Genomic DNA, 57,671 nt, shown 5'->3' with positions numbered 1-57,671 from the left:
ATATCCGGGGGCCAGCCGAATTTCTTAACCGTTTCCAGGGCGCCTTTACAGAAGAATGCGGTGCGCAGGTCATTGTCGTCAAACCATTTCTCTCCTTCATCATGGAAGATGAACTTGCGTTTGAACAGGTCTTCATTATCCAGAAAGTAAACCTGTAACCGGGCGTTGGGTAAAGAGGCTACTTTGATTTGCAGGGGATAATCATCATTACCTACAGAAACATTAATGCCCGACAACCGAACCACTTCATGCAGGCGATGACGTCTTTCGTTGATAACCCCAAACCGGGGCATGATACAACGTACTTCAAAGCCATTTTCGTTTGCCTTTATTGCCAACCGGTTAACCGTTTCAGAGAATTCTGTTAACTCCAGGTAGGGGGACATTTCGTTAGCAATAAATAAAATTCTTTTCTTTGTCAGCATTATAGATAATAGTTGATGAGCTAACTTTTAAAAATCAGGGTGCAAAGTTAAGGTTTTTTTATTAGTTGTAAGCTAGTCCCGATAAAGTCAGGCATTCCCGGACAGCAGATCGATGTTCAGTGTCCCGGGTTTCCAGGCTTTTGTTTTTGGCTTTCGGCTGTATTTGTAATTTGTATTTGTATTTGCTTGCAGCTTGAAGCTTGCGGCTTGAAGCTTGCGGCTTTCAGCCTTCTTTCACCCTAGAAACACTAACAGCGCGCATATAACTTAAAATTTCGTTAAATGATCATTTTCAAATATGCCGACCAGCTTGCCCGGTATATTCAACAACAAAAATCAGCCGGTAAACAAATCGGCTTTGTGCCCACCATGGGCGCCCTTCACAGTGGCCACATTGCCCTTATCGACCAGTCGAAAAAAGCCACCGCGGTAACGGTTTGCAGCATATTTGTAAACCCCACCCAATTCAATAATCCTAACGATTACCAGTTATACCCCAAAACAATAGAACCGGATATTGTAAAGCTCGAAGCGGCCGGCTGCCACGCCCTCTTCCTGCCGGCCATTGCTGAAATGTATCCACAGGGCACCAGTAACCTTGAACAATATGACCTGGGTTACCTGGAAACTTTGCTTGAAGGGAAATACCGCCCCGGCCATTTTCAGGGGGTTTGCCAGGTTATGAACCGGCTGCTGACTATGGTTCTGCCCCATAAATTATTCATGGGACAGAAAGATTACCAGCAATGTATGGTAGTAAGCCGGTTGTTGCAACTGATGAAAAGCCCTGCCGAACTGATTGCCTGCCCTACCCTGCGCGAAGCTGACGGACTGGCCATGAGCAGCCGCAACATGCGTCTTTCGCCTGAAAACCGGCAAAAAGCTACAACCATATATAAATGCCTGACGTTAATTAAGCAGGAAAGCAACCAGGGGACCACCTGGCCTGTTGTAAAGGAAAAAGCCACAAAAATGCTTACCGATGCCGGTTTTAGCATCGATTATGTAGAACTCGCCGACGCCCATACCCTGCAGCCCGCTACCGCCACGATGGCCACCATTTACCAGGGGCCACGGGTTGCCCTGGTAGCCGCATTCTTAGGCGATGTACGGCTGATCGACAATATGCTGTTGAACGAGGCATAACGGCAAAAAGGCAACGAACAGATCGCATTGAAAATTAACTTTATACCTTTTACCGGTTGCCTGGATGCCCAGTTGCCTCGTTCCCTTTTATTCACTAGCTTGCGCCCGTCTATAAAATCGAAAAACAAGTATATCATCATGGAGATAGAGATCCTGAAATCGAAAATACACCGCGTAACCATTACAGAGGCAAACCTTAACTATGTTGGCAGTCTGACGCTCGATGAAGACCTGATGGATGCCGCCAACATGATCGAATATGAAAAAGTTCAGATCGTAAACGTAAATAACGGCACCCGCATAGAAACCTATTTAATTAAAGGCAAACGCGGTTCAGGCGTTTGCTGTTTGAACGGACCCGCCGCCCGCCAGGGCGCTGTAGGCGATATCGTGATCGTAATTTCCTATGCTACCATCGATTTTGAAAAAGCAAAATCTTTCAAACCTTCGGTGGTGTTCCCGCAAACCGGTAATAAATTATAGTTGACGAACCTGGAAACTTGATTTAGGGGAACTGCACTCATATAATTTATTGACCTGATCAATTTTTTGGCAAAATTTCCCTGTCAGTTTTTCAACTGATCAACTTATTATCTTGTTAACTTATGAACCTGTTAACTTGTTAACAGGTTAACCTATTTTTGTAGTAAATAAACCCCCATATGAATAAAAAAATTCTGAGCGTTTTACAGTATATCCTGTTTCTGGGGCTCAGTATTTTTTTGGTATGGTGGTCGGTGAAGGATATTAGTGATAAAGGCTGGGACGATATCAAAAACGCCTTCCGCAATGCAAACTACCTGCTGATCATACCCGTTATGATCACCCTGTTGTTAAGCCATTACAGCCGGGCATTGCGGTGGAGGATCTTAATGGGGCCGCTGGGGTATAAACCGCGGGTTTTTAATACCTATATGGCGGTGCTCATTGGTTATATGGCCAACCTGGCCATACCGCGGCTGGGCGAAGTGCTGAAATGCACCATTCTGGCCCGTTACGAAAAAGTACCTGCCGATAAACTGGTGGGCACTATTGTGGCCGAGCGCGCTTTCGATGTGCTTTGCCTGTTACTCGTGATCGTGATCACCATTGCCACCCAGGCCGATGTTATTGGCGGTTACCTGAGCGTAGAACTGAACAAGATCGTTCAAACCAAAGCCGGGGCGTTCTCCACTACCCGCATTTTCATCCTGCTGGCCATACTTCTGGTGGCCGTTACAGCGGTAGTGATCGTTTTCAAAAAATTCTCGCACAGCAGGTTCATTCAAAAGATAAAGACCATTTTCCAAGGCATATGGCATGGCATAACCAGCGTTCGGTACCTGAAGAACAAAGGCTGGTTCATCTTTCATACCCTTTTCATCTGGACCATGTACCTCCTGAGCGTTCAGATCGGTTTCTGGGCCATGAAAGAGACCGCCGTTTACAGCATTCCGCAAGCCTTATCGGTTTTGACCATGGGCAGCCTTGCCATGATCGTTCCGGCGCCCGGGGCAGGCCTCGGCGTATACGCACTTTTTGTGCAGAATACCATGCTGGCATACGGATTAAAAGAAACGCTTGGTTTTGCGTTCGGACAACTGATGTGGTCGGTGCAGTTCTTTTTTGCCCTGATCAGCGGTTTTATCGCGCTGACCTTATTACCCTATTTCAATAAAAGCATTACAGTTAATGAGAAAAGCTGATATCATTCCCACCAGGGTATGCACGTTGAATGAAGCTGTTCATAGAGTGAATCAATGGCGGGTGACCGGTAAAAAGGTTTCATTTACCAATGGAGTGTTCGATATACTGCACCGTGGCCATATTTTTTCGCTTTCACAGGCGGCGGCAGAAGCCGATTACCTGGTGGTTGGACTGAACTCCGACGCCAGCACCAAACGGTTAAAAGGCGACAGCCGCCCGGTTAACGATGAGCAGTCGCGGGCGCTTGTACTGGCATCGCTGCTGATGGTCGATATGGTGGTCATTTTTGAAGAAGATACACCGCTGAACCTCATCACTACCCTGCAACCCGATGTGCTGGTGAAAGGCGGCGATTACACCCTTGAACAAATTGTAGGCGCCCAAGAAGTTATGGCAGCGGGTGGAAAAGTGATCATCAATCCTATTGTGGAAGGGTTTTCTACGACGGGGATCATTGAGAGAATGCAGTCGTGAATCGGCAAACGGCAAACGTGAATCGGCAAACGGCAAACGTGAAAGTCTTATACCTTAGACTAATCATCGTTGGCGGCAGTCCGAAACTTTAGCTACAAAAACGCTAATAAAACGCTACACTCAACTCATAAAAAAAGTCCCGCGTTAGCGGGACTTTTTCAGAATATCTTGATTTTTTTGCTTCTTACTTCTTCCCTCTTACTTGGTGCCACACCTTTATCAACTGTATCGACTTTTCAACGTCCTGGTCAACAAGTTAACTCGTCAACGCGTCAACTTACCCCTATCACCTGTATCAACTCTATCAACTTTTCAACTCCCCCGTCAACCCGTCAACTCACATCCTATGCATCCGCTCCACTTCCTGCACAATCATCTCTATTTCCCGCTCATCGCCATTGGCATTGTAGGGCTGTTTCAGGTTGCTGCCAAATACAAAGGCAACGGTTTGCCAGGCCCTGGCGGTAAAACCACCTTTATATTCTTTGATGATGTTATAACAGTTATTCCCCGTTTGCCGGTTGATCAGTTTCATCAATACTTTTCCCTGGTAAATAGATAGTTCGCTGAGCGGTTCGGCAAACTGTTTCTTCAGTTCCTTTTCGCGGGAATGGATGTATTTCTTTTTATCCGAATCATTCATGTGTACGATCCGCGCATTGATATCGTTCATGATAGCCCCGGCCCTGCGGGCGTATGGATAGGTTACATACACGGCATTGCGTAAACGCGTCCACGCTTGTTTTTTCTTTAATAAATGCTTGGGATAGGGAACCTGAACCCAGGTCCACTCGAGCGTTTCAAGCGGCACATACTCATGATCGTGGATCACGGCAGGTACCGGAATGGTATCATTTGGGCCTAACTGCGGCAGTGGAATGGAGTCGGGCGCCGTTTGTCCAGTTGCCGGACTAACCGACACCGCCACAAGCGCTAAAACCGCCACTACAAACCTGAATATTTTTCTTTCTGCAGTCATTTTCGAGTGCTACAATATAATACAATTTCCTTGTAATAATAATTCCAAAAGACACGCAACGTAACCCCTGATGTTGCAAAATAATTCTTAAAAAAACCTTAAGAACTGTACTAAAGTTACAATACGAATTAATCAGGGCAAACAGTTGGCTGATGATCGTTTTATGAAATAAGGCGAATCCCTTATTGGGCATTGCTCTTTCTCATGAAAAGCACCATCTGACCGGGCTGCACCGTTGTGAAAAAAGGGGGTAAATGGTGAGTGGTGATTGGCGAATTCGCCAGCGCCCGGGCAGGCTGGCCGGCTACCGGAAATTCCTGAAAATCAAAAACCCCGCTAACGCGGGGCCTTTTCCTTATATTTTAAAAACTTTAATTTCCTGATTTTTATCTTCTGTAACTGCCCTGTCAACCGTTACCCTCCCAACTTTTCACCTCCCACCCTGCATTTCCCTTGTCAACTTGTCAACTCATCAACCAGTCAACTCTTAACCTGTATATCCCCTTCAACTTTTCAACTCCCACCCTGCATTTCCCTCGTCAACCAGTCAACCAGTCAACCAGTCAACTCGTCAACAAGTCAACTCGTCAACTCACCTCATCATCTTCACCCTGCGCACAATACTCATTACAAAACCTGCTATCATCAGGATGGTTCCCAGCCAAACCAGGTTGATAAAGGGAAACTGAAGCACCTTCAGGGCCAGGAACGGCGCCAGGCGCGATGATTCCTTCACACTGATCTCCAAATGTTTGTCGTCGGCAATGCGGGTAAGCCCAACGGCCAGCCCCTGCGAATAGAGCGTATCCATTATATACTGCGCCCCATTGTTGCGAACATAGAACACCGGTTGGGCGGTCAGCTTTTGCTGCTCCTTTGTATAAACGCTCAGGTTGGCCATAATAGCCGTATCCCTGCCGGTGAACTTATATTTTTCATTATTGGGGTTAACCGTAACGCTATCGAGGATCATGTACCCTTCTGAATAGAACAGCGTATCACCCGTTTTTACCACATGATTTTTGAACTGCGCCGTATCGGTACCTTCCTGCACTGAGCTGGAATGGTTCACATAACTGAAAATATCCTTATGCCAGTAATGCCGGGAATCGGGGTTGTTCGACATCCCCTCCTGCCCTTTGGTATTCTTTATGAGGTTGGGGTACAGAGTGAACTTATCCCTGCCATCCTTGCGCTCCATATCAACCTGAAACCAGGTGATCTTGCCATTGGCGGTGGCCGAATCCTTTACATACGTTGCCCAGTACTTGCCCATGTCGGTTTTCACACCGCGGAAAAGGGTCAGGTTCTCAAAACCCTCTTTTGGCCTGTCGGGACCAAAATTGAGCGGGTTGAACGTGTTTACCGACACCACTTCTTTTTTGGAAGAAGAGATGAGGATGCCAACCAGCATCAGTGCAAAACCAAAGTGCGCTACCGATGCACCGGCCGCTTTCCATTTTCCGTTCAAACCGGTAAAAATGTATGCTGCATTGGCAATAACCGCATACACCGCAGCAAATAATGCAAGGTGAATGGCGGCCAGGAACCCGATGCCGTATTTGTCGTAATTGATCTGTCCGAAGTAACTGATAGATGCAGACACCAGTACGGAAGCTACCGTAGCCCACAACAGCTTCTTAACGAGATATTGCTTTGAGGTGTTCTTGTATTTGAGGTATTGCCCAATAGCAGTAAGCACCCCGATCACCACCGCTACGAAGATCTGGATACGGTTATAGGGAAATTCTTTGTCTTCCCCGATCACCAGGCTGGTGCCGAAGATCTTATTGATAATGGGGAAAGAAGTTGGAATAATAATGGCCATGGCCGACAGGAACAATACCAGCGAACCGATGAACATCCAGAACTCGCGGCTGTTGAACTCCTCTTCTTTGGCAATGTGCGGGATCTTTTTATACCGCGCAATAAACAACACCAGCGAAGGCACAATAATGAGGAACAGCCAGATGCGCATTTGCCAGTTCATACCCGAATCAACAAACGCGTGCACCGAAGTATCCTGCAGATCGCCGCTGCGGGTAAGGTACGTTGAGTACAATACCAGCAGGAAGCTCATTATAAAGAAAAAGTGCGTAGCCCGTAACGAGTGCCCGGTTGAATTGTAAATAACCTGGGTATGGATACCGGCTACCATAATAAGCCAGGGAACCAGCGAAGCGTTTTCAACAGGGTCCCAGGCCCAGTAACCGCCGAAAGTGAGCGATTCGTATGCCCAGGCGGCGCCCATCATAATACCGAGGCCGAAAATTGCGCCTGAAAAAAGCGACCAGGGAAGGGCCTGTTTGGTCCAGCCCCCGAAATCTTTCTTCCACAACCCGGCAATGGCAAAAGCAAAAGGCACAATGGTGCTGGCATAACCCAGGAACAAAACCGGCGGGTGTATTACCATCCAGTAGTTCTGCAATAACTGGTTCAACCCGTTACCATTGGCTATTTTTGGCTGGCTCAGGTAATCGGCGGCCGAAAATACCGGTGCATCCTGAAACTGGTGCCGGGTAAGTAAAAACGGACTGCTGCCTATTTTCAGATCGAAAACATACACGCCGATAATAAGGGTGGCCAGGCAAAACTGGGCGAAACTCATCACCGTCATTACGGGCGCTTCCCATTTCCTGCCTGTTTTTATTAGCAATATGCCCAGGATGGACTGCCAGAAGGCCCATAAAAGGAATGCGCCCTCCTGCCCTTCCCATATACTGCTGAGCAGGTATTTGGGGTTCAGGGAAACATCCGAATGGTTCCAGGCATAATAATATTCGTGATAATGGTTCGAAATGATAAAGAAAAGAATGCCGAAAGTGGTGAGTACCGAACCCGCATCGATAAAAAATGCAAAGCGGGCCAGCTTTTTCCAGCTATCGTGGTCCTGGGGTGAGGTAGCATTGGAAGCTTTGAAATAGGCAATAGTTGCCACCAATGACGCTACCAGGGAAAGTACTATCAAAAAATGTCCCAACTGACCGGGTAACAGGTGTTCACCGATATACTTCATTACAGGTTATTAGTTTTGAGTCAGGTTGTTCTGCGCAGCTTTGGGATCGTCTTTGTACTTGGAAGGACATTTTATAAGGATACCATCCTTACTGGTGATTTCAAAAATATCGCCTTGCATTTTCCCTTTCAGCACAATACGATCACTCTTCTCCATATCGAAAGGCTTTTCGAAATAGTAACGCACCTGCGCCCTGTTCCCCAGTGAATCAACTACATAAAATTTGGTGAGGTTGGGGTTTTTGGCCGGATCGTACTCGATGGGTATTGCTGCCGATTTATCGAGCTTGGCAATCACCGTTACGGTTTTTCCTTCTTTCTGACGGGCCGAGGCGAGGGTTTCATAGGTAGACAGGTCGGCCATAAAGCTCAAAAGGATCATAATACCTACAGCTATGCCTACCAGTATAACAATATGGATCTTTTTCATCTGAAATTTTTATTGTAGCTGTCAGGTGTGCCACACTTGCATTCAAAGAAGAAAACTAAATGTGGCACACCTTTTAATGCACAATTGTTACATGCACCGCAAAGTTAGTTCAAAAATGTATTGAGGTATGGAATGATTTTGATCATGTGGCATTAAAATATTCGTAATTAGATACATAGATGGAGCAGCAACAAAGCAGCCGGAAAAAAGTTCGAAGTTGGAAGTTGAATGTTTTAAGTGTAGCTTGCCTGCCATCCCCTAAAGGTTTTGCCTGTTTCCCGAAGCGGAACAGCATGCTGATTACAATGCAGGGAATTCCAAATATCGCCAACTAAGAACTAAAAACTAAGAACTTAGAACTGTTGGCCGCTAACAAGCGTAAGTTTGTTTTATACAATTTTTTTGCAGGTTTGCAATCGGGTGCTACCTTGCATCCCCGTTTTTTTAGCGTATGATATATGACAGATCTATCACATTTTGATCCCAACGCGGCAAGTAACCCCAACAACAATATTTTTGGATTGCCATTCAAGGAGGAAGATGCCCGTTTGGTCATTTTGCCCGTGCCCTGGGAGGTTACAGTAAGCTATAATGCCGGCACCGCGCGTGCGGCGGATCATATCTTCAAGGCAAGTATGCATGTCGATCTTTTTGACCCTGACCACAAGGAAGCGTGGAAACAGGGTTTTTTTATGCGCCCGCTCGATAAAAAGGTCCTGCTGAAAAGCGATTACCTGCGCAAAGAAGCCGAACTGTACATCGACTATATTTCACATGGCGAAATACTGGAGAAGAACCTTTTCATGTGCAAATCGTTGCGCGAGATCAATGAAGGCGGCAATTATTTGAACAAATGGGTGTACGAACAAACCAAACAGTTACTGAACCGCAATAAACTGGTGGCCATCCTTGGCGGCGACCACAGTATTGTACTGGGGTATTTCAAAGCGCTGGCCGAACAGCATGGCGATTTTGGCGTATTGCAGATAGACGCCCACTGCGATCTGCGAAAAGGGTACGAACTGTTTACGTACAGCCATGCCAGTGTGATGTACAATGCGCTGAAAGAAATCCCTTCGCTTACCCATCTGGTGCAAATAGGCGCCCGCGATTACTGCCAGGAAGAATGGCTGTATATTCAGGATAATAAAGACAGGGTTACTACCTATTTCGATAAGGATATAAAAGAACGCCAGTACGAAGGTGAAACCTGGAAACAGATCACCGATGAGATCGTAAAAAAATTACCACAAAAAGTGCTGGTAAGTTTTGATGTTGACGGCCTCGATCCTAAATTGTGCCCCAATACAGGCACACCCGTACAGGGCGGCTTCGAAACCGAACAGATCTTTTACCTGATCAAAAAGGTCGTGCAAAGCGGCCGGCAGTTCATAGGTTTCGATCTGGTGGAAATCGGCGTTGGCGATAACAACGAGTGGGATGCCAATGTGGGTGCGCACATCTTGTGGAGATTAGCCAATAAGCTGGTGGCCAGCAACCAATAAAATCACGGCAATCGGCAATAGTGAATCGGCAACGGTCTCCGAAGTTCCTGGCCTCGCCGGTCAACCTGTAAGCCATTAACTGGGATGCTGCTTAGAGTGCCTCTATCAACTTTATCACCTCTATCAACATTTCAACTAATAGCCAGGCTGCTGCACACAGGAAATCCTTGTCAACCCGTTAACTCGTCAACCCGTTAACTCGTTAACTCGTTAACCCGTCAACTAACATGGTATACCAATATGTTGTTACCCTTAAAAATCAGAATAACCGGTATATTGATATACTGGGGCTAATACTCAGCCTTTTTTCCGTTGTTTCCTTTACGCTCGAATTAATGGGCAGCCGCCATGTAAGCGTGGCTTACCTTATTGGTGCGCTGGTGGTGTTGGGTATTGTTATCTACAACCTTGCCCAACAGGCAAAGAAACGCAAAGTGTATTACAGCCGCGCCCTGCTGATAGCCGCACTGGTATGGATGAAAATGCCTTATCTGCAATGGCTGGTGTTTTTATTCATCATTCTCGCCCTGCTCGAGTACCAGGCAAAATATTCAGTTGAGATCGGGTTTGCCGATAATGAAATCGTGATCAATTCGCTCTTCAAAAAAAGATATACCTGGAAACAGTTCAGCAACATTGTACTGCGTGATGGGTTGATCACCCTCGACTTTACCAATAACCGCATTTTACAACGCGAAGTGGAAGACGATGAAGACGAGGATGCGGATGAGGACGAATTCAATGACTACTGCAGAAAACAACTGGCAAATACTGGTTCTTAGTTCACAGTTCACAGTTCACAGTTCTCAGTTCTCTGTTCATAGTTGTTAGTTTGCAGGCTTCTGCCGGCGATGCGCAATATTTTTAGTATATTGCAGTTGGTTATAATTATATCTCCTGCGCGCATTCCGCATGCTGTACAAGACCTTCACGAGACCCTTACGGGACTTTCACGAGACTTTCACAAGACCTTTACGAGACGTTGACGAGACGTTAATGCGCTGCGAATGGCCATGGAATCGTCTCGAAATAGTATTCATAGCCTATACTAAGCCTTGTATACTAACTACGCACCCTACTGCACCTCTATTCAACCTTACATGCAAAAACTGCAGATTTTGTACAGGTCGCATACTGTACCTGCTATGTTTTACCGCATATTCACTTACATATAACCTATGTTTGGCCTGTTAAAACCCTGAACTCTTTCGGCTTTGAGCTTGCGGCTTTCAGCTTGTGGCTTGCAGCTTGCTTTTCCTTACATTTGTTAGCAAAATAACTTTCCATATGGATTTTCTTGCCCCGTTAAACATAGCGGAACTGAATGCAGGCGTGTCAACCGGTACGGCCCATGGCGAACGTATTGAATCGTTTTCGCCCGTTGACGGCAAACTCATTGCCGCCGTGCAGGCCGCCGATAAAAGTGACTATGAAGCCGTAATAGCCAAAGCACAGGCTGCTTTTACTGAATGGCGCACCTGGCCCGCTCCCAAACGCGGTGAAGTCGTGAGGCAGATAGGCGAAGCATTGCGCGCCAATAAAGAACCGCTGGGTAAACTGGTTTCCTACGAAATGGGAAAAAGCCTGCAGGAAGGATATGGCGAAGTGCAGGAAATGATCGACATCTGTGATTTTGCGGTTGGTCTTTCGCGTCAACTGTACGGATTATCCATGCACAGCGAACGCCCCGCGCACCGCATGTACGAACAATGGCACCCGTTAGGTATTGTGGGTATTATCTCCGCCTTTAATTTCCCTGTGGCCGTATGGAGCTGGAACTCCATGCTGGCGTGGATCTGCGGTAATGTTTGCATTTGGAAACCTTCCGAAAAAACGCCTTTGTGCGCAGTGGCCTGCCATCATATCATTGCAGAAGTGCTGAAACGCAACAACGTTCCCGATGGTATAAACGGCCTGGTTATCGGCGGCCGCGAAGTGGGTGAATGGCTTTCGGCCGATACCCGCATTCCGCTGGTTTCTGCAACCGGTAGTACCCGTATGGGCAAAGCCGTAGGAGCAGCCGTTGGCGCCCGCCTGGGCCGCGCCCTGCTCGAACTGGGCGGAAATAACGCCATCATCATTTCAAAACACGCCGACCCCGATATCGCTATTCGCGGGGCTGTGTTTGGCGCCGTTGGTACTGCCGGACAACGTTGCACTACCACCCGGCGGCTGATCATACACGAAGAAGTATACGATTCCATTAAAAATAAACTTACCACAGCCTACAGGCAATTGCGTATCGGCAACCCGCTCGATGAGAACAATCATGTGGGACCACTGATCGATAAAGATGCAGTAATGCTTTACAACAAAGCCCTCGAGGCCTGCAAAAAAGAAGGCGGCAAATTCATTGTCGAAGGCGGCGTACTCGATGGCGATGGTTATGAAAGCGGCTGCTACGTAAAACCATGTATTGCTGAAGTGGAACCGCATTACAAGATCGTAGAGCAGGAAACTTTCGCCCCCATCCTGTATCTGATGAAGTATAACAGTCTCGATGAAGCGATCGCCATTCAAAACGGCGTTCCGCAGGGTCTTTCTTCCAGCATTATGACGCTGAACCTGCGCGAAGCGGAACAGTTCCTTTCTGTCAATGGAAGCGACTGCGGTATTGCCAATGTGAACATCGGTACTTCGGGCGCCGAGATCGGCGGGGCCTTTGGCGGTGAAAAAGAAACCGGCGGCGGCCGCGAAAGCGGCAGTGACGCCTGGAAAGCGTATATGCGACGCCAGACGAATACGATCAATTACTCTACACAATTACCCTTAGCGCAGGGAATAAAGTTTCACGTATAAATGCACATTTCTGATTTTGAGATATAGGGATTTTGAGATTTCATTTGGGTGCTGCCTTATGACAAATCTCAAAATCCCTGAATCCCGGAATATCGAAATCCCTGAATCCAGAAATCGCAAAATCCCGTACATCCTGCTTCTTCAACCTCATCCGGCCGGCAGACCTCGCCCCGAACAATATAACAATCATTCAAAACGTTATAACCTGTCTGACAGACTGAAAAACCGGTATGAAGAAATTTTACACGCTGCTGCTTTTTACTACCCTTATGTACGCTGCCAATTCCCAAATGCGGCTGGGAATCATGGGTGGTCCGCATTCTTCTTCAGTAATTGAAAAAAATTATATTCCGAACTGGGCCAATACCACCGAGCCATATTATTCAAAAAGAAGCGGTATTCACCTCGGGTTAACCGGCGAAATTCCGCTGGGCTATTCCAATAAATGCTTTTTTAATCCGGGGATGCTGTATATGAGCAAGGGCAGAAAATTCAGCCGTCTGTACGATACTACCGTAGTCAATACCGATACTTTATACCAGAACAACACATTTTACACCAACTATATTGAAGTTCCGCTGAACGTAATGCTGAAACTGCGCATGGGTAAAAAAAGCAGTTTCCTCATCAGCGCCGGCCCTTATTTCGCTTTCTTCTTTAACGGAAAACAAACGAACGAAACAAGGGTGGCCATCAATAATTCGGATGTTAAGTTCAGTTCCGAAGAATCGGATATACAGGTTGGTAAGAACATGTATAATGTTACCACTTTCGACGCGGGTGTAAACGCCCGTGTTGGTTTTGAATTTGGTAACATCATGCTTACCGGTTTCTTTAGCCAGGGTCTGATGAACTTTTATGAAGTGCCATACGATGCCACGTTCAGGCATCGTGTAATAGGAGCTTCCCTTGGTTTCTGGCTGAATAAAAAAGTAGTGCTTAGTAACGACAGGGATAAAGACGGCGTGCCCGATAAAAAGGATGGCTGTCCCGATGTGCCCGGCTCACTCAAAGCAGGCGGTTGCCCTGATAATGATGGCGATGGCGTGGCCGACGCGGTTGATAAATGCCCCGATATATTCGGTGAAGCCCGTTACAGAGGCTGCCCTATCCCCGACCGCGACCACGATACCGTACTTGACGATGATGATAAATGTCCCGATGTGGCAGGCCTGTTGAAATACCAGGGTTGCCCGCCACCCGATACCGATGGCGACGGAATCGACGATGAAACAGACCTGTGTCCAGATAAACCGGGCCCGGCCGACTTCAATGGCTGCCCTGTGCCCGATACCGATGGCGATGGAGTGAATGACAAAGAAGACAAATGCCCCACCGTTGCGGGTATTGCAGAAAACCATGGTTGTCCGCCCATTAAGAAAGAGATCGTGGAAAAAGTGAACTATGCCGCTAAAAAGATATTCTTTGCGGTAGGAAGCGATAAAATACTGCCGGCCTCATACAGCGCGCTGAACAATGTGGTAGCGGTATTACGTACCGATAGCACCCTGAAACTGGTTATATCGGGCCATACCGATAATGTTGGTAAACCGGCCTCGAACCTGGCCTTGTCGCAAAAACGTGCCGATGCGGTGAAGAACTACCTGGTGCAAAAAGGGCTTGACGCCAACAGGTTACAAGCCATAGGTTATGGCCAGGAAAACCCGGTTGCCGACAATAGCACACCGGAAGGAAGGGCTGCCAACCGCCGGGTAGAACTGAGGCTGTCGCAACAATAGCCAACAGGCAATTGACAGGCAAACCGGAAGTCCGCGATCGAAGGGGAAACCCAAAATCCGGCAACCCCTGCCCGTTGTAAATTGACTATTGAAATCTTGACAATAAATTATGAACAAATAACCAGCCACTCATGTAATAACATACATGCGTGGCTTTTAATTTTATATTTTGTGGAGGGAAATAATGAACGTTTGTAAAGTGCGAATGTATAAAGTACACCTGCAAACGGCCTTCCCCCGATCTATGGTTTTCAGGTTCATCATTTGTTAAGAATTAGTAAAAAACAGGATATTTGGACCTTATTTACCATTAATAAATTACGTTACACATCAGTAAAGCAAAAAACACTTGTAAATGAACAAACTGGTAAAAGTAGCAGGACTTGTAACTGCCTTTGTGATTGCAGAGAATACCTCCTTTGCGCAACAGGAGAAAAGCACAAAATCAGGAGATGTGCCGAAGGGTTGGCACCTGCTCGACAAAACCAAGGACGGATTCAGTGGTATCAGCATCGATAAAGCCTATGAATTTATCCGTACAAAAAACCTAAAAGGAAAAACCGTAGTGGTTGCGGTGATCGATTCAGGTATCGACACGTTGCATGAAGACCTGAAAGAGATCTTGTGGGTAAACCCCAAAGAAATTCCCAACAATGGTATCGATGACGATGGCAACGGCTATGCAGACGATATCCATGGCTGGAACTTTATTGGCGGTAAAGACGGCAGGAACGTTAAACAGGACTCTTATGAAGGAGCCCGCGTTTACCATATGTACAAAGACAAATTTGCCGGTAAGAACATCGACACCACCAAACTGAGCGCCGAGGAAAAAGATGAGTACAAAATGTGGGTCAGGTCGAAAAAGAAGATCGAAGGCGATGGCAGCGATGAAGGCGTTGACCTGGTAATGCTGAAAAGAGCATTGATGAGCGCCCAGAAAAGCGACAGCGCCATGCGTAAGTTCCTGAACAAAGAAACGTATACCGGTAACGACGTAGATACTTTTACAGCGGTTTCAACAACCGAAAAAGGCGCCAGAGCCAGCCTGTTGTACCTGTTCAAAGCCAACCAGATGATGGAAACCACCAACAAGGAGTTCCTCGAAGGTTTTGAAGAGTTCGTAAGCGGTGAAGAAAGAAAAGCTGAAGCCAAAGACAAAGCGCCTCAAAACTACCGCGGCGATATTACGAAAGACAATGAAGCCGATATCAACGACCGCGACTATGGTAACCCCGATGTAATGGCTTCTACCCCCTTCCACGGTACACACGTAGCCGGTATCATCGGCGCAGTTCGTGGTAATGGAAAGGGAATGGATGGTGTTGCCGATAACGTTCGCATTATGATGATCCGTGCCGTGCCCGATGGCGATGAGCACGATAAAGATATTGCCCTGGCTATCCGTTATGCAACCGATAACGGCGCCAAAGTAGTGAACATGAGCTTTGGTAAAGACTTCTCGCCCCAGAAAAAATGGGTAGATGAAGCGGTTAAATATGCAGAAAGCAAAGGCGTGTTGCTGGTACATGCGGCTGGTAACGATGCCAAGAATATCGATACGGCCGATAATTTCCCCAATGCAATGATCAAAGGCAGCAATACAAAGGCATCTAACTGGATCACGGTTGGCGCCAGCGGCGATCCCAAAGCCGGCGGCTTCACCGCATCTTTCTCAAACTATGGAAAGAACCAGGTTGATGTGTTTGCGCCCGGTGTTAAGATCTATTCAAGCATTCCCGGCGGCAATACCTACGGAAATGCACAGGGTACCAGTATGGCCTGCCCGGTAGTTGCCGGTACAGCAGCCTTCCTGCTTGAATACTTCCCTTACCTTACACCACAGCAACTGAAGTACTGTTTAATGAAATCATCTCAGGCGCCTGAAACCAAGGTTAAAAAACCTGGCACCGATGAGCTGGTTGCGCTGAACGAATTGAGCGAAAGCGGTGGTATCATCAACGCGTTCGAGGCCGCTAAAATAGCCGCCACGCTTGATCCTTCCGGTAAAAAAGCGCCGAAAAAATCGTCGCCCAAACCAACAATGAAGAATAAGAGAGGATAGTTTTATTTATAAAACATACAGGGTACAAATAACTGGCACAGGCGATTATTTGTACCCTTTGTTATTTTATGTCGTGAATGGTCAATGGTGAATAGTACCCGATGCGGGAGACTAATAACTAATTCGAATGCATAGAATTCGTGAGCCCATTGACCATTGACGATTCACCATTGACCATTGACCAGTTTTAAGTACTTTTAGAAAAAATGATGTATGGTCAGCAAAAAAGACATTACCGTACCTGATTTTTATAAAACCTATCTCAATGCACTGCAGGAAGAGAACCTGCAGGAAGCCCTTGCCAACAATACCCGCCGCTTTAGAAAACTGCTGAAACAGATCCCGCACAAAAAGATCAACTATGCCTATGCGGAAGGCAAATGGACCATCAAGGAGTTACTGCAACACATAATCGATGCCGAACGGGTATTTATTTACCGCGCGCTTACATTTGCCCGTATGGACCCCGCTCCCCTCCCCGGTTTTGATGAAAACAACTGGGCCATAACCGCCAAGGCGCCCAAACGCAAGTGGAATGAACTGGTTGATGAGTTCAAAGCCCTGCGCACCGCCAATGAGCTTTTCCTGCATTCGCTCGATGATGACCAGCTGCTGCAAACCGGTTCTGCCAATAACAGTACCATCAGCGTGGCCGGACTGGCATTTGTTTGCGCCGGACATGTAGCGCATCACATGCGCATTATACGTGAAAGATACCTGGGTGAAGAATACAATGGAAAAGAGAAAATAAAGGAGAATGCCGCTGTGATCAGAAAGAAGAAAAGGAAAAAGTCGCAAAAGAAGTTGAAAGGTTGATAAGGGTGATAGAGTTGATAAAGGAAAGGCAAAGAACAGATGAATATTGAATATCAAATGTAGAATGATGAGGTAGAAAACAACCGCGGCCCAATGCCTCACCAAATTTGGCTTTCCGCTTCTGTCTTTTATGGCTTTAACTTTATCAACCTCATCAACTTTTCAACCCGCGCTTCGCGCGCCGTACATCTTTTTGATACTCTCCGTGAACATGGTATACATTACTTTCAATGAAGGATGGTCCTGTAACAGCGCGAGATGTTTTTGAATGGTGGCTTCATCGTTTCGAACGGCCGGTCCCGTTTGAATGGCAGCCGGTTCATAATCGTGCAACCTTTCTGCAACGGCCGTTATCAGCGGCAGCAGCATATTGAAGTCAACTTTCTCATGCAAACAATATGCTTTGGCCAGCGTATATAAATGATTGGTGAAATTGCTTACCATTACCGCGGCCACATGCAGTTTCAACCGTTGTTCATCACCGGCCTGTTCTACCTGGTGCGAAATGGTGTTTGCAAATTCGGTGATCAGCGCAAGATCATCCCCGGTATTACCATCAACGAGGAAAGGAATTTCGGGCAGTTCGTTCAGTTCGCTGCGCAGGCTTTGCAGCGGGTATAAGATCCCATAATTTTTGCTGGCGGCGCTGAGCACATCCTTGGATACGGCGCCGGCGGTATGAACAATGAGTTTGTTATTCAGCTGCAGTTCAGCCGCTACGGCCGCAACAGCATTATCGCTAACAGCCAGTACATACAGGTCGGCCGACTGATCGATATGCTTTAGATCCGTTGTCGATACGGCAGACAATGTATCGGCCAGGTCTTCTGCATGCAATGCATTTCTTCCACAAACCTGTACTATTTCATGTTCGGCGGCTAAAAACCTTTTACCTAAAATAGTGGCAACATTTCCTGTTCCTATAATTACTACTCTCAATGATTATTAGTTGAATACTTGGTTCTGAAATCCGTTACAACTTTCAGTTACCGGTTCCCGGTGCTCCGGCACCAACAATCGCACTGTCATTGACCTGGCGCTTCACAAACCGGTATCCGGTAACAGGCGCCCTGTCTATTGCCCTTTATCTATTCACTTCATTTTCATCATTCAGGACATTTCACCTTCGTTGTATTTTCATTAGCACATCAGCAAATTAGCACATTATCACATTGGTTACTGGTTCTTCCCTTCCAGCATTGGCACAAACGAAAAGTTATCGAACAATTCTTCTGTAACGCTGCCATCGGCCTGTTTGGTAAGGCGCAACATCCGTTGCACATTTCCCTCACCTACCGGTATCACCATTTTACCGCCTGTTTTCAACTGCTCGATCAGTTTAGGTGGAATATACGGCGCTGCTGCGGTAACAATCACTTTATCGAATGGCCCGTAGGTAGGCAGCCCTTCATAGCCATCGCCATAAAAATATTTAATATTGGGATATTTACCGCGAAGAATGAACTTACGGTGCTCTTCAAACAGCTTTTTCTGCCGTTCGATGGTATATACCTGCGCATTCATTTCGCCGAGAATAATTGCCTGATAGCCGCTGCCCGTACCAATCTCCAGCACCTTTTCGTAAGGTTTCACCTCCAGTAACTGGGTTTGATAAGCAACGGTATACGGTTGCGAAATGGTTTGGCCTTCTGCAATAGGAAAAGCCCGGTCTTCATAAGCAACCCTGTCTAATGCTGAATCGAGGAAGAAATGCCGCGGAACCTGTAAAATGGCGGTCAGTACCCGCTCATCAGTAATGCCTTTCTGTTTTAATAAGTCAACCAGTTGTTTCCGTAAACCTTTATGCCGGTAAGTATCATCAAACGTTCTCATTCGGCACAAAGATATGAAATGCCGAACGCTTAACGAAGAGAAAGCTGAACGCATAACGCTGAATGCTTAACGCAAGCTCCCGTAATGAGTGCTGACCGAATAAACTCAGCATGTTCGATATTCGAACACAAGCTTTCCGCGTTAAGTCTTAAGCGTTCAGCCTGTTGCGGGCTGCCAAATTGTTATAACTCTCCCCTTGAAGCAGCATATAATTCATACCAGTCCTGGTGATCGAGATCGATGGCGAATGCGTTGGCGATATGGCGGATGCGTTGCTGGTTGATGGTGCCTATCAGCGGCAGGGCCCCTAATTTCACCAGCCAGGCAACGGCAATGGATTCTATATCAGCATTGTATTTTTTGCCAATCGCTTCGAGCTTCGCCCTAACCTTTACAACCTGCGCATCGGTGCCATTGGCAATACGGCCCGCGGCCAGCGGCGATGATGCCAGCGGTCGCATATAGCGTTGTTTTATATAATCAACCTGGCCATTGTCAAGGGCCGAGGTGTTCAGCAGGTTCAGTTCAATATGATTGGTAACGATGGGCGTTTTCAGTAAAGAAGCCAGCAGCTGGTGCTGAAACACGGTGAAACCAACTACCCCAACGTTCTTCACTTTACCCGAATCCTTCAGGCGCTGCAGGGCAAGCGCGGTTTCTTCCACATTCGATAAAGGATCGAGGTTATTGAGCAGGAAAATATCGATATAATCGGTTCTCAGCTTCCGCAGGGAATTTTCAACACTTTTAAAGATATGCTCCTTTGAAGTATTATAATGTTTAACGCGAACATCGGGCAGGCTCTCGTGTGGCGTAACCAGTCCGCATTTGGAAAACAATACAATATCCTCGCGTTTGAACGACTTGCTGCTGATGAGTTTACCAAACAGTTCTTCACACTGATAATCGCCGTAAATATCGGCGTGGTCAAAGGTATTGATGCCCAGTTCAAGACAAAGGCTAACGATACTTTCCATCGTTTGGGCAGCATTCCCCGACACTTCATTCCATCTGTAAAATCCGTAAATGGCCGGAGATACTTTTGGGCCTGAATCACTGAGATAGATCTTTTGCATTCGGATTACTGTTTTTTACAAATCACAATTATCGGCATTAAATCGATACGATACAAGAACTATAAGTTATCGGAGCTTATTTCTCAAGAAAACGGGCAGACCCGTTTTACCAGATCCACCCGTTCTTTGTTCTTTTATTGTAATCAATTATTCATATACTACCACCAGCTTCGGACGCTTGCCGGGGTACGCTGTATTACGGCTCGATACAAAGATGCGGCTGTTGTAGTAAGACACCTTTACAGCTCCAAAACTGCTTCTTCAGGCACCAATACCGGCTCGTCAGCTTCCTGTTCCCGTTCTTTTTCGGTTACAGCCGATCGCCTGCCCACATATACGTATGTGAGCGCGAGGGCTACCAGCAATAACAAAATGCTTATCCAGATTACATGGTGAACGCCAAAACTTTTTATAACCAGTCCACCGAGGAAAGTCCCCAGCGATACCCCGGCATTTCCGAACGATACCATTAAACTTGCTGCCAGTTCTGGCGCTTCCGGCGCTTCGGAAGTAGAACGGGTTTGCCCTATTAAAAAACCGCCGGTATGTATAAAACCCCAAATGCCCACAATGGCCGTCATGGGAATAAATAAACCGCCAAACGTATAGGCGAGCAGGTGAATACCAACCAGCGATAATAAAAAGAACCGGGTGGTAAGCATTACGTTTTTACTAAGTGCAATACCGGTAACCCAGTTACCAGCAATACCGGTGGCGCCAAACAGCAACAGCATAATACTGATCTGTGTTCCGTCCATACTGCTGATCTTTCCCAGGTATTCTGCCAGAAAACTGTAAGTGGCGAAGATCCCCGCGATCATGATCATGGTGGCCACCAGGTTCACCCACATTTGCCCTTTTTTAAGAATTACGAGCTGACTTTTCACCGATTGTTTTTCCGTTACCGGCATCGAAGGCACAAAGGCCAGCAGCGCGGCAAACGCTATAAGGTTGATCACTCCCGATACATAAAATGAAGCCTGCCAGTTTATCAATTCTGAAATATACGTGGTGATGGGCACACCCAATACGGTGGCTACGCTTAACCCACCCAGTACAACCGATACCGCTTTAGGCGCATCCTTCGGTTCAACCTGTTTGGAAGCCGCTACCGTTGCTACCGCCCAGAATACGGGGTGCAGGAATGCCGGTAAAATACGCGCTATCATCAATACCGTAAAATTGGGCGATACGGCCGAAAGGATGTTCGATGCCACAAACGTCAGCAACACCAGGCACATCATCCATTTTCGGTTTATTTTAGAGGTTAGTAACACAGAGAATGGTCCCGTTAGTGCAATGGTCAATGCAAACCCGCTCAGCAACCAGCCGGCCGTATCGATCGATACGTTGAAATGTTTGGCTATGGCGGGCATAATTCCGATAATGCCAAATTCAGTAGTGATAATGCCAAATGCCCCCAGCGCCATGATGTAGATCGACTTCTTCATAAATTTAAATATTGAAATGTTTCGATATATTGGACAAAAAGAAGCTTAACGCTAAACGCTGAAGGCTTAACGCGTGTGTCTCAAATTCGAAGCTCACGTTCAGCGTTTAGTGTTCTGCATTTGATTCCGGCCTTAAGCCTTTTGCTTTCAGTGTTTAGTGTTCTGTTTTAGGATTTACCTTTGGAGTTTCTGTTTTGCCTGATACTTACGCCTTTAGTATTCAGCATGCTGCGTTCCGCGTTCAGGCTCGGCGTTCAGCTTTCAGCCTTCAGCCTTCAGCTTTTAGCCTTCAGCCTTTAAGGGCTTTCAGAAAGGCAATGTAATCGTCGAGAACCGTTTCATTCAGGGTATATTTCAGGTTGCGGCCTTCTTTTTCGGGCAGCAACAGATCGGCGTCTACCAGTTGTTTCAGGTGGTGCGATACAGATGGTTGCGCCAGATCGAGGCTATCGTGGATCTCGGCGCAGTACAGGCAGTCTTTTGTCTTTTTGAACTTCTCCAAAATCACGATCCTGTTGGGATCACTCAACGCACGGGAAATCTTTTCAAATTTTTTGCTGTCCATACCGGCTATTTTGCTTTGCCGGTACAAATATAAATAGATACATCGAAATGTTTCAATGTATTTTCGGATTTTTTTTTTCCGCTCCTTTATGTGCCGCGTTTTTGAAACGTGGCACACATAAAAAACAAAGGTGGGCCCTCATAAAAGGACCCACCTTATGGGTTTGCCTATGGAGTTTAACTACAACTAGAACTTGTTGATGATGCCACCCATATTCTCATAGCCGGTGAGTGATGGCCCCCATGAAGAACCATTCCACCATTTATGGAAGAGGGCCGAGTTGGTGCCGGTCACAAATACATCTAACCGGTTGCTGCCCCAGCTGGCAACCCTTGGCTGGCCAACGATGGTTCCGCCCATATTTTCATAACCCGTAAGCGATGGGCCCCAGGCCGAGCCGTTCCACCATTTATGGTACAGTGCCGAATTGGTGCCCACCACAAATACATCGAGCCGGTTGGCCCCCCACGATACCACTTCAGGTGAACCAACGATGGTTCCGCCCATATTTTCATAACCCGTAAGCGACGGGCCCCAGGCCGAGCCGTTCCACCATTTATGGTATAACGCCGAATTGGTGCCTACCACAAATACATCGAGGCGGTTGGGCTCCCATGATACCACTTTGGGCTGGCCAAGGATGGTACCGCCCAGGTTTTCCCAACCGGTAAGCGATGGTCCCCACGCCGAACCGTTCCACCATTTATGATATAAAGAGCTGTCGGTACCTACCACAAAGATGTCGATGCGGTTGGGTCCCCAGCAAACCACTTCGGGATTGCCAACGATCTTTCCACCAAGGTTCTCATAACCGGTGAGCGAAGGGCCCCAGGCCGAACCATTCCACCATTTATGATACAATGAACGATCGGTGCCTATTACGAATGCATCTAGGCGGTTGGGACCCCATGACACTATTTTGGGCTGGCCCTGAATTATTCCACCCATATTTTCGTAACCGGTGAGCGACGGCCCCCATGAAGCGCCGTTCCACCATTTATGATATAATGCGGAGTTGGCGCCTACCACAAACACATCGAGGCGGTTCGGTCCCCACGATACTACTTCGGGTGCGCTCATACATACGCCGCCCATATTTTCATAACCGGTGAGTGATGGCCCCCAAGAGGCGCCATTCCACCATTTATGATACAGGGCTGAATCGGTTCCCACCACAAACACATCGAGGCGGTTGGGGCCCCATGATACTACCGGCCCCGATGCCGATGGTGCAGCGGCAATGGATTCGAGAGCCAGTTTGGGCCTTATGATGCCGGCGCCGGAGTGCTGGTCGAAGCCGGCCGGACCGATATCCTTTGCTGTATTCTTCAAAACATTCTTTATCTGGTCTTGCGTCAATGAAGGTTTGGCCTGTTTCAACAGGGCCACACAACCGGCGGCAATTGGCGTTGCGGCAGATGTTCCGCTATCGCTGGTAAAGAAACCTGTAAAGTGCGTAACAGAGCAGAAATCGGGTTTTTGCGGGTCAAGCGCGGCCGGCCCCTGGCTGCTATAGCCTACAAACTGTTCATTCTTGTTTACCGCACCTACCGTCATAACCCTTGGGTGGCCGTTAGCGCCCCAGATGCTTTTACCCGGACCGTTATCGGTGCCGCAGCGGCCATCGGGACAGGAGCCGCCGCAGTTACCGGCGGCAAACAAAACGATAATGCCTTCGTTCAGTGCATCCACCACTTTACGGGTGAACGGGTGATTGGGATCTGTTGCATAAGCAGGGTCCCAGTTATCCTGGAAAATACCCCAGCTGTTGGTTAGTATTTGCGGGGTTCCGTTGGCTTTATGCTGATCGATGGCCCATTGAAAACCGGCGATGGCGTTTGAGATGGTAGCGCCAATATTGGGCGCATCTATCCTGATATCATAGATCTGCGCATTGGGCGCCATACCGAGCACATCGGTTGAGCACATGTTGCCATGCCAGCCCCAGTTGGCGCCGGTAGTGCCCCAGTTGGCAGTAGGCCAGCCGCCGATAACACGGGGTATTAACTTGTTAGGCCAGCCGGGATTGCTGGTATCGCCCGAGTTGATGGAGCGGCCCTGCGCGGTAATACCGCCATCCACTACCCCAACCACAATACCATCGCCTTTGAAACCCGATGCCCACATCTGGTTAACGCCAAGGTAATTGGCCACGTCGGCAATAGTTCCTTTTGGCGTTCCGGGCGCACAGTCGCAGGTGCCAATGGGACAGGTGCCGAGGCCTTCCATGGGCGTGATCTTTATTTTCTGTTCTTCTTCAACCATTATATCGGCATCGAACTGAAAGTGTTCAACTTTCGTATCGTTCCATACTTTTATAACATTCGGTTGCTGCTCCAGCTCGCCGATACGGGCAACAGGCACTGTACCGCGTACCAGTACAACCTGGTCATCCGATTCAGTTAATCCGTTTTGAAGGTTCGGACTACTGCTAACCGGTACCGGCTCATAATTATAGTCTAACTGAAACCCATAGGCCGTTAACCCGGCGCCCATCTGCAAACCAAAAGAGGCGTTCTTTGCAGAAGGTACGCGCACTTCAATAAGTACATTCCTCATTTCCCCCTCACTGTTTTCGCCTGAAGCGGCCATATCCGCCATAGGCATGGATGAAGCTTCGTCCTGTGGAGTTGGCCGAATGCCGGTGTCTCCCATACCTGAAGCGCTGCCCATGTTACCGGTTGGCTGCTTTTCAATAGTTTCACCAGGCATTTTGCCCATGCTATGCTCTTCCTGTTGCGGAGACATGGCGCCCAGTGGCATCTGATGTTTCTCTTTTCTCATAAAAAGGAAATTTTAAAGGTTCTGAAAATGAAAAAGATGATGGAGTGCTGCTAAGTGATTTCCATAACAGGTACTGTCAGTTAGTTTGCTGACAACGATCAGTATTTGCATCGTGAAACGGGAAATCCCGATAACTCGGTACAGGCTGTGAAATACTAAAACTTTAAGACTAAAAATTAATCCGTAAGAGTAATAATTACACTCGGCCAACGAATTGATCCAATTATGCACAAGCTTGTGACTGCCTGTTATCCAGTAAGTAATTCGATTTATCGATCCGGTATTAACTGCTATTAAATCAGGCCGTTCAAATGTGAGTTGTAAAGAAGCTGATAGAGATATATCCCGGGCTCGTATTAAATAACTGCAACGAATGTAAGTAATATATTATTTATCAGCAATAGATTATTTTGTTACAGGTGCATATAACGCAGACTTAACAGTGGGCGCTTGTTGTTGATCATACGCAATTGGCAAACGTGAAACGGCAAACGTGAATCGTGAAATTCTAAAACCTCAAGGTTAATAAACAAATGCAAGCATCCTATTGCTTTGGGCTTTCAGCGGTTTTACTCCCCCTTTTAACGGGTTGGGCGGTAAAGAATAGAGCCACCGCTGTAATTACAGGATGGCTCATACTCCCCTCCGGGTTAACTGGTTCGAAGCGCAGGATCCTGCCTGGCCCAAACCAGTGGCAGAAATGTTCCCTCTTCCCGGAAAACCCATGGGCTGAAGCAGAAAAGTTAACCGTGTCACGGTTCATTTGCGATGCCACGGAAACTCCCGGCTTCATTTTGACAAGCCGTGGCACGGTTAGTCTCTCTGTCACTTTATCTTTCTATCCTTCAGGTATTGTGTAAACACGATGTGTGTTATTTTATCATAAGCGACATCAAAAAGCGAACTGATACTAACGATCTCCTGCACAGTAAGATCATCAACTTCCGTAACCAGGCGGGTCATTCGAGGATTATTGGTATGAAGATGTTTGCCTAATAAACTCTTTGGAATGTAATTGAAGATCTCCTTAAATTCGGTTATGTGTCCGGTTTCGATCATGAACTTGATACTTTCATATCGTTTATCCATACTCATTTTTCAAAGAAAAAAAGAAATAGTGATTAAATCACAAAAAACACCATTTCGTACTTTTTTTGTTTCATGAGAACAGATAATTGTTCATTTTGTATCTTTTTTGTTTAGATTGAATTAGTAAAGCCGCTTACAGAAAATGTTACCGCGCTCCTTTCTTACCACTCCTGTTACGCCGGTGTTCATCCTGCAGGGCCATGTTCACCAGCACTTTTGTTTCTATGCCAATGGCCCGCGCTATCTTCGACAGTTCTATCAACTTGAATTCAAGCGGGTCGTTTATAAGCCGGGTAAAGCGGTTGTTGTTGGTCCTTAATTCATGACTCACTACTGACTTGGGTATATAATCGAAGATCTGGGCAATCGTTGTAATCTCTCCTTTCTCGATAAAAATACGGGCAATATTATAGCGATTATCTTTGATCATGTCACCAAAGAAAATAATATTGTTTCATACTAAAGCAGAATAGTACAAAGCGTATGAAGAAAGTTACGCTCTATCCTTTTTTGTTTTTGTTCCGTACTTTTTCAGGACATGCTAATATTCTCAAATTGAAATGCATATGTGTGCCGGCATGACAAAAAAAAAGCCCCGTATAAAAATACAGGGCGTACTGCTAATATATAATAATAGTAACGCTCATTTTTTCTGGTACACCCGCACATAATCAATCTCAAACAACGAAGGGAAAGTGGTGGCAGCCGGGTCGCCGCCGTTCTGCCCGCCAATGGCCAGGTTCAGCAACATATAATGCGGTTGTTTGAACGGGTTAAAGCCGCTGCCGTCTTTATTGGCCAGTACATCAAGCATCACCTTGTTCAACAGGGTGCCATCCACATACAGGGCAATGTATTCCTTCGTCCAGTCCATACGCCATACATGAAATTGATCGGCCCAGGCCGCACCGCCCAATGAATCTATTGAGAAGGTATTGCTGAACCACTCGGGCCGCCGGTTATTGCCAAGGCAGGCGATATTGGCCAGCAGCTTACCGCGGTAATATTCCATGATATCTATTTCACCGTTGCCGGGCCAGGGTTTGTCAACACCCAGCGTCCACCACGCAGGCCAGATGCCGTTGCGGATATCGATGCGCGCGCGCAATTCAAAACGGCCGTATAACCAGGAAGCTTTGCCTTCCGTTAACAAACACGAAGAAGTGTAATTAATAGAAGGGCGGTTCCTGCGCCAGTCTTTATGACCAGCAGTATAATTGGGATTGGCTTTTTCTTCGCGGCGTGCCTCTATTACAAGCCGGCCATTTTTACAAACCGCATTCCCGGGCTGGTACCATTGCAATTCTTCATTGCGCACAAAACCGGCTTCATACCGCCAGCGGCCTGAATCGGGCCGGCCTGCTGTGTTGAACTCATCGGCCCATACCAGCTGGTAACCTTCCTTTTCATAAGGATTGCTTTTTGCAAACAGGTTCAGGTCCCAGCTATGCTGGTATTCAACCACCGGTTGTTCGTCCCTGATATGCAGCGGTAACCATAAGTAACGGCTATCGCGCAGATCGCGGGGATTCCATTTGTCGGCCATAAAGATGAAGGCATCTTTTTTACCGGCTATGGGTTGAATGTAGGTCGACTGGGCGCCGAACGTGCTATCGGCGCCGGAGCCGGCCATGGGGTTATGGTTCATCAGCGTCCAGGGGCCTGTTAATGATGTTGCGGTATGTATGGTTGCTTTATTGGGCGCCCAGCCGGTGCAGCCGCTGGTTATTAAATAATACTTTCCGTTATATTTGAATAATGCCGGCGCTTCGCGGTGCGCACTGAACAGCAATTTGTCTTCGGTGGTAGGTTGCAAATAATCATCGGTGAGCCGCGCTATGCGCAGATCATAGTTTTCGCGCGAAGAATACATATGCCAGGCCGAACCGTCATCATCGACAAACAGCGTCATATCGCGCGACATATTTCCATTGGGGCGAAAGCTGCCGATAAACTTATACGGGCCGGTAACCTTATCGCTCACGGCTACTCCGGCGCGGGCGGCGCTGTACCCTTTACCTTTCATTTCAAGATGAAACCACATTACATATTTGCGGGTACGCGCATTGTAGATCACCTTGGGCCGCTCCATTACACAACCGGGTACAATATCACTTTGGGCATTATTGCTATCGGTTGCCAGGGCCAGCGCTTCGTACTTCCAGTTATACAGGTCCTGGGAGGAATACACATTCACCCCATTTGTTCCCTGTTGGCCACGGCGTTCTCCAAACCAGTAATAGGTGTTCCCGCTATACAATAAACCGCCGCCATGGGCATTGATGAGCTCTCCCCTGTTGTCGTACCATTGCTGGCCGGGGTTGAACGCGTTGTACCGGTTTTTAATCTTTTTGTTTGCCTGCGTTTGGCCCGAACAAATAGAACTGCCAACGAGAAGCAGGAGAAACTGAAACACGATCTTCACTGTAAAACCTTTCTTGTGCATTGCTTTGTTTTTGTGCTATAAATGTTTCGGGTAATTGAACAGGGTTACCTTGGTTGATTTGATACCCTGCTGGTCCTGTACATAGTTTACCACAACGCCTACTGTAACCTTGCCCGGCGCGCCTAACTCAAAGTACACTAACGGTTGCGGTTGTGCTATTTGTTTATACATGACGGTGGTATTGCCAACGATCTGGCTGTAATCGGGTATGGTATCGAGGCCGGGCGCCACTACTACATAAGCGGCATCTTTTGTGCCCTGCCATTTCCAGGCGCCGCCCGAAGGGTCAAAAGCATAAGTGCCTGCGGGCAGATTGATGGTCTGATATAATTTTCCATTGGAAATAAGCGGTGAGCCCCAGCCCGATTCCAGGTCCATAGTGGCCCCATCGCCATCTAAGGAAAAGCCGCCGACACCGCCATGGCTAAGCGCTGCCGGATTGGCTTTCCAGTCTTTCAGCGTGCCCCAGCGGCTGCCATTCATTGCCGATGCAATGAACGGACTGCCCGGGTTTAGGATATAAGTGTTGGTTATGTTAACAGCAGGGCCAATTACCAGTGCATCCACATTTATGATAACTATGGTGGTGCTTAGTGCGCCATTCAGTTCGTACCGGTCCGGGTTGGCCAGTTGTACCGCCAGCAACAGGAACTTTCCAACATACTGATCGAGCTTTAGCTGGGCAATATCAACCGATAAATTAAAAGTACCCGACAAGGACCCTTCTGCCACTTCTAAACTTGAAGGAAGCGAATACATGGAAGCAGGCATCAATTTATATACTGCGGCATCGAACACATTGGTTGATAACAGTTGTTGTATGGTATCGTTATTCACTTTTATGTCAACCCTAAAGCTTTCATTGCCTGTGCCTGAAACCGCAGCCCCCAGGATGATGTTCAGTTTCTTTTCCTTGGCATCTACCGTATAATTATAGGTAGAAGAGTCGGTACCCGAAGGAACGGGATAATTGTTGGAAGTACCGCCCGATTTAAAGATGGCCTGCGGCATAAAGATCTTTTGAAAGCCATATTCTTTTTCAGAGGCTGCTTTTTCGCAGGAGATGGTTGCCACTCCTGTGATCACTACAGCAAGCAATAGTTGTATGATGCGTTTCATAATTTGTTTTTTTTGTGAGTCTGTTACCAACCGGTATTTTGATCAAGCACACCATTTGATTTTATTATTTCCGATTGCGGAAAGGGATAATAATACATTTTGGAAGCGTCGAACACCCTGTTCTCCACATTGAATGGCGTATACACAAACTGACCTGAACCATTCTTTGTTACCGTTACCCCAGTAACGGGTTGATTCAATGCGGCAGCGGCATCCTTCCAGCGCAGCAGGTCCCAGTAGCGGTAATTCTCAAATGCCAGTTCAACCCTTCGCTCCTGTTTCACCGCCTGCCTGAACCCCGGCACATCGGCAGTAGTTACAGCGGGCATGGCCACGCCGGTGCGGTTCCTTACCATATTCAATGCCTCGCGTGCAGTGTAGGCATAGCCATTGTTATCATCAGGGCCATACGCTTCATTCATGGCTTCTGCATACTCAAGCAATACTTCGCCATAACGGAATACCGGCCAGTGATGCACCTGCGTACCCCCCTGCACCAGATTCAACCCGTCGTTCAGGAATTTTTTCAGATAATAGCCGGTACGGCTGGTATTTGTTTTCTTCATATCGTCGACGCCGCCGGGGCTTTCATCGATGGTACGGGCATTCCAGGTACTGTTATTCGTTACAATGGTCATAGCCATCCGGGGGTCGAGGTTGGCATAGGGATTGACCGGGTCGGGTGTGCCCTTGTATTCATAGGCCTGCACCAGGTTATGGCTGGGCGTTATACCGCTGGCGCCGCCGGCTGTACCAATAGGATAATTGCTGCGTTCGAGCCAGTTGCCTGCGGTGTACCTGATAGCCCAGATGGTTTCACTGCTGGTGAGTGTATTGTTCTGTAAAAAATAATTGCGGTAGTCGGCATGCAGATTGTACGCGCCGGCGCCCTGCCCAAACACGATTACATCATTCAATGCAGCGGCGGCCTTTTGCCATTTGGTTACGTCATTACCGGCATTGTGGAGCGGACTGGCAGCAAACAACAAGGCTCTTGCTTTCAGGGCAAGGGCCGCTCCCCTGTTCAGCCGGCCGTCGTTACTGGTGAAGGAAGATGTTTTCCAGTTTGGCTGCAGGCTGTTCTTATAAGCGTCAACCTCACTAACTATAAAGTTGATGATCTCATCATAGGATGCACGCGGTATATTGGTATTATCGGTTACAGACAGGGTTTGGGTTACCAGCGGCACCCCGCCATAACGTTTCGATAACTCGAAATAATACCAGGCGCGCAGGATATGCGCTTCGGCCACATACCAGCCCATGTTCAGCGTATCGTTGGTATAGTTGATCTTTCCCGATGCGCTAACCGTATCGCGGTTAAGGGCAAGAAAAGAGCGGTAATTACCCGAACGTTCAATAAAGTAATTAGCCGCCCGTATACCTGCATAGTAATTCCCGTAATATGAATCGGGATTATTATAAGGGCTCCAGCTCCCGTTGTTAAAAAGCCGTACGTTGCCCGAGGGGGCGGTTTGTACCGCTTCATCAGACACCGGCGCAAACAGGTTGCTGTCGAGCAGCGTGAATTCATTGCGTAAATAAATGTAAGGCGCGTTGGCCAGGTTTATAAGGGAACTATAATTGGCGTCGATCATCTCCGGCGTGATCTGCGTATCTACTTTCGTGTCGAGGAAGTTCTTTTCACAACCTGTTAAAACGGTTGCCACCAGAACTGTCTTTATTATGGTATGTATTCTTTGTAAGTTCATGTAACACGTTTTAAAAGGTGAGCGTAATACCGGCGTTAAATGATTTCATGGCGGGGTAACCTACCGGGGTTTCAGGATCGAGGTCATAGTTTTTACCAACGTACGACCAGTTAAAGGCGTTGACCGCACTGATGTACAATCGCAGTTTATAAAGGTGTATGTTTTTCAGTACGGCTGCAGGTAAATTATAGCCCAGTTCCGCATTGCGCAGCCGCAGGAACGCGCCTTTTTTTATCCAGAAAGAGGAGGTGCGGTAATTATTGTCATTGGCGCGCGTGGTAAGCCGCGGATAATCGGCGCCGGCCCGTGTATCGATGCCCTGGCCGGGGAAGTACGCCCAGGCATTACCGGCCATGGGAAATACATTCGTATTGTTCACAAACGCCACCGATTGCAACTGCGCGTTCAACAGGTTAACGGAGTTACCTGAAACACCCTGGAACAGGGCGGTAAGATCGAACCCTTTGTAACTAACGCCGAGGTTAAACGCATATGTAAGGCTGGGCAGTTCGGGGTTACCGATCTTTGTATTATCGGCCTGGTCAACCCGGCCATTGTTATCGAGGTCTTTGTATTTCAGGTCACCGGGTTGTACCGCGCCAAATGTGGGAACGGGAATACCACTCTTCAGCGTGCCGTCGGCATTGAAATCGGTAACATCATAAAACCCATCGGCCATCAAACCTATAAAGGAACCAATTGGCCGGCCGGTGGCTTTATTGAACTCATTTACCGTGGGTATTTCGCCCATGTACCTGATCTTGTTTTTGGCATAGGATACCATGGCCCCCGCTGTATAGGTTACAGCGCCGGCTTTACCATTGTATGAAGCGCTTGCTTCTATTCCGCTATTGGTAACCTTGCCGGCGTTTACATAAGGCAGTATGCCACCGTACACCGCCATAAGGGTGTTGTTCTGTATTACGATATCAGAGCGGTTATCGCGGAATACATCAACGGTGACAGACAATTTGTTGAACAAGGTAGCATCAACGCCAACGTTGTATTTCATACTTTTCTCCGCAAAAATGCCGGGATTGGCAGCGTAGGATTGGATCAGTCCGTTATTAGCGGTCAGGCTGTTGTTCCCGGTATAGAAACTTCCATTCCCTACATAGTATTGCTGGTACAGGTAACGGCCGCGGGTAGAAAAATCGTTGGCTGAAAGCCCCGCGCCTGCCCGCAGTTTTAAGTAATTCACGAGATTGTTATCGGCCAAAAAATCTTCTTTCGAAATGATCCAGCCTAATCCCAGCGCCGGGTAAAAGCCCCAGCGGTTACCCCCGCGCGAGCGCGGGGCATAATTATCAGAGCCGGTTGCGCCGAACGACAATTCAGCCAGGTAGCGTTCATTGTTCGTATAGTGCAGGCGGCCGCTCACCGTTTGAAAATGATAGAAGATGTTGTTACCCGTGTTGCTGCCCGGGTTGTTGGAACCGGCATCGGTCATATAATTGCTTTGCAGGAAATTCAACGCGCCGGCAAAAGCATGTTTACCAAACGTACGGTTATAGCCTGCGGTAATATTTATCTGTTTCCAGTCGTATTGTCCAACCGATGTAGCCCCGTTGGCAATGATATCGCTGGCTTTATCGGTGGTGGTTTGTACGCCATTGTTAAAACGGGCATAGGTGGCCGTTTTACTGGCGGCAGTTCTCGTCCAGGTATTGAACGACACGGCTTCGTTCAAATACAAACCGGGTGTAATGAAGTCAAGCTTTTGTTTCAGGTTGAAATTCGCCTGCAGGGTGCGGTCGTGGGTTGAAGTATAACCCAGTGCATTTAAACTGGCCACGGGGTTATGCGGGAAGTTAGTAGTGCCCGACCAGCCAACGGTTTGCGGATCCTTTACCGGGTATACATTGGCTGGGTACCTTGCCATATTATTCCAGAGCGAAGGCCCGTTGAAGTTCGGATAACGCCGGTCTTCTATCCTTCCCCCGAGGTCAACTTTTGCTTCAAAGATCTTAAAGAAGTTGAAGTCGAGGTTGGTGCGCACATTGAAACGTTGTATTTGAGCATTGGAGGTAGTGGCATTGGTTGGCACATCGTACAATCCGCGCTGGCGCATGTAATCGAGCAACAGCGCATATTTTGTATCGTTACCGCCACCTGAAAACAGGATATTGGCATCGGAATAATAACCGCTCTTCCGCAATACCTGATCGTACCAGTCGACATTGGTGCCGTTGCCGTTGCGATAATCTTCCAGTTGCGCATCGGTGTAGGCCGGGGTGTATTGAAACTGGTAACCGTTCAGGGCGTAATTGTCGTTACTGACGGCCTGGTTGTACAGGCGGGCATAATCATAAGCGCCATAGGGTTTGGTGAGGCGAACGGGCTGCTGCAAGCCGCTCACCAGCTGCACCTGCACTTTACGTTTACCGGCAAATCCTCTTTTCGTCACTACCCACAAAACGCCATTGGCGCCTTTCATGCCAAAAGTGGCGAGGGTTACGGGATCTTTCAATACCGAAATACTTTCTATTTCCGAAGGCGGCAGGTAATTGAAATAAGAGGCGGTTGTTTGAAAACCGTCGATGTATATTACCAGTGCTGAATTATCGAAGGAAGCCCTGCCGCGGATAAACAGATCCGCTTCATCGTAACCCGGTTCGCCCGAGCCCTGTTTTACTGTAAGGCCCGGCAGTAAACCATACAGGGTATTGGTAATGTTGGGTACGGGTGTTCTGTACAGCATATTACCACCCACTGATGAAGTGGCCGTTACCGATCTTTCTTTTCTTATTTGTAAAAACGGACCGGGTTCATATGCTAAAACCGACAGATCGACGACTGTCGTATCTGTTTTTGATACGGCTGCTGCCTCCTGGGCGCTGAGTGGATGCCACAGGAAGGTCGTCAGGCAGGTAGTGAGTATATATTGATGTATTATTTTCATATAATATCTTGTTTACAGATAGTGAAACATGAGTTGATAAGTTGATAGGGTTGATACAGTTGATAGAGGAAAACCAAAAGCCAGGAACCAAAAGGCGAGCATGCGTTTTACACCTTAACATTTTGATATTCGTTATTCAATTTCTTCCTTTATCAACGCTATCAACCTTTCAACCTGCTTCCTGTATTTCATTATCACATTAGCATATTATCACATTATCACATTGATTTAATACCCGGGGTTCTGCACCAGGTATCCCTTATTGATCTCCGTTTGGGGAAAGGGGTTCAGGTATTGTTTGGGCGACCAGATCATCGTATAGATCACCTTATCGGTATAATTGGTATTACCGGTAAGTTTCACGCCGCCGCCGTTATTAAATGCCATCGCCCTGATGGGCCCGCCCAGCACACTGCCGATGTTCGGCAGGCGCCAGTGTTTTACATCATGCAGGCGGTAATTCTCGTCAAAGAACTCAACCGCCCATTCACGTTGTATAATGGTGCGCAGTTTTGCCTGGTCTGTTTCGGTGATGGCAGGTAAGCCTGCGCGTTGATGGATCTTGTTCAGGCGGTCAAGCGCGTTTGACGTTTGTCCCGCTTCGTTCCATGCTTCCGCGGCGCTGAGGTATGCCGCTGCGAGGCGAAAGATGGGGAACTCGAACCAGGCGCGGCCGCCAGCCTTTGCATAGAACTTAACCACCCGAGCGCATCCGAAACCGGGGCCCGAACCAAACGTGCTGTTATTTCTCCAGTTGGCGTCGCCGGGATTGTTCCAGGCATCCATTTGCCAGGGTTGAAAACTCGATTTAAAGCGCCCTTCCATCTGGTTCATTTTGGCGGTATAATCGGCAAACGTTGCGGTCGTTCCTGCATCGGGCCAGGTTTGATTGGCGCCGTCTTCCTTATAATAATATTCGAGCAGGTTGGTGGTAAGCACATTGCCCTGGGCTTCCCATACCCGGCAATTATAAAAAGCGTTCATGGGTAAATTATTCCAATTGCCCCCATCGAACAACACGTCGTTCTTGAACTTGAAGGCCAGCAACACTTCAGGATTAGAGGGTACAGAGGTGGCGGTTGAATAATCATCGAGCGGGTTGCCGGTATTGATGATATAAGCACCGCCACCTGCTTCCGCTTCTGTGATCACAGCTTCCGCTGCATTGGCGGCTGTCGTCCACCGGTTAGCATCGGCATTTCCCAGGCAGATAAGGTTATTGTTCGCTCCCATATCGAGGTACGGAGTTGCCGAGTTGAAGAGCGGGCGCGCTGCATGTAACAATGCTTTTGATTTTATGGATAATGCCGCAGCCTTTGTCATTCTGCCGGTCCAGTTATCGGGCCATTTCGATGGCAGCACGGCTGCGGCCTTGTTGCACCAGTCTACAATGGAGTCGAGCACCTGTTTCAGCGGGTGGCGCGGTATGGCCAGCGAGTCGGACGCTTTTAAACTGCTGCTTATGATGGGCACCCCGCCGTACATGATGAACATTTGTTCATAACGATAGGCAATAAGTGCCATCATCTCCGCTTTTACAATGGCCTTATCCCCTTCCGACATATCGGTAACCTTATCGATGTTCTCCTTTACTATGTATGCCTGCCGAATAGGCGGAAAATTGTTCACATACCCATCCATATCTTCATTTACACCGGCGGCGCTCAGGCCGTTCAGTACAATGTCTTTGGCCATCGTCCAGCTGAACCCGTAGTTCATACCGCCTGTCAGGTTCTCCTGTAGCATGGCGTTCCACCAGTTCTTCCAGGGTAGTCCCTGCCCCAGCATATTGCGGTAGGCATTGGCGATAGCGCCCTGTGCTTTTACGGTGGTGGTGAATACGGAATCCACGGTTGTGGCATTCGTTATCGGCATCTGTAAGAATTCCTTTTTACAGGCGCCGATAGTAATCGCTATGAGCGGTATTGTTATCAGTATCGATCTGTATCGCATGGCAGTTCGTTTGGTTTTGTTAGAATTGAATGTTCAGGCCAACGTTGAAGGTCCTTACAAGCGGGTACAGGTACCCCATGTTGTTCTTGCCTACATCGGCCTGTTCGGGATCTATTCCCTCCAGTACTTCCTGGTCCCACGTAATTAAATTGTTCCCGTTCATGTATAAGCGGATGCCTTTTATATTGGCGCGTTTCAGCAGGGCCGATTGTTGCTGGAAAGTATACCCCAGCTCGAGGTTCTTCAGGCGTTTGAAATCGTTCTTCTTTAACCAGAAGGTGCTTAACGGGTTATTGTTCGCCTGACCGCCGCTGAAAGAAATGGCGGGATACCAGATCTTTTCGCCATTGGCGAATTTCTCTGCCGTCCAGCGGCCATCGTAGGCATATTGCAACACCTCCCCTACGTTTTTCGCAAAGGGTGAACTGAGGATGTAACCCGATTGCGGGAAGGAACCTTTTGCCGTTCCAATGAACAGGGCCGAGAGATCGAATCCTTTATAGGAAAAACCAACGGACAGGTTATAAGCCACCTGCGGCAGGTTGCTGTAACCGATGGGCACCAGGTCTTTTTCATCGACGATGCCATCGCCGGTAACATCGCGGTATTTAAGGTCGCCCAAACGGGCATTTGCACTGTATTTATTAAATGGCCGGTTGTTCAGTTCGCGTGCGGTGTTATAAAACCCGTCGCTGATCAATCCTTTATATTGCCCGATGGAAAAACCGGTTACGTTCATCCAGGGATAAGGATAGGGCGCTTCGGCCTGGTATTCAATTTTATTGCGGGCAAATGAATAATTGCCCTTTATGAAATAGGAAACCTTCCCGATCTCATCGTTCCAGCCGGCTTCAATTTCAAAACCTTTATTGCTTACGCGGCCGAGGTTCAGCGGCGGGGTCGAACTCTGGGGCACGCCGTAATTGGCGGGAATGACGCCGGAGGTTACCAGGATATTGTTCCGTTTTTCCTGGAACAGGGAGGTGATCACCGACAATTTGTTGTTGATGAATTTCAGTTCAGCCGACAGGTTGGTTTTCCTTGCCCGCTCCCAGGTAACTTCAGGATTACCCAGCGTTGATTCGGCTGCGCCGGCAAAGAACGGGTTGCTCGTTGAACCATTGCTGTTGCCAAACCAGTAGCCGCCGGTGTTGGTTGACCAGGTATTGGGGAGATACAAATAGCGCCGCCCGCCTATCTGGTCGTTCCCTACTTCACCATACGATCCCCTGAATTTTACCCAGGTAACCCAGTCATTCTCGGGGAAGAATTTTTCATTCGACAGGATCCAGCCTGCAGATACCGCCGGGAAATATCCAAAGCGTTGCTCCGGGGCAAAATTCTCGGTACCGTTTATGCCCATGTTGAATTCAACCAGGTACCGCTCATTATAGTTATAAGTGGCGCGCCCAACCAAACCCATCAAACCCGACGGTGTATTATATGCCTGTGCACTACCGTTTCCATTGGCGGCGGTATAGCGTTGTGCATTTCCCAGCACGAGGGCCGATACATTGTGTGCGCCGAAACTGCGGTTATAGTTGATGGCCGCTTCCACGTACAGTTTACGCCATGAACTGTTGCCTACGTTATCTGAAGTACTTGAAGGCGTTACCTGTCCGCCAATAAAAATGATATTATTGGGGTTCTTCGGATCGCGCATGGCGCTGTATTGCGGTATGGGATTGGTTTGCGCATATCCTTTCGTGTAGCTGTCGTCATAAGCAACGGTCACATGCGATTCCAACCCATGCGTTATATAGCCCATGGTGTGCCGCAGCGTAACCACACTGTTGAGCGTGGTAGTATACATGGTGCGCGAACCGGCGGTGAGCAATTGCGCCAAAGGCGTATAACCCGTACCCCCTTTCAGTCCTAACGGGTTGGTGGGGTCGCCGCCCAAACCAATAAAACCGGTAACCAGTTTGCCGTCGACAATACCGGGGCCGGTGAACGGACTGTTCTCGAGTATATTCTGAATAATGGCCTGGTACCTGTTGGCAAAATCGCCCGAGGTAGTACCTGCGCCCGGCGCTTTACCAATGCCCGACTGACCGCCGAGATTTACACTTAACTGGAAATTCTTTGCAACGTCTATATCGAAATTGGAGCGGAAATTATATCGCCTGTACCGGGGATTGTTGTTGGCGCCGCCATAACCGGTATTGGATAAAATACCATCCTGCTGAAAAAAGCCCAGCGAGGTAAAGTATTTCACCCTGTCGGTGCCGCCCGATACATTGAGGTTGTATTGTTGCTGCCGCCCTACCCCGCCAAATTGTTCTTTATAATAATTATGACTGGTATAATACAGGGCCGGACTGTTCTTCAACGCTTCCTTTTGTTCATCGGTAAGATTCATGGCATCTACCTGCGCGGGTGTATAGTCGCGGTTATTCTGGAACTTCCATAACTCATCATCGGTGAACAGGATATTATCGAAACTGCGGTCGCCGGCGGCCTGCGCATTGCGAATGGCCTCGTTGCGCAGCGATGCGAACTGGTAGGAGTTCAGGGTTTGAAACAGGGAAGCCGCTTTGGTAAAACCCTGGTTGGCCGAAAAGCTGAACTGCGGTTTATTTAACCGGCCGCGTTTGGTGGTAACGATAATAACGCCATTTGCGCCGCGGATACCATATACCGCCGTTGCCGACGCATCTTTCAATATGCTGATGCTTTCAATTTCATTGGCATCCATCGCATTGAGGATGAGGAAGGGCTGCTCGGCAGGTTGCTGTATACCGTCGATGACAATGAGCGGATCCTGGCCATTGAGGGTGGCAATACCGCGAATGCGAATGGTGGTGGTGTTCAAACCCGGCTCGCCGGTAGCCTGCACCCCGCTGATACCCGCCGTACGGCCGATAAGCATATTGGTAATATTTGCTACGGGCGTTTGAATAAGGTCTTTTCCGGAAATAACCCCAACGGCGCCGGTGACGGTGGGTGATTTTTGTTTACCATAACCTACTACCACCACATCGTTCATCTGCTGGTAATTGGCATTTTCGGCCAGTTGAATGTTCAGGACGGTGGCGGAAGTAACTTTCTGCAACCGGTTATAATAACCAATATAGGTAAACTGCAGGGTTGAACCGGAAGGCACCGTAATGGAGAAACGGCCGAGGCTGTCGCTGAGCACCGATACATTTGAATTAACTACCGAAATGGTAGCGCGCGGAAGTCCTTCACCATTTTTCCCGGTGACGGAGCCCTGCACTTTAATAGGGTCCTGGGCCTGGGCTGCCATACTCAGGCAACCCGTAAGCAGCAAAGTCAAAAAGCGCCTTAGCCGCGAATGTGCGATCATTCTCATATAGCAATATTTAATTAGGCTTCGTTTTGGTGAAAAAGGGCGGGCGCCGGAATGAATATGGGGGCCACGCTGTTTACAGCTACTAAAATATCCCCATTCCGGGGGGTGCGATGGGGGGGAAATTGCTTATTATAGGGGTGTAATTGGTAATTTGCTAATGTGATAATTTGCTAATGTGATAAGTTGAATACGGGACCTGGAGGGAATACAGGGTTAAGTTGAAAAGATGATAGAGGTGATAATGTTGATAGAGGTAAATACAGTTATTCAGTTATCTAGTCAGTTCAGTTGTTAGTTCTGAGTTATATCGATGGGTTCGACCTGGCGGCTCAATGAGGTATTGGCCATGGCCGGCCTGGCGGCTTCCAAACTCCCGCATGTTGACGCGCAGCTGTATTCGCTTTCGACTTTAGGCTTTTGGCTTTCTGCTGTATTTTGTATTGCTTGAAGCTTGCAGCTTGAAGCTTGTGGCTGTATTTTGTATTTGCTTGCAGCTTACAGCTTGAAGCTTGCAGCTGTATTTTGTATTCGCTTGCAGCTGTATTTCCTTTATGCCTTGTTGCCTTTACCTTTATCACCTTTATCAACTCAATCAACTTATCACCTACCCTTCCCGCTTAACATTGAACTGGTTATTGAACGACGACCGGTACTTCTTGATGTACTCCGACGGGTTCATGCCGAAGAGTTTGTTGAACTGCGTTCTGAAGTATTTGATATCGCTGATACCTACCTCAAACGCGGCCTGGTTAACATTGTGTTCGCCTTTGAGCATCAGCTCGGCGGCCCTGCGCAACCTTATGTAGCGGATAAAATTCGTTATCGACTGGCCTGAAAGCAGCCTGATCTTTTTGTACAGGTTCGAATGGCTCATGCCCATTTCCTTTACCAGCACCTTGATGGTAAATTTTTCATCGGTCAAATGCCGCTCCACAATGGCAATACAGTTTTCGAGGAACTCGCGGTACTCGGCGCTCACCTTTAAACTGTTTTGCTTTAAGGTGATCTCGCTAAAGAAATAATTCCGCAGCTCGGCGCGGGTCTTGAAAATGTTCTCCACCCTGGCCAGCAGCAGGTCTTTGTCGAACGGTTTGGTAATGTACAGATCGGCGCCCTCTTCTATACTTTGCAATTCGGTTTCGGCACCGCGCGATGCGGTGAGCAATACCACCGGTATGTGATTCAGCGCCGAATCTTTTTTTATTTTTCTGCACAACTCGATGCCGTCCATGCCATCCATCCTGATGTCGCTGATCACCAGGTCGGGAAATCTGGTTTGCACCATGGTCAGGGCCTCCTGTCCGTCTACCGCCTCCATTACATCATATTTATCTTTCAGCATCTGCTGCAGGTATTGCCGTATCGACTTATCATCATCGGCGATCAGTACGCTGTGCCGGTCGGTGACCGCCACTTCGGGTTTATTTTCGCCGGCAGGCTGCTCTTCCAGGGCCGGTTCTTCCAGCAGCTCTTCCAAAATCACCGGTTCCTTTTGCGCTTCGTCGAGAATGGTCTCGTTGGCGAGGTGCGCTTTTCCTTTATATAAACTGATCCTGAAAGTTGTTCCGGCGCCTTCCGTGCTTTCAAACGTCACCGACCCTTTGTGCGCTTCTATAAAATGTTTAACCAGGTACAACCCGATGCCAAAACCGGGTTTCAACGGCGCACGCAATGAAGGCGCCTGGTAAAATTTCTCAAACAGGCGCGCCTGAGCATCGGCGGGAATACCGCAGCCCGTATCCTGCACCTGCAGCTCAACGGTATTATCCAGTTCTTTTACGGTAAAGGAAATGGCGCCGCCCGGCGGGGTGAACTTGATGGCGTTCGAGATCAGGTTGTATAAAACGATCTCCATCTTTTCACGATCGACATATAATTCCATGTCGTTATTGTCGCAATGAAAAACATAATTCAGGTGGCTGGAACGCGCCTGTTGCACAAAACACAGGTACACCTCGTTGCACAGGTTATAAAAATTATGTTTGGCAAAGGTCATTTTATCGGCTTCCACATCCGCCTTTCTGAAGATCAGCAACTGATCTACCAGGCTCAGCAGGCGCCGCGCGTTGCGGTAAACAATGCTGAGGTCTTTTTCACTATCGGTGTTCCCGCCCTTGCGCAACAGATCTTTGATTGGGTTGATGATAAGCGTTAAAGGCGTACGGAACTCATGCGAAATATTGGTAAAGAAAGAATGCCGTTTATCATTGATCTCTTTTTCTTTTTCGGCATCGATATGCGCCAGTTTGATCTCATACTCCAGTTCGCGTTGCCGGGTCTTGTAGCGGTAATACATATAGATCAACGCCGACGCTATTATAATATATAAAGCATATGCCCACCAGGTACGGTACCAGGGCGGTAACACGATAATTTTTATCGTGGCCTCCTGTTTATTCCACACGCCTTCCGCATTGGTTGATCTTACGCGCAGCAGGTAGGTTCCTTCGCTGATATTGTTATAATTAATGGCTCCGCCGCCGCCGCGCGGAGCGTTGCCGGGATAGTTCCAGTCCTTATCCCAGCCCTGCAAAAAATAAGCGTACTTCACTTTTTCGGGAGAAGAATATTCAAGCGCGGTAAAATGAAATGACAAGGTGGCTTCATTATAGGGAACGCGCAGTTCATCGATGCGGTCACTGCCGGCGCGCACGATACAACCGGGCATTTCTGAAAGTGGTTTGTTGTTCACCCAAATGCCGGAGAACAGGATGGCCGGCATAAAACTGCGGGTGTTCACCTGTTGCGGATCGAACAGGTTGAACCCGTTGATGCCACCCAATGCCAGCTCACCCGATTGCAGCCGCAACGCCGCATTGTAGCTGAACTGGTTGCTTTGCAATCCATCGCTTTGATAGAAGTTTCGAAACACCTTTTTTACCGGGTCGAATTTCGACACCCCGTTAAAGGTGCTGATCCATAAAAATCCATTCTTATCTTCCAGGATATTCAGCACGGCATTATTGGTGAGGCCGTCTGCGGTTGAATACCGTACAGCTACATTTCCTTTCGCCCGGTTGAACAACAACAGGCCACCGCCTTCGGTTCCCACCCATAAATTATGATGGCTGTCTTCAAAGATCGACCGTACGGGTTTGCCGGTCTCATAATAAAGATGCTCTTTGGTCTGTTTGTTTATCCTGATCAACTGCCGGGCATTGCCTACCCATAAAGCGCCCGCATGATCTTCCGTGATGGCAATCAGGTCGTTCAGTTTTGGATCAAACTGTTCCCAACGATTTTGGGTACGGTTCAGCCGGTATAATTTTCCGTTCCCAAATGTGGTAGCCCACATGTTTTGGTCGCGGTCTTCATACAACAGGCATACACTTTTGTTTTCTTCGCCCTGTTCATTCACACACCTGTAATGTTCAAACGAACCGGTGGCGCGGTTGAAGCGGTTGATGCCGGCGCCAAAAGTGGCGATCCACATATTGCCGAGATGGTCTTCTTTTATACAGCTTACCGAATTACTGCTCAGCGAGCGGGCATTGCCCGGTTGATGATGGTAGTTGGCAAAGCGGTTGTTTGGCCGGTCCCAGATGCTGAGCCCGCCACCATCGGTGCCGATCCACAAACCGCCCTGACGGTCTTCATAAAATGCCGACACGAAATTGTTGATGAGGCTGTTATCGTCGAACGGATTATGCGTAATTGTCTGAAAACGGCTTTTGTGCACATCGAGAATATCTATACCGCCTTTCAGCGTTCCCATCCAGATGCGGTTTTCCTTATCAACCAGCACAGAATAAACCGATTCGCTCGAGAGCTGGTGCCTGCTTTCACCGGGCATCAGGTATTGAAAAGTTCCGGTCAGTTTGTTCAGGATGTTCACGCCCCCGCCCTGTGTACCGATCCATAAATTATTATGGGCATCGCTGCACAGGCTTACCGCTTTGTTGGTACTGAGTTGCCCGGCCCCTTCCTTATAATGTTTTACGATCCGGTTGCCGGCAATATCGTATTGATACAAACCATCATCGGTGCCCATCCAGATGCTGCCGGTGGTATCCACTTCCATCGTGATCACGGAGCGCAGCGCATCATTCACCGCACGAATGCTGTTATTGCCCCGGTCGAAATAACACAAGCCGACAGTTTCAATAAACAGCCATACTTTATCGGTGTTGTCAACATACACTGCCTGCACGTTGTACCAGTACGTTTCTTTGGCGGGCATTTTTACCGGGATCTGTACCGCGGCATCCTCATTTTGTTTTTTCAGGAACAAACCCCATCCATTGGTGCCCATGTATACGTTGCCCGTGCCATCTGATTTTATGGTATTGATGCTGCAGGTGATGCGTTCGCGTTGCGTCATCGCATAGGTGGGATGAAAGTATACCGGTGAAAAGCGATCGAAGATGCGGTTGTACACCGCTACCCCCTGCCCTGTACCTACCCACAGGTTATTTGAGCGGTCTTCGTGAATGGTATAAATATAATTATGCGGAATAGAACCCGTGTCGTTGATCTTATTACGGTAAACCCTGAACCCATAACCGTCATAACTGTTCAGTCCGTCGTAGGTGCCGAACCACATGAGCCCGTTATGGTCCTGGTAAATGCATTGAACGGAGTTGTTCGATAATCCCTGTTGAATTCCCAAATGAGAAATGGCAGAACCTGTATTGGCCAAAGCCCCGCAGGTAAAGCATAGAAGAATAGCAAATAGTGTATATCTGCAAAAGAGACCCATAAGCGTTTCTGGTTCAATCGTTAAACAATTCCTGTAGACGGTCACCAGGAATGTAGCAGTAGTTATGAATTGTAAATCTAACAATTTTAGTACATGAGCGATAAAATATATTTGATAATACAGGCCTGCATTCGCGAACACATACAAACAAACTGTTATTTGAGATAAACCCGGTTAACATCCGGCTATTCCCGGTAAAAATTATAAATAATCCTTATTTTTATTTTATGATCTGCCGTAGCAAAAGCCTGGTCTTATCTCTGTTAATTTTATTGATCACTCCCTGCTGTATTGCGCAAAAATGGCGTTCTCAAACCGACAGCCTGTTGAACAGCTACAAACAGGCCGCTACTCCTGTACAAAAGGTAAAACCGCTTACCGAAGCCGCTTTTATTTTCCTGTTACAAAATCCCGATACGGCCATGCTGTTGTACAATGAGGCCGAAGGCATTGCCGGCAACAGCGGCAACGATACCGCATTCGCCATGGTATATGCCGGCAAAAGCGCCGTTCACCTGATAAGAGACAATAATGATTCTACGCTCGAGTATGCGTTGAAAGGTTTGAAGATCAGCGAGCGCACTCCATTGCCACCCGATGTGATCGCCGCCCTGTACCGCAAGCTGGGATACGTATACCGCAACACCAACAAACACCGCGAGGCGATCGAGATCTATAAAAAAGCGCTGGCATATTCCCGGATGTCGGGCAACCTGTACGATATGGCCATCACCTCTTCGAACATCGGCAATAATTTCAACGCATTCAAACAATACGACAGCGCGCTGGTATACCATGCAAAAACACTGGAAGCGGCACGCGCGGGTAAGTTTACCGACATTATCGCCCGCACCTATATCCAGATCATCAATTCCTATAACGGGCTGAAACAGTACCCGAAGGCATTTGAGGCGGTAGCCGATATGCAGCCGTACCTCACCCTGCCCGATGTTACCCCGCTTACGAAAGGGCTTTGCTATACCACCATTGCGAAACTCGATATGCGCCATGGCAGCCCGCAGCATCCGCTGGCCGCGCGGTACCTCGATAGTATGAAACGCCTGATGACGACCACTTCAACGGGGAAGGACAACCAGATCGATTATTACCTGAACCGCGCCCTGCTCGAGTTCAGCGTACAACATTTCGACTCGGCCTCGGCCGCGCTGGAAAAATACAATGAGCTGAAAGAAGAACGGGAAGATGAGATCATCAGCGGTCACACCCAGGAGCTGGACGCACGGTACGAAACCGGTAAAAAAGATGCACAGATAAAGGACCTCGACCAGCAAAACCGCCTGCGAAAAAAACTATTGGTTATATCGCTTAGCGCATCGGGCATCTTCCTTGCGCTGTTGTTCTGGGTATGGCAGCAGAACAAAAAGATCAGAAAACAGGAAGGCCACCTGAACTACCTGATGAAAGAGCTGCATCACCGTGTGAAGAACAACCTGCAGATCGTAAGCAGCCTGTTGAACCTGCAAAGCGCCAAAATAGACGATCCCATGGCGCAGAAAGCACTGATGGAAGGCCAGCACCGCATTGAAGCCATGAGCCTCATTCACCAGAAACTGTACCAGACAAAAACAACCAGCCGGGTGAACATCCAGGAATTCATTACGGAGCTGGCCGAGAACCTGATGCACGCCTATGGTTACAAAGCGCATACTTTCAACCTGCAGTTGCAGGTACAGGTAAAAGAACTGGAGGCCGATATTGCCATCCCTGCAGGTCTTATCCTGAACGAAGTGGTGACCAACGCATTTAAATATGCGTTTAAAAATGTGAGCGATCCTTCCTTATATATTTCATTGAAAGAAAGCGGACAAAAACTGCAGCTGACCATTGCCGACAATGGCCGCGAGCTTACCGAAAAAGCCTGGAAGTCCAGTTCTTCCTTTGGCCGCCAGTTGATGCAATCGCTCACCATGCAGCTGGAAGGTTCAATGAATTTAAACTGCGATAACGGTTCCGTATTTACTTTTACATTCCCTGTAAAATCATTACACGCATGAACGACAAAGTAAAAATTATGATCGTGGAAGACGAGACCATTGTGGCGCTCGATCTTTCCATGCGCCTGCAAAAAGAAGGATATGAAGTGGTGGGCATTGCCGCCAGCAGCGATGATGCCGTGGAGCTGTTTACGGAACAAAAACCCGACCTGGTGTTAATGGATATCAATATAAAGGGGAAAAAAGACGGCATTGAAACCGCCAAAGAATTGAAAAAGATCCAGGAAGTGCCGCTGATCTTCCTCACCGCATTTTCACAGAACGAATATGTAAACCGCGCCAAAGCGGTAAATCCCTCGGCTTACCTGGTAAAACCGTTCAATAACGACAGCCTGCATACCAGCATCCAGATCGCCATTCACAATTTTGCGGTACCGGGCAAACCCACCGATCCCCGGCCCCCGGCCGATGCCAAAGAAGACACGGGTAAGGAAACCCTGCTTTTCTTCAACAACTATTTTTTTGTCAAACACAATTACCGCTTCAATAAGTTCTCCATCGATGAGCTGCTGTTTGCCGAAAGCGATAACAATTATGTCAAACTTGTTACTACCAATAAAAAGCTGGCGCTGCGGGTATCGCTGCAATATATTGCCGACAGGTTCAATCATCCGGCGCTGGTACGTGTTCACCGCGGTTTTATTGTGAACATCAAGAATATCGACAGCTTTAATGAAGAAGAAATAATTATTGGTCCGCACCAGATCCCCATCGGGCGCAATTACAAGGATGAGTTTTTGAAAAGCTTCAAATACCTTTAACGCGGAATGCTGAAGGCTGAAAGCGGAAGGCAAATACAACTCCTGTTTGACAGTTTTAATTTCCGAAACTTCGCGAAAAAGCAGAACGCAGAAGGCAGCATGCGGAAGGGACCATCCCGAATTTCAAGCTGTTCGAATTTATTCGGGTAGAAAATTTTTCGGGGGCAGGCGTTCAGCGTTAAGCGTTCAGCCTTCAGCATTCAGCTTTCACTCATCTGGCAAATCGAATAATTCATCGTAAAATATTTGCATGCGAACCTATAATTATTATTTTTATGCGAACGCAAAACACTAAAAGCAGATCGCATTTGACAGATTTAATATCCGAAAGTTCGCCCAAAATGCTAACAGCAGCGAGGACAGCCTTATAGGGTTGTAGCGTTAAGCCTTTAGCGTTAAGCGTTAAGCCTTCCTGCATGAAAAACCCAACCAAAAAAGCGGTCATTTTTGACGCTGTTCCTATTTATTGTATCCGGAAAAAGGAAGCCGCCTGGCTTTCCAGAGAAGTGCCCGTTTATTTGCAACACGGCATTTCCGTTTCTTCGGGAGATATCGTTTTTGACGTTGGCGCCCACATTGGCGTTTTTTCATTATGGCTCCACCTGCAGCAAAATCCGCAATTGACCATTTATGCATTCGAACCGGTAGCGCCTATTGCCGAAGTATTGTCACAGAACGTAGCGGCGCATGCACCCGGTAATATAAAAGTAATGCCTGTTGGTCTTGGCAAAAAAGAAGAAAAGCTCACGTTCACTTATTATCCCAAAGCCACCATCTGGTCAACCGGTTTTCCGCTTACGGCCTACAACGAACGGGTCAATACAAAAACGGCCACTATCGCCAATTTGAAACAGGGACCACTCGCCTACCGCATGATCCCGACGGTTGTTTGGGAAACCATGATCGATGTGGTACTGAATAATGTATTCCGCCGGCAGCAATCGTTCGACGGCGCCATCACCACCATTTCCGCCATCATGCATACGCATGGGCTCGAACGCATCGACCTGCTGAAAATAGATGCCGAATATGCCGAATGGGACATTCTGCAAGGCATAGAGGAACGGCACTGGTCGAAAATAAAACAGGTGGTAATGGAATTGCACGACATTGACGACCGGCTTCAAAAAATAAAATCCCTCCTGCAGCGTCAGGGCTTTCACAATATAACCCATACACAGCAGGAGATCCTTACCAATACCAATATCCACCAGCTTTATGCAAGCAGAAAAAATGAAAACCAACCGTAACAGGATCGCTATTGTTTATTTCGATGCGGCCTCCGGCAGCCATTCTGCCGCCGCCGCTTTACAAAAATCATTGCAAAGCCGCAATCCTCATTGCCAGGTGCGCATGATCAATATCACCGACATCTTCGATCACCACGGATTGTTCGGTAAAGTTGTTCGCGCCGGTATCAATCACTTCAACCGGCAACTGAAACGCGACAGTGTATATGGCCTGCGCAGCCTCATCAGGCTGTCGCTCTTTTGCCACGATCTTGTTGGCCCCAAAGGCATTCAAAAAATTGCAGGTTACTGGAACTCCTTTCCGCCGGATATCATTATTTCCGTAACACCCATGTTCAACCCGGTTTTGTATGGCAGCGCCATGCAAATAAATCCCGGTGTTAAATGCATTACGATACCCACAGATCTTGAAGAAGTGCGCAACTGCTACTGGTTCACCCCGAAAGTCGAACAGTATTACCTGAACGCCACGGAGGCCTTGCATGAGCAGGCTGTTAAAGCCGGCATTTCTGCCCACTATCGTTTCAGGATAACCGGTATGCCGGTCGATGAAAGCGCCTATGAGCCGGCCCCGCCCGACCGCAATGCGCAACTACGCTCCATTGGCCTGAACCCCAACTGGCCGGTTGGCTTTTTATCGTTTGGCGCACAGGGAATGCGTAATGTGCTCGATATTGCCCGCGCGTTGGCGAAGCAACACACAAAGCTCAACCTGATCATCCTGTGCGGGAAGAACAAAAAATTATTCAGGCAGATCCATGCACTTAAACTGCCGTTCCCAACAGCAGTATACAGCCATTTACCACAGGCGCCCCTGCATCTTCTTCACCTTTGCGATTTTGCCATTGGCAAACCCGGCACCATTTCCATTACCGAATCGCTGATCACCAATACGCCGCTGATCGCACAAAAAAGCAGGGGCATGCGCCTCATTCATAAAGGCAACGAAGCATGGCTTACGCAAACAGGCACCGGCATTGTAGCCAAAACACCCGGGAACATTGCCGCTGCGGTAACCGAGATCGTGAACAACCCGGTGTACAAAGAACAAATGGAATTTTATAATCACAAAGCCATTTACCAGATAGCCGCCCTTATTGAAAAGATCGGTAAACTGAATCAGAAGATACTGAAGCCTTATGGCGAGTTGATTGGTTGACGAGTTGGCTAGTTAACGTGTTAACCTGCCTCCCTCTATCACATATTTATACCCTATTAAACTGTAAACTAAATGTAAACCGCTTATATCCTGTACAAACTGTATCAACTGTATCAACTCTATCAACTAACCCAGTCAACCCGTTAACTATTAACCTACTTAACAATCCTAAACTCTACCCTCCTGTTCTTCTCACGCGCTGCAGGAATATCCCTGCCCTTCTTATCCTTCTCTTTTTCAAGCGGCCTGGTAGCCCCATAGCCTTTTGCGATCAGCCTGCTGGCGTCAACGCCGGCATTTACCAGGAATGCTACGCAGGCATCGGCACGGGCCTGTGATAACTGCTGGTTATACGATACAGAACCGATCCCATCGGTATGGGCCGAAATTTCCAGCCGTACATTCGGATTGGCTTTCAGGTAAACCGCCATCTCATTCATATAACCATATGACTCAGGCGCCACTTCTTTCTCGTTATAACCAAACCCGATATCCCGGGTAACCAGGGTTTCTTTTCCCCTGAACGGATCGGGGATCTTCGTGAGACAGTTTTGTCCAACGTTGATGGTATCTGCGCTGGCGGTCACCGCGCCCAGCGTTTCATTTTTATAAGTTTCCTTAACAGCGATCAGCTTCACTTCTTTGCCTGCTTCCGTTTCGAGCATATAGAACCCTTCGGCATTGGTGTTTTGTTGAGCAATGGCCTGTCCGTTCGCTGTGGTAGCCGTAATGGTTACACCGGCCACCGGGATTTTGCTTTCGCAATCGATGATCTGTCCGGCAAAGTATTGGTTGTAGCTTTTATGCACAGCAAACAATTCAAGGCAACATAATGAACCGCGGTCGCTGCTGATGATGGCGTCTTCCAGGAGATGCTTACCCCTGTTCACGAAGTAGCTGTCGTTTTTTACGCTATTTACGGGATAGCCGAGGTTGACGGCTTCCGTAAACGACCCGCCGAAGGAACCGGTTGCTGCAAACAGATCGAAACCGCCCATGCCCACCCGGCCTTTCGATGCGAATACCAGGGTATTGGCGGCAGCAAAATAAAAGGGCGCGCCATCGTCATCTTTCGAATTAACGTTCGCGCCCATATTCATGGCTTTACCGGGTTTGCCGTTATGCAACGGGGCATACCAGATATCGAAACCGCCCTGTGAACCGGCACGGTTACTTGAGAACAACAAATATTTACCATCGGCCGTAACATGCGGCTGCCGTGCATCGGCGCCTTCCATATTCACGAAACCTTCTGCCAGAACAGCGGGCGACCAGCCATTGGCGGTTTGTTCGCTGCTATAGATCGCAAATGTTTTTTTACCATCGGCCAGCGTGTTCCAACCGGTAAAGAACATTTTCTTTCCGTCTGGCGTAAATGTCGCAACACCCTGGTGAGTGCCGGTGCTGCCCCCGATGGGCAACTTCTGCGCTTCGGCAAATGTGCCGCCGTTTTGCGCCGTTGTATATAATGCGTTATTGTATTCTTTCGAATTGCTGCGTCCGTCCATTTCGCCGCGGGTAGCGGTAAATACCAGTGTGCTGGTATTCATCCAGGCAGCGGCGTAACTGGCGCCTTCTTTATTTACCTGGTTGTTCAGCTTTTCCACTGCTACATTGCCTGCGCCCTGCTGCAGTTGCTGCTGAATAAAGTTGCAGTTGGCCAGTTCCTGCGTTGCCTTTGCCTTATAACCGGCCGCCGGCTTCGTCTTCAGAAATTTTTCCAGTTGTTGCTGCGCGAGGTTGTACTTACCGTTCGCCCGCAAACAAATGGCGTATTCATATAAAGCATTCGGGTGGGCGGCTGCATTCATGCCGATCACCTCTTTGTAATAGGTTTCGGCATGACTGTAATCCTGCAGTTTGAAATAACAATCTGCGAGGCTATACAACAATTCCACTTTGGGGCTCGCGCCTTTTGCGGCCGCCCCGGCGCTTTTTTTCTCTACCTGGTAAGGCTCGTAACCACCGCCATCAACAACTTTATTCCCGCTCAGCGATCGTTCATAATACTGCGCGGCGGAATAATAATCACCCTGTTTATAGAATTTATCAGCAGCCCGTTTGTAGTTCTTTACATACTGGGCTTCAGCAGCAGCGAGCGACACTGCCAGGCCTGATATTATTATGATGTGTTTGATCATGTTTGTTCTCTTTAATCGTGAATTCGTGAAAACGTGCATCGGCAATCGCAAACGTGAAAGGGCAAACGTGAAAGGGTTTCCGGCATACGGGATTGCCGCTTTTGTAATCGGCAATGCTCACTTCGCTCGCCACATAGCTACACCTTATCACTCGTGTTAATTTGTATTTGCCTTAAAACTTATAACTTATAACTTACAACTTAAAACTTATAACTTATAACTGTATTTCAGCTTTCTTCTTACATTGCCGGACACACAAACGGCACCCGTTTCGCTTTTACTCCCCTGCTGCCAATGATGGAGAGGGACAATTCAAAGCTGTTCGATTTACCGCTGATCTTCGACAGGTCAGAAGTGCCAACGTCATAGCTCACCCCCAGCACAAAATTCTTATAATATAAACCGGCATACGGCACCAGCGCATCTTTGAAGCGGTAGTTGGCGCCCACCAGGAAATCGGCTTCATCATTGATCCGGCTTTGCACATAGGCGCCCAGCATTTTCTCCGAAGCATCGCCCTGACGCATGTACAACAGGTTGGGCGTAATACTCACCATTTCACTGATGTTGAACATGGCGCCGCCATGGGCGGTATACCGTACAGGCATACGCTCTTTTTCGCCCCCTTTTATGAACGGGTCTTCCGGCCGGGTAAGATGAAAGGCAGACAACCCGGCGAAAAGATTCATTTTTTTACCAGGCGTGGCATCGTAATACAGGATCCCTGCGCCGGCATCGAAAGCCGTGCCCGAGGTTTTGGCAAAGGTTTCGGTCGGTTGTATATTCGGGTTGAACTCCCCGGTTGAGGGATCGAACTGTTCATCGGTACGGAACTTCGACTGGTCGAACCGCCGGTTGATGATACCGAACGACATGCCCATGGAAATGCGCTGGTTGCCATCGACGCCGAAACGTACGCCGGAATACGCCATCGAGAAATTGGCGGTAAGGTAATTGTAACCGCCGTCGCCCACCTGCTGGTTCATCACATTAACACCAAGGTTCACGTTCTTTCCGGTAGTGATATCGGCCGATACGCCGGGCGTAGTGTACGGACTTGAGATATTAGCCCACTGGCGGCGATAAATAGCCGTTACGCGGTAGTCGCCATCCATGACACCCGTTAAGCCCGGGTTCAGCCACAACGGGTACATATAATACTGCGAGTAGTGCGGGTCTGTTTGCGCCCGGGCCGTCGATCCACTCATCGCAATTATCCCGGTCGTCAGTGCCAAAGCCATTATTGCAAGGTTTCTCATAATAGTCAGTTTTATGGTTTACCGTTTCGTTGCAACAACGATCAACGGATCAAATTAACGGTTCCTTTTTTGTTTACGGTTGTGCCATCGAGCATGGTCATGGTGAGTACGTATACATACACCCCTACCGGTTGCTGTTTGCCTTTGTACGTACCATCCCAACCAGCCACCTGGTTACTGGTTTCAAAGATCTTTTCACCCCACTGGTTGAAAATCATTATGCGCATAGCACTGATCGCATTGCTGCGCACGGTGAAATGATCGCTCTTTCCATTATTGTTGGGAGTAAAGGTGTTGGGCACATAGTATTTGATACCCGGAATTTTTGCGGTCACTCTTTGTGAGTTGGCAGGCGCACAGCCATCCTGTGTACCCAGCGCCTGAACGTAGAACGGGATCTCTGTATTGGGCGTTAAACCGCTGGTGATAGTGTGTGATAAACCGGTAGCGCCGGATGAAGGCGTAACCCAGTTTGTATTATCGGTTGATACCAGGTAACCGGTAGCATTCACAACCGGATCCCAGCTAAAGCTTACCACATCCACCGATTCTTTATCGACCTTTGCATTGGGACCGGCGCCCAGCGGCAAACACACTAAAAATTCATACGCGCCGATATCGGGTTTGGCAGCATGGCGGGCAGCGCCCGTGATGTCGGTGGCAATTCCAACCGCGGTACCCATGTTATCCATAGCCAAAGCTGTAGGTGTAAAATCAGCCGAAGCGGGATTGCGGTAATCGGGATAAACGCTAACAGAGTTGGCGTCGCCCGCCGAGTTCTGTTTCCACAGATCGATGCTATTGTAATCTGAACCATTGATACGGCCGATAAAATTATTGGCGCCTGCTTTAGCGGCATTCACCAGGTTATTGTTGTTGGCCTCAATAGTAGTAGCCGCGTCGTTTATAAGAATTACATGTTTGGTACCGGTGCCGCCTCTTTTTATCACCAGGCTGTTATTCTTCAACACCAGGCCGGTGGCTGCAGAGCCCGAGTAGAACGCCCGGCACAGTTGGGTTGCGGTTCCGGTTGAATCTTCCAGCGAAACGGTATTGTGATAGTAGCGCACATTGTTGGCGCCGCTGTTGGTGATCCCATTTTGCTGGCCGTGGCCATCCATATTATAAATGAGGTTGTTGCTTACGGTAATGGTTTCGCCGGAAGCCCTTGCATCATTGCTGCTATTGAAAATACCATGCGCGGTTGAAGTATTTGTTCTTGCCCCGCTAAACAGGTTGTGAATTTTGTTCTTCGAGATCTGCAGGCGGAAATGTAATCCATCGGAATAGATCCCGTACGACGGGTTGTTGAATTGCGTAGTACGGGTTGGGCGGCTGATATCATTGCCTTCAACCAGCGCGTTGCTGCTATTGGAGATCCAGATACCATACCCACGGAAATCCTTAATGGTATTATTGGTAAATACATTGCCCCGGTGAGGCGCGGTTGGAGAAGAAACGCAGGTAATACCATAGTGACCACCGATGATCGTATTGTTGGCGATGGTGTTGCTGTCGTTATAGCTGGGACCATTTGAACTGGTATAACTATTGGCAACCGGGCTCATACAAATACCAACCAGGTCGCTGAAGTTATTGGTAATGCTCATCGTAATGGTACAATTCTTTATCGTATTGTGATGGGCATTGTTCAGGAAATAAAAACCTACGCCATACTGACCCGAGGCGGAAGCTTCAGGTTTTACATTCAGTCCATCAAATACAAAGTACTGCGCGCCGTTCAGTTTTATCACCGCCCGTTCGGCGCTGGTTCCTGTTGCCAAAGCGATGGTAGCGCCGTTCCCTTTGAAGGTAACCGTATTGGTTGCGGAGGTACCGTTTATTTTTGGAATGATGAGTTGCTCGCGGTAAGGCGTGCCATTGTCAACTACATTAAACACCACGGGACCGCGAATGCCGCAACGAATGGCGTACAACGCATCGGTGAACGTTTGGAAGTTGGTACCGCCGGTTGCCTGTGCGCTATTGATAGTATAGGTAGCACCCGGTAAAGATGGGGTTACCGTAATAAGAATTGGAGTAGAATATTCAACCAGCGTTCCGCAGGTGACCGCTGCGCGGTAGTACAGGGTACTGACCGCAGGCAAGGTAGAGGCGGGATGCGCCAATGCTGATCCAACATTTGTATAGGTACCGTTGATGGTCGATGATGTTTGCCATTGGTACAGCTGGTTGGTGCCAAAAGAATTTCCGTTCAGGTTCATGGACATGGGCGAACCTTCACAAATGGTGGTGTTGGGCAGCATGGTAGTAGCGCCACCGGCCACAGGACCTAAACAGGTGGGTGTAAAGAACTCATAAGCACCGAGATCGGGATTGGTATTGTTACGAACCGCACCGGTAATATCGTTGTTTACGCCGGCATACTGACCCATATTGTCGATAGCCTTATCATTGGGAACAAGGTTGATGAACTGCGGATCGGAAGTAACAGACAGCAGGTCTTTACCCGTTTTCGTTTGCCAGTTGGCAAGCGTCAGCTGCGTACCACCTGAATAGCCAACCGCATTTCCCAGGGTACTGCCCGAAGGCAGATAGAACAGGTTGCGTTCGCTGTTGAACATGGGAATGGATTGTGCCAGGTAAATGCCATAATTACGGCCTGAAGTGGTGCGGGAAATCGAAATGATATTGTTCAGGATGTTCACATCGGTATACTGATCGATAAATATACCTCTTGTTTGCCCGCTGCCGGCAATGGTATGATCTTCGAAAGAAATGGTGTTGTGATAGATGTTCAAATGCGAACCGCCATATTGCGCCACGATGCCGTAGTGGCCATGCGCGCTTTGAAAATCATAGATAAGGTTATTGGCAACGAGGTTGGGCGTTGCGGCCGAATTATAGGCGCCGCCAAAATTGATTCCAATGAACTGGTCGCCGGTAACTGAAGGGTCGGCGGTAAAATGATGGATCTTATTGCCGATGATGCGCATGTTGGTATTGTCCTCAAAACAAATAATTCCATTGCCTCTTTCGGCATGCGGACCGCCCGTAATATCATTTCCCTGAACAAGGGTATTGTCGTTGTAAAGAATATATATACCGGCATTGTAGGCATCGCTGATGGTATTGTCGATCACCTGGTTGCCTTTCATCATTACATAAGGATGGGGATAAACAGGCACGCTCGACAGGGTGATACCGCAGTTACCGCCGCTGATGGTATTTTTTATGATGAGGTTGCTGTCGCAATTGGCGTTGCCGTTCGAGGAAGAGAAATCATCGGAACCGTTGATCACAATGCCTTCATTGTTTTGCGGTTCGGCCATATTGCTCTGGTTGATGATGGTACAGTTGCGGATGGTATTGTGATCGGCATCGTGCAACAGGTGAATACCCACACCATATTCGCCGGCGCCTGAACCTGTAGGAACGATCTTCAGGTTATCGATGGTAACGTAGTCGACGCTGTCCATTTTAATACCGGCCCTGGCCAGGCCATTGGTAGAAAAAAAGGTAAGCGTAACGCCATTACAGTTAAACACTACCTGTTTGGTGGCCGTGGCCCTGATGCGGTAGTTCATAAAGATCTGTTCGTTGTACGGACCGCTGCCAGGCGCTACATCGAACGTAACGTTACCGGCCACGCCGTTGGCCATGAAGATGATGGCTTCATTGAATGAGTTGAAGTTCCTGTTGGCCGTAGGCTGGCGGTTGTCGATAGTATAGTTTCCCGATACCTGGGCCTGTAACCACCCGGGGGTAAGAAAAGCGGCCAGCAGTACAAGCCTGAATAGAAACGAAGAACAAATTGAACGTAGGTATTTCAACATACGCAGTAGAATTGGTTTTTTAATACAGCTGCAAGCTGTACGCTACAAGCTGCAAGCAAAACCCCTCACAACTTGTTCGCGATTAATTATTATATAATCCGTTTAAAATTATTAAAGTGAGGATAAGGTTAACTCATTATTAAGGACCGAATGGAAAAACAGTGGTTTCCCACTAGAAGGCAACGAGGCATAAAGGAAATACAGCTGTAAGCTGTAAGCTGCAAGCTTCAAGCTGTAAGCTGCAAGCGAATACAGTCTGGCCTAAAGCCGAAAGCAAATACAGGATACAGCCACAAGCTTCAAGCTGCAAGCTTCAAGCAATACAAAATACAGCTGAAGGCCAAAAGCGAATACAGAATATAGCTACAAGCTGCAAGCCGAAAGCTTCAAGCGAATACAGTTACTTCTGCATTCAGTATTTCCTTTTTCATTTCTCATTTCCCTGTATTTCCCTTCTACATTCAACATTCGATATTCAACATTCTCCATGCCTACCGAACGATCATCACCATTCCACTCAAAACACCATAACCGTTATCGCCCGGTTTTATAACATAGTAATATGCGCCGGCAGGCAGTTTGTGGCCGTTCATCATCCCATTCCAGGGAATACTGTAACCAACCGATTTAAACACTACCTGCCCCCAGCGGTTGAACACCTGCACCGTGGCATGATGATATTCTTCGAGGCCGGGTATGCGCCAGGTATCGTTCCGGCCATCGCCATCCGGTGAGAACGCATTCGGTATTTTCAATTCCTTAAACACTTTCACCAGTACGGTATCGGAAGCGGAACAACCATAGTCACCCGTGGCGGTAATTACATATCCCTGATTTTCCTGCAGCGTGGCAACCGGTTGCAACTGGCGCGCATTGGATAAACCGGTGGGCGGCGACCACAACACACCGGCGGTAACCGGTGTTACCGACGCTTTCAACTGAACGGGCCTGTTAGGTTCGGTAATAACATCGGGGCCTGCATTTACCACAGGGATGGGATATACAGTGATACCAGTGGTAGCAGTATCCGAGATACAACCTTCACTGCTTATCAGGTGCATGGATACGGTAAAGGAACCGGCTCTTGTATATGTTTTCGCAGGCGTAGCTGTAGTGCCGCTGGTGCCATCGTCGTAATCCCAGATTCGGACGGCATTGGCCGGGTTGCCGGGGATGGTACTGTTATCGGTGAACCGGAATTCAGTTCCGGCACAGGCTTCGGACGCGCTGACGGTAAACCCGGCTATGGGCCTGTTGGCAAAATT

The 57,671-nt window shown here is 48.1% G+C and carries 37 protein-coding genes (2 of these 37 running past the window's edge); 14 read left to right on the top strand and 23 right to left on the bottom strand.

Annotation, left to right across the window (positions count from 1 at the left end):
* On the bottom strand, nucleotides 1-425 hold the 5' portion of the coding sequence (locus A4R26_RS01245) for a glycogen/starch synthase (protein WP_081158868.1). It extends 388 nt beyond the left edge of the window; only the first 425 of its 813 coding nucleotides appear in the window; its start codon is at nucleotides 423-425; its stop codon lies off the left edge, out of view.
* A 282-nt stretch (nucleotides 426-707) separates the two neighbouring features.
* On the opposite strand from A4R26_RS01245, the gene panC reads away from it, so the two are divergent.
* From panC to rfaE2, 4 genes are all read left to right on the top strand, one after another.
* A complete protein-coding gene (panC, locus tag A4R26_RS01240; protein ID WP_081158865.1) occupies nucleotides 708-1,571 on the top strand; it encodes a pantoate--beta-alanine ligase in 864 nt (287 codons plus the stop codon).
* Nucleotides 1,572-1,709: 138 nt separating this feature from the next.
* Nucleotides 1,710-2,054: an aspartate 1-decarboxylase gene (gene panD, locus A4R26_RS01235; protein ID WP_081158862.1), complete on the top strand. Its 345-nt coding sequence runs from the start codon at nucleotides 1,710-1,712 to the stop codon at nucleotides 2,052-2,054.
* Between the two features lie 179 nt (nucleotides 2,055-2,233).
* Nucleotides 2,234-3,256, top strand: a complete 1,023-nt coding sequence (locus tag A4R26_RS01230; protein ID WP_081158859.1) for a lysylphosphatidylglycerol synthase transmembrane domain-containing protein — start codon at nucleotides 2,234-2,236, stop codon at nucleotides 3,254-3,256.
* Entirely contained in the window at nucleotides 3,243-3,731 is a 489-nt protein-coding gene (rfaE2, locus tag A4R26_RS01225) for a D-glycero-beta-D-manno-heptose 1-phosphate adenylyltransferase (protein ID WP_081158857.1), read from the top strand. Before A4R26_RS01230 ends, rfaE2 begins: the two co-directional genes overlap by 14 nt.
* 337 nt (nucleotides 3,732-4,068) lie before the next feature.
* Here rfaE2 and A4R26_RS01220 read toward each other — a convergent pair whose 3' ends face one another.
* The 3 genes from A4R26_RS01220 to A4R26_RS01210 all read right to left on the bottom strand — a co-directional run bounded on the left by A4R26_RS01220 (nucleotide 4,069) and on the right by A4R26_RS01210 (nucleotide 8,155).
* The gene (locus tag A4R26_RS01220) at nucleotides 4,069-4,710 is read right to left on the bottom strand and encodes a DUF4294 domain-containing protein (RefSeq protein ID WP_081158854.1); all 642 of its coding nucleotides are present in this window, start codon (nucleotides 4,708-4,710) and stop codon (nucleotides 4,069-4,071) included.
* 592 nt (nucleotides 4,711-5,302) lie between these two features.
* Nucleotides 5,303-7,726: a cytochrome c biogenesis protein CcsA gene (gene ccsA / locus A4R26_RS01215; protein ID WP_081158851.1), complete on the bottom strand. Its 2,424-nt coding sequence runs from the start codon at nucleotides 7,724-7,726 to the stop codon at nucleotides 5,303-5,305.
* A 9-nt stretch (nucleotides 7,727-7,735) separates the two neighbouring features.
* A complete protein-coding gene (locus A4R26_RS01210) occupies nucleotides 7,736-8,155 on the bottom strand; it encodes a cytochrome c maturation protein CcmE domain-containing protein (protein ID WP_081158848.1) in 420 nt (139 codons plus the stop codon).
* Nucleotides 8,156-8,613: 458 nt separating this feature from the next.
* Here A4R26_RS01210 and A4R26_RS01205 point away from each other — a divergent pair, with 458 nt between their 5' ends.
* The 6 genes from A4R26_RS01205 (at nucleotide 8,614) to A4R26_RS01180 (ending at nucleotide 17,079) form a co-directional block, all read left to right on the top strand.
* On the top strand, nucleotides 8,614-9,660 hold the full coding sequence (locus tag A4R26_RS01205) for an agmatinase family protein (RefSeq protein WP_081158846.1): 1,047 nt from the start codon (nucleotides 8,614-8,616) through the stop codon (nucleotides 9,658-9,660).
* Nucleotides 9,661-9,887: 227 nt separating this feature from the next.
* Entirely contained in the window at nucleotides 9,888-10,442 is a 555-nt protein-coding gene (locus A4R26_RS01200; RefSeq protein ID WP_081158843.1) for a hypothetical protein, read from the top strand.
* Between the two features lie 505 nt (nucleotides 10,443-10,947).
* Nucleotides 10,948-12,459 carry an L-piperidine-6-carboxylate dehydrogenase gene (amaB, locus tag A4R26_RS01195; RefSeq protein WP_081158841.1) on the top strand — a complete coding sequence of 504 codons (1,512 nt, stop codon included), beginning with the start codon at nucleotides 10,948-10,950 and terminating at the stop codon, nucleotides 12,457-12,459.
* A gap of 230 nt (nucleotides 12,460-12,689) precedes the next feature.
* Entirely contained in the window at nucleotides 12,690-14,198 is a 1,509-nt protein-coding gene (locus tag A4R26_RS01190; protein WP_081158838.1) for an OmpA family protein, read from the top strand.
* A 355-nt stretch (nucleotides 14,199-14,553) separates the two neighbouring features.
* Nucleotides 14,554-16,263 carry a S8 family peptidase gene (locus A4R26_RS01185; protein ID WP_081158836.1) on the top strand — a complete coding sequence of 570 codons (1,710 nt, stop codon included), beginning with the start codon at nucleotides 14,554-14,556 and terminating at the stop codon, nucleotides 16,261-16,263.
* Nucleotides 16,264-16,476: 213 nt separating this feature from the next.
* On the top strand, nucleotides 16,477-17,079 hold the full coding sequence (locus tag A4R26_RS01180) for a DinB family protein (RefSeq protein ID WP_081158834.1): 603 nt from the start codon (nucleotides 16,477-16,479) through the stop codon (nucleotides 17,077-17,079).
* Between the two features lie 162 nt (nucleotides 17,080-17,241).
* On the opposite strand, the gene A4R26_RS01175 is transcribed toward A4R26_RS01180, so the two are convergent.
* The 15 genes from A4R26_RS01175 to A4R26_RS01095 all read right to left on the bottom strand — a co-directional run bounded on the left by A4R26_RS01175 (nucleotide 17,242) and on the right by A4R26_RS01095 (nucleotide 43,964).
* The gene (locus tag A4R26_RS01175) at nucleotides 17,242-18,018 is read right to left on the bottom strand and encodes a Rossmann-like and DUF2520 domain-containing protein (protein ID WP_081158831.1); all 777 of its coding nucleotides are present in this window, start codon (nucleotides 18,016-18,018) and stop codon (nucleotides 17,242-17,244) included.
* Nucleotides 18,019-18,255: 237 nt separating this feature from the next.
* Nucleotides 18,256-18,912 (bottom strand): protein-L-isoaspartate(D-aspartate) O-methyltransferase, encoded by a 657-nt coding sequence (locus tag A4R26_RS01170; protein ID WP_081158828.1) that lies wholly within the window; start codon nucleotides 18,910-18,912, stop codon nucleotides 18,256-18,258.
* A gap of 182 nt (nucleotides 18,913-19,094) precedes the next feature.
* Nucleotides 19,095-19,988 (bottom strand): aldo/keto reductase, encoded by an 894-nt coding sequence (locus A4R26_RS01165; RefSeq protein ID WP_081158826.1) that lies wholly within the window; start codon nucleotides 19,986-19,988, stop codon nucleotides 19,095-19,097.
* Nucleotides 19,989-20,227: 239 nt separating this feature from the next.
* Nucleotides 20,228-21,439 (bottom strand): MFS transporter, encoded by a 1,212-nt coding sequence (locus A4R26_RS01160; protein ID WP_081158823.1) that lies wholly within the window; start codon nucleotides 21,437-21,439, stop codon nucleotides 20,228-20,230.
* Nucleotides 21,440-21,728: 289 nt separating this feature from the next.
* The gene (locus A4R26_RS01155) at nucleotides 21,729-22,004 is read right to left on the bottom strand and encodes a metalloregulator ArsR/SmtB family transcription factor (RefSeq protein WP_081158818.1); all 276 of its coding nucleotides are present in this window, start codon (nucleotides 22,002-22,004) and stop codon (nucleotides 21,729-21,731) included.
* A gap of 186 nt (nucleotides 22,005-22,190) precedes the next feature.
* On the bottom strand, nucleotides 22,191-24,788 hold the full coding sequence (locus tag A4R26_RS01150) for a DUF8189 domain-containing protein (RefSeq protein WP_207625654.1): 2,598 nt from the start codon (nucleotides 24,786-24,788) through the stop codon (nucleotides 22,191-22,193).
* 825 nt (nucleotides 24,789-25,613) lie between these two features.
* Entirely contained in the window at nucleotides 25,614-25,877 is a 264-nt protein-coding gene (locus tag A4R26_RS01140) for a hypothetical protein (RefSeq protein WP_081158812.1), read from the bottom strand.
* A 145-nt stretch (nucleotides 25,878-26,022) separates the two neighbouring features.
* The gene (locus A4R26_RS01135) at nucleotides 26,023-26,307 is read right to left on the bottom strand and encodes a hypothetical protein (RefSeq protein WP_081158809.1); all 285 of its coding nucleotides are present in this window, start codon (nucleotides 26,305-26,307) and stop codon (nucleotides 26,023-26,025) included.
* 213 nt (nucleotides 26,308-26,520) lie between these two features.
* On the bottom strand, nucleotides 26,521-28,323 hold the full coding sequence (locus tag A4R26_RS01130; RefSeq protein ID WP_081158796.1) for a family 43 glycosylhydrolase: 1,803 nt from the start codon (nucleotides 28,321-28,323) through the stop codon (nucleotides 26,521-26,523).
* 15 nt (nucleotides 28,324-28,338) lie between these two features.
* The gene (locus A4R26_RS01125; RefSeq protein WP_133054504.1) at nucleotides 28,339-29,442 is read right to left on the bottom strand and encodes a DUF5013 domain-containing protein; all 1,104 of its coding nucleotides are present in this window, start codon (nucleotides 29,440-29,442) and stop codon (nucleotides 28,339-28,341) included.
* 23 nt (nucleotides 29,443-29,465) lie between these two features.
* Nucleotides 29,466-31,154, bottom strand: coding sequence for a RagB/SusD family nutrient uptake outer membrane protein (locus A4R26_RS01120; protein WP_081158792.1), 1,689 nt, complete (start codon nucleotides 31,152-31,154; stop codon nucleotides 29,466-29,468).
* Nucleotides 31,155-31,164: 10 nt separating this feature from the next.
* Nucleotides 31,165-34,056 (bottom strand): SusC/RagA family TonB-linked outer membrane protein, encoded by a 2,892-nt coding sequence (locus tag A4R26_RS01115; RefSeq protein WP_081158790.1) that lies wholly within the window; start codon nucleotides 34,054-34,056, stop codon nucleotides 31,165-31,167.
* A 228-nt stretch (nucleotides 34,057-34,284) separates the two neighbouring features.
* Entirely contained in the window at nucleotides 34,285-36,009 is a 1,725-nt protein-coding gene (locus A4R26_RS01110; RefSeq protein ID WP_081158788.1) for a RagB/SusD family nutrient uptake outer membrane protein, read from the bottom strand.
* A gap of 19 nt (nucleotides 36,010-36,028) precedes the next feature.
* Nucleotides 36,029-39,325, bottom strand: a complete 3,297-nt coding sequence (locus A4R26_RS01105; RefSeq protein WP_081158786.1) for a SusC/RagA family TonB-linked outer membrane protein — start codon at nucleotides 39,323-39,325, stop codon at nucleotides 36,029-36,031.
* A gap of 604 nt (nucleotides 39,326-39,929) precedes the next feature.
* Nucleotides 39,930-43,964, bottom strand: coding sequence for a hybrid sensor histidine kinase/response regulator transcription factor (locus tag A4R26_RS01095; RefSeq protein WP_165760113.1), 4,035 nt, complete (start codon nucleotides 43,962-43,964; stop codon nucleotides 39,930-39,932).
* 287 nt (nucleotides 43,965-44,251) lie between these two features.
* Between A4R26_RS01095 and A4R26_RS01090 the strand changes: the two genes are divergently transcribed.
* The 4 genes from A4R26_RS01090 (at nucleotide 44,252) to A4R26_RS01065 (ending at nucleotide 49,209) form a co-directional block, all read left to right on the top strand.
* Complete coding sequence (locus A4R26_RS01090) at nucleotides 44,252-46,039, top strand: histidine kinase dimerization/phosphoacceptor domain -containing protein (RefSeq protein ID WP_081158780.1); 1,788 nt, start codon at nucleotides 44,252-44,254, stop codon at nucleotides 46,037-46,039.
* A complete protein-coding gene (locus A4R26_RS01085) occupies nucleotides 46,036-46,800 on the top strand; it encodes a response regulator (protein ID WP_081158777.1) in 765 nt (254 codons plus the stop codon). Before A4R26_RS01090 ends, A4R26_RS01085 begins: the two co-directional genes overlap by 4 nt.
* Before the next feature lie 416 nt (nucleotides 46,801-47,216).
* A complete protein-coding gene (locus A4R26_RS01070) occupies nucleotides 47,217-48,050 on the top strand; it encodes an FkbM family methyltransferase (RefSeq protein WP_081158769.1) in 834 nt (277 codons plus the stop codon).
* The gene (locus tag A4R26_RS01065; RefSeq protein ID WP_081158766.1) at nucleotides 48,019-49,209 is read left to right on the top strand and encodes an MGDG synthase family glycosyltransferase; all 1,191 of its coding nucleotides are present in this window, start codon (nucleotides 48,019-48,021) and stop codon (nucleotides 49,207-49,209) included. The genes A4R26_RS01070 and A4R26_RS01065 overlap by 32 nt, the downstream gene beginning before the upstream one ends.
* Nucleotides 49,210-49,364: 155 nt before the next feature.
* On the opposite strand, the gene A4R26_RS01060 is transcribed toward A4R26_RS01065, so the two are convergent.
* The 4 genes from A4R26_RS01060 to A4R26_RS01045 form a co-directional block, all read right to left on the bottom strand.
* Nucleotides 49,365-51,350 carry an OmpA family protein gene (locus A4R26_RS01060; RefSeq protein WP_165760112.1) on the bottom strand — a complete coding sequence of 662 codons (1,986 nt, stop codon included), beginning with the start codon at nucleotides 51,348-51,350 and terminating at the stop codon, nucleotides 49,365-49,367.
* A 239-nt stretch (nucleotides 51,351-51,589) separates the two neighbouring features.
* Nucleotides 51,590-52,609 (bottom strand): PorP/SprF family type IX secretion system membrane protein, encoded by a 1,020-nt coding sequence (locus A4R26_RS01055; protein WP_081158760.1) that lies wholly within the window; start codon nucleotides 52,607-52,609, stop codon nucleotides 51,590-51,592.
* A 41-nt stretch (nucleotides 52,610-52,650) separates the two neighbouring features.
* On the bottom strand, nucleotides 52,651-56,406 hold the full coding sequence (locus A4R26_RS01050; RefSeq protein ID WP_081158757.1) for a T9SS type B sorting domain-containing protein: 3,756 nt from the start codon (nucleotides 56,404-56,406) through the stop codon (nucleotides 52,651-52,653).
* 491 nt (nucleotides 56,407-56,897) lie between these two features.
* On the bottom strand, nucleotides 56,898-57,671 hold the 3' end of the coding sequence (locus A4R26_RS01045) for a PKD domain-containing protein (protein WP_133054502.1). It continues 2,169 nt past the right edge of the window; the window shows 774 of its 2,943 coding nt (coding positions 2,170-2,943); its start codon lies off the right edge, out of view; its stop codon occupies nucleotides 56,898-56,900.

Origin of the sequence: Niastella populi, assembly GCF_002078015.1 — a bacterium.
GTDB lineage: Bacteria > Bacteroidota > Bacteroidia > Chitinophagales > Chitinophagaceae > Niastella > Niastella populi.
This window is presented reverse-complemented; position numbering and strand designations above follow the sequence as displayed.

Bases quoted from the DNA above. Each gene is read 5' to 3' on its own strand.
- panC (WP_081158865.1), top strand. From the start codon at position 708: ATGATCATTTTCAAATATGCCGACCAGCTTGCCCGGTATATTCAACAA.
- panD (WP_081158862.1), top strand. From the start codon at position 1,710: ATGGAGATAGAGATCCTGAAATCGAAAATACACCGCGTAACCATTACA.
- A4R26_RS01230 (WP_081158859.1), top strand. From the start codon at position 2,234: ATGAATAAAAAAATTCTGAGCGTTTTACAGTATATCCTGTTTCTGGGG.
- rfaE2 (WP_081158857.1), top strand. From the start codon at position 3,243: ATGAGAAAAGCTGATATCATTCCCACCAGGGTATGCACGTTGAATGAA.
- A4R26_RS01220 (WP_081158854.1), bottom strand. From the start codon at position 4,710: ATGACTGCAGAAAGAAAAATATTCAGGTTTGTAGTGGCGGTTTTAGCG.
- ccsA (WP_081158851.1), bottom strand. From the start codon at position 7,726: ATGAAGTATATCGGTGAACACCTGTTACCCGGTCAGTTGGGACATTTT.
- A4R26_RS01210 (WP_081158848.1), bottom strand. From the start codon at position 8,155: ATGAAAAAGATCCATATTGTTATACTGGTAGGCATAGCTGTAGGTATT.
- A4R26_RS01205 (WP_081158846.1), top strand. From the start codon at position 8,614: ATGACAGATCTATCACATTTTGATCCCAACGCGGCAAGTAACCCCAAC.
- A4R26_RS01200 (WP_081158843.1), top strand. From the start codon at position 9,888: ATGGTATACCAATATGTTGTTACCCTTAAAAATCAGAATAACCGGTAT.
- amaB (WP_081158841.1), top strand. From the start codon at position 10,948: ATGGATTTTCTTGCCCCGTTAAACATAGCGGAACTGAATGCAGGCGTG.
- A4R26_RS01190 (WP_081158838.1), top strand. From the start codon at position 12,690: ATGAAGAAATTTTACACGCTGCTGCTTTTTACTACCCTTATGTACGCT.
- A4R26_RS01185 (WP_081158836.1), top strand. From the start codon at position 14,554: ATGAACAAACTGGTAAAAGTAGCAGGACTTGTAACTGCCTTTGTGATT.
- A4R26_RS01180 (WP_081158834.1), top strand. From the start codon at position 16,477: ATGGTCAGCAAAAAAGACATTACCGTACCTGATTTTTATAAAACCTAT.
- A4R26_RS01170 (WP_081158828.1), bottom strand. From the start codon at position 18,912: ATGAGAACGTTTGATGATACTTACCGGCATAAAGGTTTACGGAAACAA.
- A4R26_RS01165 (WP_081158826.1), bottom strand. From the start codon at position 19,988: ATGCAAAAGATCTATCTCAGTGATTCAGGCCCAAAAGTATCTCCGGCC.
- A4R26_RS01160 (WP_081158823.1), bottom strand. From the start codon at position 21,439: ATGAAGAAGTCGATCTACATCATGGCGCTGGGGGCATTTGGCATTATC.
- A4R26_RS01155 (WP_081158818.1), bottom strand. From the start codon at position 22,004: ATGGACAGCAAAAAATTTGAAAAGATTTCCCGTGCGTTGAGTGATCCC.
- A4R26_RS01150 (WP_207625654.1), bottom strand. From the start codon at position 24,788: ATGAGAAAAGAGAAACATCAGATGCCACTGGGCGCCATGTCTCCGCAA.
- A4R26_RS01140 (WP_081158812.1), bottom strand. From the start codon at position 25,877: ATGGATAAACGATATGAAAGTATCAAGTTCATGATCGAAACCGGACAC.
- A4R26_RS01135 (WP_081158809.1), bottom strand. From the start codon at position 26,307: ATGATCAAAGATAATCGCTATAATATTGCCCGTATTTTTATCGAGAAA.
- A4R26_RS01130 (WP_081158796.1), bottom strand. From the start codon at position 28,323: ATGCACAAGAAAGGTTTTACAGTGAAGATCGTGTTTCAGTTTCTCCTG.
- A4R26_RS01125 (WP_133054504.1), bottom strand. From the start codon at position 29,442: ATGAAACGCATCATACAACTATTGCTTGCTGTAGTGATCACAGGAGTG.
- A4R26_RS01120 (WP_081158792.1), bottom strand. From the start codon at position 31,154: ATGAACTTACAAAGAATACATACCATAATAAAGACAGTTCTGGTGGCA.
- A4R26_RS01115 (WP_081158790.1), bottom strand. From the start codon at position 34,056: ATGAAAATAATACATCAATATATACTCACTACCTGCCTGACGACCTTC.
- A4R26_RS01110 (WP_081158788.1), bottom strand. From the start codon at position 36,009: ATGCGATACAGATCGATACTGATAACAATACCGCTCATAGCGATTACT.
- A4R26_RS01105 (WP_081158786.1), bottom strand. From the start codon at position 39,325: ATGAGAATGATCGCACATTCGCGGCTAAGGCGCTTTTTGACTTTGCTG.
- A4R26_RS01090 (WP_081158780.1), top strand. From the start codon at position 44,252: ATGATCTGCCGTAGCAAAAGCCTGGTCTTATCTCTGTTAATTTTATTG.
- A4R26_RS01085 (WP_081158777.1), top strand. From the start codon at position 46,036: ATGAACGACAAAGTAAAAATTATGATCGTGGAAGACGAGACCATTGTG.
- A4R26_RS01070 (WP_081158769.1), top strand. From the start codon at position 47,217: ATGAAAAACCCAACCAAAAAAGCGGTCATTTTTGACGCTGTTCCTATT.
- A4R26_RS01065 (WP_081158766.1), top strand. From the start codon at position 48,019: ATGCAAGCAGAAAAAATGAAAACCAACCGTAACAGGATCGCTATTGTT.
- A4R26_RS01060 (WP_165760112.1), bottom strand. From the start codon at position 51,350: ATGATCAAACACATCATAATAATATCAGGCCTGGCAGTGTCGCTCGCT.
- A4R26_RS01055 (WP_081158760.1), bottom strand. From the start codon at position 52,609: ATGAGAAACCTTGCAATAATGGCTTTGGCACTGACGACCGGGATAATT.
- A4R26_RS01050 (WP_081158757.1), bottom strand. From the start codon at position 56,406: ATGTTGAAATACCTACGTTCAATTTGTTCTTCGTTTCTATTCAGGCTT.